The organism is Acinetobacter sp. ABJ-A23_2 (assembly GCF_044538765.1).
GTDB classification, from domain to species: Bacteria; Pseudomonadota; Gammaproteobacteria; order Pseudomonadales; family Moraxellaceae; genus Acinetobacter; species Acinetobacter nosocomialis_A.
Genome location: NZ_JBIUCP010000039.1, coordinates 1 through 40,414 on the forward strand (window position 1 = coordinate 1; position 40,414 = coordinate 40,414).

Below are 40,414 nucleotides of genomic sequence, written 5' to 3' on the forward strand. Positions count from 1 at the left end.
GAATAAGGCAAAAAAAATACGTTTTTAAATCAAAAAAACGATTAAAAAATTAATTCTGATCAATTTAATCAACTTTACAAAATTAGAGATAAGTCACACAATTCAATTGCAAAGTTCACTATCTAACATTTTTATAGTTAGCAGTGCTTTCCCAGATACGATGTGTTATCACATCAGACTTTACGAGCTCAGCTTTCCCCAAGGTTGAGCTTTTTTTTATCTATAAGAAAACATTAACATTTGTTAAAAAAATTACATGAAATTTCTTCTTTTTAGTTTGTATAAAAAGAACCCAGCTTAGCGCTGGGTTTCGGATGCTGGGAGTGGCATCCAAGAGGAAAAAGAATCTTTTTATAGGATTGCGAAATTTACTTCAGCTGTAAAATGGAGTTTTGCTATAGCCATCATTTGCTCTTTCGATCAGATTTTTATGAAATACCAACAATGAATGCGTATATTGCGTTATTCAAACTTTGTTGCTGAACTTCTGCTCATTAAAGTGCTAGGATGCGAGTTAATTACTTCATTCTATAGTAGTGATGATGGTAGGACATTTACGGAGTACCAGCTAGAAATGTCAGGATTACGTTCAGAACATATCAGTAATCGACTATTTTTCTTCATGTTGGTCATTATTCTGTCCTTACTGTTTATGGCTGTGCCTCTTATTGTCAGCAGTTATCAAGAGTATTTAAAAACTAAACAAGCTTTGGTCGAAATCAAAAGCTTAAAATCGATTGCTGAAGTTGCAAATAAGGTATCTAAAGAACGTGCACCGGCAAATAAATTAATGTCGAGTAACGCTGCCGACTTTTTAAAAAATCAGAAGAAGCTAAAAGAATATCGACTTACTGTCGATCAGCAAATTAATGAAACTATTCGTATTTTAAAGGAAGAAGGCTACTCTGATTTAGCAAATACTTTAGATACTAAATTTAGAGATGATTTGAAGCAGGCGCGGGCTGTCGTCGACTATTATGCTGCAACACCTGAACAAGCACGAACCTCTATGCAATTCGATCATGCAATTTTGGGGATGTTCGGTGCTTGGGATAGTTGCCGAGAAATTTTGCAAAAGCTTATGTTGCAGTTAAAAAGTAAAGATAGCCAAATTAATAACTATTTTACTTTGATTGTTGTATTAACCGATATGCGTGATCAGGCCGGTCGCACCGCATCTAATGTTATTGCACCAGTGACGTTTAAAGAAACCATACCCAATGATAATCGGGCGCGCTCTTTGCAGACTCAACAGCAAGCTCGGTACTTATGGGCACTTGTAGATACGCTACAGTCTGAGCAGGCCAAGACTCCAGAATATCATCGCCTTTACGCGAGAGTTAAAACGGAATTTTTAGATAAAGGCGTGCCTATTGTTGGTCAACTTTTAGAAGAAAGCCAAAAACATGAGGTTTATCATTTAAATGGAACTGAACTAACAGACCAAATCGTTGATAAATTTACAACAGTCATCGATTTACAAAACTTTCTACTTAATAAAAGTGTCTTTATCGCTTCTCAAGAAAATTATTTGGCAAAAAAGAAATTCTTTCTGACTTTGCTCATTTCTAGCATATCGTTAGCGGCTGCTTTACTTACCTTAATTTATGCAAAGAGAAGGGTATTTGAACCTCTTATTCAGGCCCGTACCTTAATTCTTGATTTGTCTCATAGCAAAGATTATCCAGTAGATGAGTTGAATCCTAAAAAGGGTGAGTTTATTTCACTATTTGAAGCGATTGACCGTTTACAAAGAATGCTTAAGCAGCGAGATGCTTTTGAATTCCAACTTAAAAATATTGCAAATACAGACCCTTTAACAGGTGTATCCAATCGTTTGGCCTTATCTGAATATTTAAAAATTGTAGAGAGCTACCCTCAAAAATTTTCACAAACTTGTTTAATGATTATTGATATAGATCGCTTTAAAGATGTGAATGATCAATATGGTCATATTGTCGGTGATCAAGTGATTAAACGTATTGCAGATCAATTAAAAGTGAATGTGCGCGCTTCGGATTTAATCGTTCGTTATGGTGGCGATGAGTTCTTAATCTTATTAGAACAGATACCATTTTTAGATGCACGTCTCTTGGCTGAAAAAATTCGTATTGCGATTTCTTTAGAAGAAGTTGATTTATCTAATACGCATGAAAAATTGCATGTATCGGTCAGTATTGGTTTTGCGATTGGAGCAACAAGCTGGATGGAACTGTTAGAAAAAGCAGACCGTTCACTTTTAAAAGCTAAAGCTCGGGGACGAAATGTTGTAGAGGGATAAGGTCTTATTACTATTTCATAAAAGAATTTATATAACTTAATTTGTGTATGCAGATTTTCTTACCTTACCATTAGAATTCAAAATTCTGTTTTTTAATAATATTTTCAATTAATTATTTGGTTTTCTTTTAATTTTATCTTATGAAATATTCTATCCATTTTTATAGTTGAATTTTTGACTTTGTTTTCAGCGGATTGACATAGTTTTAAATAGAGTATAACTTTTTGTATAATTTATACGTATAACTTTTAACAATGAAATTATCAGCTTTAAAAAAAGTTCGTCTAGCAAACATGATGACTCAAACTGCAGTTGCAGAAGCTATGGGAGTCAGCCAACCTAATTATCAACGTTGGGAATCTGGAGCTGCCTCTATTCCTAAGAGTAAGCAAGCAAAATTAGCGAAAATTCTAAATTCAACTGTAGATGAAATACTTGGTAATCCTCGACCTTTTGATAATTTAGGAATTCATGATGAGATTAGTGATGAAAATACATATTTTGGAGAAATAGCATTTCATTTCAGATCTGGAAAAGGGCTTTTATTTCCAATTACTGAGGCTGAAAGATCTAGACTACACTATCGATTGAATAGTAAAGGCGACTTTATAGTTGTTGAATCTTTAGATAATAGAATCGCCTTTATTCGTCGAGCTTCAATACAAGATGTTTATCTCTCAAGTGAAGCATTTGATACTTTTGGTCCTGAAAAATATAAAGATTGGTTAGGATTGGATAGAATTGAAGATGAGGAATGGCTGGTTATAGAGAATATTGAGTGTTTAGAGTATGTAAAAGATCTAATAAGTGAAGAAAAAGTAAAAAACTATGTAAAGAAAATACTTTTAACCGAAGAAGAGTTAGATGCATTAATTGAACAAGATCATATAAAGAAGGAAGATAGGGAAAAGGTTAAAAGAGATGCATCTAAACAATTAAAAAAATTGTATGCCAGAGCAACAGAAATTCAATGGCAATTTACTAATGGAAAAATGAGAAGAGAGCCGATGTTTGAGGATCGCAAGTTGTATGAGGCTTTTTCCTGTCTTGAAATAGATCCAGAAGATGCAGACGAAATTATCTATTTACCTACAGAGGGATATCATAGGACAATTTTTATAAATACTTCAGAATTAGATTATATTTTTATTCCCGCACATAAATTTAATTATGGTCGTTTAGAGAGTTTAGAAGAAGAATTAGGTGAATAATAATTAGGCTAGAGGTCATTTAACCTTCTAGCCTAATTTAATTAAACTTTATTTAAGCATCGGTTTTAAGAAACGTCCCGTATGGGAAATTTCAACCTCAGCCACTTGTTCAGGTGTACCTTCGGCAATGATCATACCACCGCCCGAACCACCTTCTGGACCTAAGTCAACAACCCAGTCGGCTGTTTTAATGACATCAAGGTTATGTTCAATCACCACAATGGTATTACCCTTGTTGCGTAGCTCATGCAAAATATCGAGTAACTTGGCAATATCGTGGAAATGTAGACCTGTTGTTGGTTCATCTAAGATATATAAAGTTTTACCCGTATCTCGTTTAGCTAACTCACGTGCGAGTTTTACACGCTGTGCTTCACCACCAGAAAGTGTAGTAGCAGCCTGACCTAAACGAATATAGCCTAAGCCTACCTGAGTTAAGGTTTCTAAGCGGCGGTGGATGACTGGAATTGCACTAAAGAACTCGGCAGCATCTTCAACCGTCATTTCTAAAACATCAGAAATGTTTTTGCCCTTATAACCCACTTCAAGCGTTTCACGGTTATAACGTTTGCCATGACATGCATCGCAAGGTACATACATGTCTGGTAAGAAGTGCATTGCGACTTTAATCATGCCGTCGCCTTCACAGGCTTCACAGCGTCCGCCTTTCACGTTAAACGAGAAACGACCAGCACTATAACCACGGGCTTTTGCCTCTGGGGTTTGTGCAAATAACTCACGGATTGGTGTAAATAGACCTGTGTACGTTGCAGGATTAGAGCGTGGTGTACGTCCAATTGGGCTTTGGTCAATATCAACAACTTTATCTAGATGTTGAAGTCCATCAATTGAGTCAAACTTTTCAGCTGTTAAGGTCGTTGCGCCATTGAGTTGTGTAGCTGCTAATGGAAGCAAAGTACGGTTGATTAGTGTTGATTTACCCGAACCTGAAACGCCAGTCACACAGGTCATAATGCCAAGTGGAATGGTTAAATCGACATTTTTTAAGTTGTGGCCTGCTGCACCTGAAAGTTTGATGACTTCATCTGGACGTGGCGACTCAGTGCGTTTTTTTGGCACTTCGATTTTGAGTTTGCCAGAAAGGTATTGTCCTGTGAGTGAGTCGGCATGTTTAGCCAATTCATCATAAGTTCCTTCAGCAATAATCACACCGCCATGTACACCCGCACCCGGCCCGATATCAATAATATGGTCGGCTGCACGAATAGCATCTTCATCGTGTTCAACGACTAATACTGTATTACCTAAATCACGTAAGCGAATCAGCGTTTGTAATAAACGATCATTATCGCGTTGATGCAAGCCAATAGAAGGTTCATCAAGGACATACATCACACCCATCAAGCCTGCACCAATTTGTGAAGCTAAACGGATACGCTGTGCTTCACCGCCCGATAATGTTTCGGCAGAACGAGCTAAACTTAAATAGTTAAGTCCAACACTCACCAAGAAATGCAAACGTTCACGAATCTCTTTAAAGATTTTATCGGCGATTTCACCTTTAGCGCCTTCAAGATTTAAATCTTGATAATAACTTTCAGCATCACCAATCGACATGCGAGTAATGTCGGCAATCGTTTTATCTTTAACGCGAACATGGCGTGAAATTTCATTTAGACGTGAGCCATCACATGCATCACACGCTGCATTAGAAAGGTATTGGGCTAAATCATCTCGTACATAGTTACTTTCTGTTTCACGGTAACGACGTTCAAGGTGCGGTAAAATCCCTTCAAACGGTTGTACGCGAGTATGTTTACGGCCACGTTCGTCGATATAACTTAAATCGACTTTTTCTTTGCCAGTGCCTTGTAAGAATTTCTTTTGAGTGTCTTTATCTAGCTTGTTCCAAGGCGTATCAAGTTGAAAACCAAAATGATCGGCAACTTTTTGTAGCATCGAATAGTAATATGGACGTTGACGATCCCATCCACGAATAGCCCCTTCACTAATTGCTAGCTCAGGGTTAGGAATGAGCTTTTCAGAACTAAAATGACTGCGTGTACCTAAGCCATCACAAACAGGGCAGGCACCGAACGGGTTGTTAAATGAAAATAAGCGAGGTTCAAGCTCTGCGACTGCACGATCACACTCAGGGCATGAATGCTTCGCAGAAAAAACGCGATCAGGATGTTCGCCATTCATCCATGACAAAACAGCAATATCGCCACCTAAACGCAGTGCAGTTTCAAATGATTCTGCAATACGGTTACCTAAGTCTTCACGCACTTTAAAGCGGTCAACGACAACTTCGATGGTATGCTTTTTCTTTTTGTCGAGTTCGGGTGGTGTATCAATATCAATGATTTCACCATCAACACGGGCACGAACAAAACCTTGACCTTGTAGTTGCTCGAACAGGTTGCTGTATTCACCTTTACGTTCACGAACAACAGGGGCAAGCAACATGAGTGCTGTGCCTTCTTCAAGTGTTTTTACAGCATCGACCATTTCAGAAATAGTTTGCGCAACCATCGGCAAGTCGTGTTCAGGGCAATATGGCGTACCGACACGTGCATAAAGCAAACGCAAATAGTCATAAATTTCGGTAATCGTACCTACCGTTGAACGTGGGTTATGACTCGTAGACTTTTGCTCAATGGCAATCGCTGGAGATAAACCTTCAATCGAGTCGACTTCTGGCTTTTCCATTTGCGATAAAAACTGGCGAGCATAGGCCGAAAGCGATTCGACGTAACGGCGTTGTCCTTCGGCGTACAGGGTATCGAAGGCAAGAGAAGATTTTCCTGAACCTGATAACCCCGTAATTACCACAAACTTATCGCGTGGAATATCGAGAGACACATTTTTTAAATTATGGGTACGTGCGCCTCGAATACGGATATGACTTTGGCTCATAAAACATCTCAATTATGTATTAATGAAAATTTAGGTGTTGTTTTGATTAGCACAGGGAGATGTGGCTATTTATAAACAACAGACCCTATATATGATAACGATTTAAAATTGTTCAAGTGGTACAAAATGATTTAAAGCGACAAATTGTGACGGTTAAACGACAATCGACAAAATTTGTTTAAATAAGCAGGTTGTATTTTTAACATTCCTTTCTTTTGATTTCTACTTCTTAGCAAATTTTATTGAGCAACATAATTTTACTAGACGACTGGTCTAATAGTGGAGTATGGTGTCTGCATGAAACGATTAAATAAAAGCGAAACCACGCGACAGCATATTTTGGATACGAGCTTTGAGCTGGTATTACACAAAGGATTTGTCGGTGTTGGTTTGCAAGAAATTTTAAAGGCTTGTGACGTACCCAAAGGTTCGTTCTATCACTACTTTGCTTCGAAAGAGGCTTTCGGTTGTGCATTGTTAGAGCAATACATGGCGGACTATAAAGTTCGTATGGAACAGCTTTGGCAGCACAGTGAGCAAAGTGCCCATGCCCGTTTAATGGCTTTATGGCAGGCGTGGATTGATGATCCGGTCCATGGTAGCTGGGCTGAAAACTGCTTGATTGTGAAATTGGCAGCCGAAGTTTCGGACTTATCAGAAGATATGCGTCAAATTCTAAATGACGGTGTGCACAAATTAACGCAGCGTCTAGCTTTACTACTCAAAGAAGGGCAACAAGAAGGATCAATTCCAAAACATATTGATCCTTTGAAAACTGCGCAAGTCATGTATCAGTTATGGTTGGGTGCCGCTTTACTCACAAAATTGTCTCAAGACAAAGCACATCTACATCTAGCTTTAGAAACGACCCAACAACTCTTAAAACCGATAGAGGAATAAAGAATGCGAAGTATTATCCATGGTAATTTTGGCGAACCTGTAGACGTTTTAGAGCAGGCGGATATGCCAAAGCCAGAACCAAAAGCAGGCGAAGTGCGTATTAAAACCATCATGTCTCCGATTCATAATCATGATGTATGGACAGTACGTGGAAGCTATGGCTACAAGCCAACTTTACCCGCGATTGGTGGTAGTGAAGCCGTTGGTATTGTTGATGCTTTGGGTGAAGGCGTTACTCATGTACAAGTAGGGCAGCGTATTGCAGTGGCGGCTGTGCATGGCAGTTGGGCTGAATACTTTATTGCACCAGCGCAAGGGCTTATTCCACTCAATAATGAAATTGATGATGAAACAGCAGCACAGCTGATTGGTATGCCAATTAGTGCTCTCATGCTACTCGACTTTGTAAATGTTCAACCGGGTCAATGGCTCATTCAAAACACGGCGAATGGTGCAGTAGGTAAAACAGTTGCCATGATTGCTCAGGCACGTGGTTTACCAGTGATTAATCTGGTTCGTCGTACCGACGCAATTGCAGAGATGCAAGCATTAGGTATTCAACATGTTGTTGCGACTGATCAACCTAACTGGAAAGAGCAGGTTAAACAACTTCACGGTGAACAACCGCTGATTGCTGGTGTGGACTCGATTGGTGGCAGCGCAAGTGGTGAAATGCTGAATTTACTCAGTGAAAATAGCTTGCTCGTTTCGTTTGGCAGTATGACTGGTGAAACCATGCAAATTTCATCGGGTGATTTGATTTTTAAACAAGCAACAGTAAAAGGCTTCTGGGCGAGTGTGGTCAACAAAGAAATGCCAGCAGCTCGTAAAAAGGAACTAATTGTTGAGTTATTAACTTTAGCAACTCAGAAAAAATTAATCCTACCTGTAGAAGGTGTATTTAGTTTTGATGAGATTAAAACAGCTGCCCAAAGAGCAACACAAGGTGCTCGCCAAGGCAAGGTGTTGTTAAAACCGTAACACACTAAAAGATCAGTCGAGAGACTGATCTTTTTTCATATCTTTAAAATAAAAAGGAAAACTATATGATCGGACAAATATTCATTGCGCTTATCGCGATATTACATGTCTATATTTTAGTGTTAGAGATGTTTTTGTGGGATAAACCTTATGGCATGAAAGCCTTTGGAAATAATGCTGAAAAAGCAAAGCTCACCAAAGTGATGGCACAAAACCAAGGGCTTTATAATGGCTTTTTAGCGGCGGGTTTATTTTGGTCTTTATTGGCTGATGCACCGTTTGCGACATCAATTGCCAACTTCTTTTTAGGCTGTGTACTGATTGCAGGTATTTATGGCGGGCTGACTGCCAGTAAAAAGATTATTTATATTCAGGCAGTTCCAGCTTTGATTGCTTTAGTCGCTGTTAATTTTCTTTAAAAAGCGCACAATACAGCGTTTTAATATGGAAATGGCCAGATAGGACCAGTGTATGTGGGCGTTATTTTTAAAATGTATGTTGGGGGCTGGGGTTGTCCTCATTATTTCGATTTTATCGAAAAGTAAGGCATTTTATATTGCAGGTTTGGTTCCGCTTTTTCCTACCTTTGCTTTGATTGCTCATGTGATTGTCTATCAGCAAAAAGGGGCCGAGGCATTACAAAAAACGGCTCTGTTTGGTCTATGGTCACTTATTCCTTATGCCATTTATTTAGTGGCTGTTTATATGCTCGCAACACGCATGTCGATGTGGTCGTGTCTAGGGTTGGCAACCCTTTGTTGGGTGGTCGCTGCGGCAGGTTTAATTTATGGCTGGCAGCTATTTCAGCATTAAAAGATTAAGAGAAATCCCTTAATCTTTTAAATTGAAGCATTTTTTATGATTGCTCAACAATACGCGTTCTGAGCATGCCTTCGACTAAATTGATCATTTTTTTGCGGGAAAGAATGCGGGGCAATTGAGACGTTAAATAATTACTACAACCCACCACTACTGTTGCTTTATTTTTATCTAACGCTCTAACTGTTGCAGAGACAACGTCATCTACCGTAGAGCTTTTCATACCGCTGGTATCGGCATTTGCGACTTGAGTAAAATTGGTTTCGGTATTGCCTGGACAAACAGCGATAAACTTAACACCCGAAGAGCCATATTCCCCTGCAAGAGCTTCAGTAAACTGCAATACATAAGATTTAGTTGCGCCATAGACAGCAATATAAGGGAGAGGTTGGAAGGCACCTGTCGATGAAATATTAATCATGATGCCTTTTTTGTTCGAAAGCATATGTGGCAAAAACAGATAACATAAAGACGTTACGCTGCTGATGTTAAGTGTAATCATTTCTTGATAGGTAGAAAGCGATTGATCTAGGAACTTGGTCCATTTACCAAATCCTGCGTTGTTAATTAAAATTTCTACCGATAATTTTCTCGCCTGTACTTCATTAAATAAGGTCTGAGCTGAATCGGGTTGAGCTAAATCTAAAACAATCACCTCAACATTTACGCTATATTTTTTTCTAAGTTCATCGGCTAAATCATTTAGTTTTTGTTCGGAGCGCGCTGTTAAAATCAGGTGGATTCCTAAAGATGCAATTTTTTGAGCATACGCTTTACCTATTCCTGAAGATGCGCCTGTAATTAATGCTGTTGAATTTTTAAATGTAGAAAGATGAGCGCTCATTTTATTTATCCGTAATACATGAAGTCCTTACGATAAACCTTGTCCCTAAGGGCAGAGTCAAGCGCTAAATTCAAAAGCTATTTTTAGATTTTTATGCATCATTTTAAGCAGAAATTTTACTGGTAATATAAGTTTCAATAATCTCATCTTCCAGTTGTTTTAAATCTTCTTGTAAACGATTTAATGCTTCTTTTTGTTCAATAATTTGTTGATTCTTTTTTTGAATAAGCTGTTGAGCAATTTCTACTGGAAAGCGATTATTTTTATATTTTAAAGCTGACAACTCATAAAGCTCAGAAAGGCTAAATCCTACAGCTTGTGCAAGACGAATCATCTTAACTGATTTAACATCAATCTCTTCATAAACACGATAATTTCCTTTTCTTTTTGCAACTGGTAGCAAGCCTAATTTTTCATAATGTCGAATGGCTTTAGGAGTAGCTCCAGTTAAAGATGCTAATTCGCCGATATACATATTTATCTCGCATTTTATTAAGAATCGAACAGGTATGAACAAACTGATCGATTCTTTTAAAGTTTTAAATATGGTCTAAACCTAACCATTGTCTTTGGTGGTAGGCGCTATCCCAAAATAACCACTCAAGTTTTGCACCCATCGTGTAAGCGGCATGCATTTTCTCTAATGTGTCTGCATCACAGCGTGCGGCCACTTTATCTACTGTGGCAATCACATTACGAACAGCAGTATGGAACTCTTCGCCTGCATAGGTATCAATCCATGCTTGGTAAGGGTTATTAGGAATTGATTTACTTACAATATCTTTACCGACTTCGGCATAAATCCAGAAGCAAGGTAAAAGGGCAGCGAGTACAACAGGGTAACTCTCAGACCAAGCCGTTGCTGTTAAAAATGAAGTGTAATGATGGCCTGCTAAAGTTAATGGTGTATTTTTAAATTCTTCTTTGGTTACCCCAAAGTTTTTCATAAAGTCATCATGCAAGCTGCGTTCAACCACAATTGCAATTTTAGCGGCATCTGAAAATTGCATAATATCGTCAGCTTCAAACGCCTTTGCTGCCGCAACAGCCAGTACGCGGCCATAAGCCACAAGGTATTGAGCATCTTGAATGACATAATGACAAAAAGCTTCTTTATCTAAAGTACCGTTAGCAAGTTCCTGATTAAAAGGAAGGTCGAGAATTTTTTGATATAAATTTAAATTACGTTGCCAGAGTTCTTGAGAAAAAAGCATAAAATCATTCCATTTAAAATAAGACAGCTGAAGCGGATTTTAAATCAATTTTAAAATACAAAAATAATAATGGTAGATATATCGCAAGAAAATATTTAATACGATTAATAAGTTAATTAAATATTATAAATTTCTTTATTAAACATAGGGATAAAGTAAAGGTAATAACGGCATAAAACAACATCGTTTTGTGGTTAATTATCGATATAATAGCCGCGGTTTTTAAGAAAGATTAAATTTAGTTCTTGGTATAGGTCTGATCCATGAAGCATTTCCGATTTTCGATATTTTTTACGGTGGTGTGTTTAGCACTCGCCGCTTACTGGGGTTTTACCCATGGACCTGAAGCAGGCGTGTCTACCATGCTTAAAGCTTTAACCATTACTGCAATTTTAGCTGTAATGGAGGTTTCATTATCTTTTGACAATGCTGTCGTAAATGCATCGGTACTTCGTGGGTGGGATCATTTCTGGAAAATGATCTTTTTGACAGTCGGTATTTTAATCGCCGTTTTTGGTATGCGTTTGATTTTCCCTGTCTTGATCGTTTCTATGACTGCCGATATGGGCTTTATTGAAGTTGCTAAAATGGCACTCAATGATCCAAAAACTTATTCTGAACGTTTAATGGCTCATCACGCTGAAATCTCAGCTTTCGGTGGAACATTCTTATTGTTGGTTTTCTTAAACTTCTTCTTTGACGAAGAGAAAGAAACGCATTGGTTTAGATGGCTTGAAGTCAAATTATCTGACTTGGCTAACGTACCGGCAATGTCTGTTTTTATTGCACTCATCGCTTTAATTGTAATGGCTGGCTATGTTGAAGATCATGAACGTTTAGCTGTAACCATGGCTGGCGTTTGGGGCATTGTGGTTTACATTGGTGTGCAAGTTCTTAGCCATTTATTGGGCGGCGAACCTGAAATTGATGAAGATGGTAATGCAGTCATGCAAGATGGTTCAGGCGCTGCTTCTGGTGTGATTAAAGCCGGTTTGGGCGGTTTCTTATACCTTGAAGTGTTAGATGCATCATTTAGTTTTGATGGTGTAATTGGTGCATTTGCAATTACCAGCGACGTTGTCGTGATTATGTTGGGTCTTGCAATTGGTGCAATGTTTGTGCGTTCAATGACGGTTTATCTTGTTGAAAAAGGTACGCTAGATGCTTACGTGTTCTTAGAGCATGGTGCCCATTATGCGATTGGTGCTTTGGCTTTCATTATGATTGCAAGTGGTACAGGTTTACATATACCGGAAGTCGTGACAGGCCTCATTGGTGTTGCATTTATTGCATGGGCAGTGATTGCATCTATCCAATATGCGAAACGCGAACAAGAGTCGTCTTAAGCTAATTTTCAGTAAAGTTCGATAGAATAAAGAGGCTAAATGCCTCTTTATTTTTTTCAGCCGAAATCGTTATTTTAAATCATCTCTCCCGTATTTTTAGAAACGAATCGGCTTATAATTTGCCTAGTTTGATAACGTGTATTGATATGATGAATGCTTTGGAACGCCGCTCAACTTTTGCTTTAAGTAGTATTTTTGCGCTACGCATGTTGGGTTTGTTCATGATTATTCCGGTTTTTTCTGTAGTCGGGCAGTCATATCAATATGCGACTCCGGCACTCATTGGTTTAGCTGTGGGTGTTTATGGCTTAAGTCAGGCTATTTTACAAATTCCATTTAGCTTACTGGCTGACCGTTTTAGCCGTAAACCACTTGTAGTATTTGGCCTACTGCTCTTTGCTATTGGTGGAGCAATTGCGGGTTTATCAGACACGATTTATGGCGTAATTATTGGCCGTGCCATCGCTGGTGCAGGTGCAGTTTCAGCAGTTGTCATGGCGCTTTTAGCCGATGTCACACGTGAAGAGCAGCGTACTAAAGCCATGGCTGCCATGGGTATGAGTATTGGTCTGTCTTTTGTAGTGGCGTTTAGCCTTGGACCTTGGCTCACCAGCATTGTTGGTATTTCTGGATTATTCTTTGTCACGACCATTATGGGCTTGATTGCGATTGCGATGTTATTGCTTGTACCTAAAGTAACTCGCCATCATCGTAACTATCAGCAAGGCTACATGGCACAGCTTAAGCAAGTCATTCAAATGGGTGATTTAAACCGTTTACATGTTTCGGTTTTTGCATTGCATTTATTGCTGACTGCCATGTTTATTTATGTGCCTTCACAGCTTATCGAGTTCGCACATATTCCTTTAGCAAGCCACGGTTTAGTGTATTTGCCACTTTTGGTGATTAGTTTATTTTTTGCATTTCCTAGCATTATCCTCGCTGAAAAATATCGCAAAATGCGAGGAATCTTCTTAACAGCCATTACAGGCATTATTGCGGGTTTGCTACTCCTTATATTTGGTTATCAGTCTAAATATGTTCTGCTTGCAGGCCTCGGTATTTTCTTTATTGCTTTTAATGTGATGGAAGCTTTATTGCCTTCTTGGTTGTCAAAGTCGGCTCCAATTCAGTCGAAGGCCACCGCTATGGGTGTAAATGCCAGTAGCCAGTTCTTAGGTGCTTTTTTTGGTGGTACCTTGGGTGGTCAATTATTGATGTTACATAATACTGCGATTGGATGGAGTGTCTTAGCAGGGATTGCTATAATATGGTTGCTAATTAGTTTTGGTTTAGCTCAGCCGCGGTATTTGTCATCGATTGTGTTGCCATTGCCGCAAGTGCAACAGGTGAATGAGTGGACCACACAGCTATTGGCAATTCGTGGTATTGAAGAAGTTGTGGTGATGCCTGACCAGCAAGTTGCTTATATTAAAGTCGATAAACAGTCTCTTGATGATGCTGCACGACGTGATTTAACGCAGTTGTTTGGTAAAGAGGTAGCCATTTAAGCATAACTCTTATAAAGTAAAACATAGAAATGAATAGGATGAAGACAGCTAATGCGTGGTGTAAATAAGGTTATTTTGGTTGGTACTTTGGGTCGTGATCCTGAAACAAAAACTTTTCCAAATGGGGGCTCGTTAACCCAGTTTTCAATCGCGACAAGTGAAGTTTGGACCGATAAAACGTCAGGTGAACGTAAAGAACAAACAGAATGGCACCGTATTGTTTTGCATAACCGTTTAGGAGAAATTGCTCAGCAATTTTTGCGTAAAGGTTCTAAGGTTTATATCGAAGGTTCATTACGTACACGTCAGTGGACAGACCAAAATGGTCAAGAACGTTACACGACAGAAATCCGTGGCGACCAGATGCAAATGTTAGATGCTCGTCAACAAGGTGAACAAGGTTTCGCTGGCGGTAATGATTTTAACCAACCACGTTTTAACGCACCTCAACAAGGTGGCGGTTATCAAAACAACAACCAAGGTGGTGGCTACGGTCAAAACAATGGCGGTGGTTATGGTGGACAAGGTGGTTTCGGTAATGGTGGCAACAGCCCACAAGGTGGTGGTTTCGCTCCTAAAGCGCCACAACAACCAGCATCTGCACCAGCTGATTTAGACGACGATTTACCGTTCTAATCAAAAGTTTAAAAAAAGGCGAGTTTATCTCGCCTTTTTTATTATTCAATTCCCAGCAAACGTAGAAGTGCCGTGCCAACGGCTGCCAAACAAATCACCAATAACAGTGGTACTTTTTTCCAAACCAAGAACAGCGCTAGTGCCACCCCAAATATACGTGCGAAACCTGCGAAATGTTGACCTTCAAAAAATGTAGTGGTCACCGCAATCGCACAGAGCAAAACGGTGGCGCCGTTTGATAGTAAAACTTGGTATTTTTCAGAAAAAGAGAACTTGGCACCCAAGTGAAAACCAGCAAAACGAATACTATAAGTACCTAGTGCAAGTAGGGCTATACCTACAATAATCAGTAATTGTTGACTCATTTCTTTCTACCCCATATCAAGCCAAAAAGCGAAATCAGAATCGGAAGCCCTGAGGCCAAAAAGGGCGTGGTGATCAGCGCTAAAGTTGACCCTGCAAATGCAGCTTTTCGAGTAGATTTATTCTTTAAAGCATTAAAAGTAAGTGCAATTAAAATAGCTGGGAAAATGGCATCTAAGCCAAATGTTTTTGGGTCTGGAATAGCACTTCCAATAAAATAACCCGCAGTGACACCGAGTGGCCAAGTCAGCATGATGCCTATACCACATAACCAATAAGCGGCTTTTTTTGTCTCAAAATCAGGCTGCGCCATACCAAACAAAACGCTTTCATCATTCATGATATGAGCTCCGAAATATCGAGAGAATTTACCTCGGATTAGTTCATTGACCGCAATACCAAAAGGCAAGTGTCTTAAATTGACGAGTAGTCCTGCAATCGCCGCTGCAATTGGGCTACCACCTACAGCCAAGAAACCAATAAAAATAAATTCGGCAGTTCCTGCGAGCACAAAGACAGATAGGCAAAGTGGGATCCAGAGTGCTAAGCCATAACTTGCAGCGAGTGAACCTAAAGACATACCAACGACACTGGTTGCTAGACACACAAAGAAAATCGAGCGGGTTGTGTCTTTACTAAGTTTTTTAATCAGAGAGTATGTAGACATAGCATGATATAACGAACGATTTTCCATTATAATGAATAAGCCTGATTGTTTTGTCAAAACGAACGATCGTTTTTTTTATAGAACGGATGTGGTGAATGTCTCAGCCAATTGAAATTATTGCCAAAGGTTTAACGCGTGAACGCCAAAGAACAGGGCTTTCGTTGGCAGAAGTTGCGCGCCGTGCGGGCGTTGCCAAATCGACTCTTTCTCAATTAGAGGCAGGGCAAGGTAACCCCAGTATTGAAACCTTATGGGCACTTTGTGTGGCACTGAATATTCCATTTGCACGTCTGATGGAAGAACCGAGCAATCAGGTACAAGTCATTCGCTGTGGCGATGGGCCAACGGTGAGCTCTGAAATTGCCAATTACAAAGCAATTTTACTGGCGACTTGTCCACCGCATGCGCGCCGCGATGTGTATTTATTGATTGTTGAGCCGGGCGAAGACCGACTGTCAGAGCCGCATCCAGTTGGTTCTGTGGAGCACATTATTGTGGTCGAAGGTAAAGCTTTAGTGGGCTTAATTGATGAGGCTGTTGAACTCGGTGTTGGAGACTATATTTGTTATCCTGCCGATCAAAAGCATATATTTAGAGCCTTGGAAACAGGTACAAAAGCGTTATTAATCTCTGAGCAAAACTAAAGAATTCCAATCTTATTAAAGTAAAACTTAATTATTTTCATAATAAAAACTTAAAACCATTTACCAGTATTTCAGACAAAAAGAGCCAATTTTGCGTATAAATTTTGCAATTGGCTCTCTCTTTTATTCGAAAAATGGCTCTCGTTTCTTGAGTGCCGAAACGACAAATTAAAGCCATTGGAAGTATGCATACGGAAGCGCCGGATAAGCTCAGTGAATTTTCTGTTTTAGGAGTTGAGCAGAACGGCTAAATTTTTAGGGGATATTTTTTGGCTTCGGAGGATTTCCGAGACTAGCCGATATCCTCCATATATTAAGGAAAATGATATGGCAGTTCATCAAAATGGTTCTGAAGCCAATCACTCCCAAAGTTTAAAACATGGACTTAAATCACGCCACTTAACCATGATCTCGATTGCAGGGGTTATTGGCGGCTCTCTCTTTGTTGGCTCAGGCAGTATTATCTACAACACCGGTCCGGTGGTTTTCCTAACCTATGCTTTAGGTGGTTTACTCGTTTGGTTCATCATGCGTATGTTAGGCGAGATGGCCGTTTTAAACCCCGATAGTGGCTCTTTTTCAACTTATGCGGACCGCGCAATTGGTCGTTGGGCAGGTTTCTCAATTGGGTGGTTGTACTGGTGTACTCTGGCAATGCTCATGGGCTGGGAAGCCTATGTGGCAGGAAAAATTTTAAATAACTGGTTTCCGTTTATACCCATCTGGGTCTATATGACTGTCGTGATTGGTGCACTGGTTGCAGTCAATTTGCAGAACGTAAAGAACTATGGCGAATTTGAGTTCTGGTTTGCACTCATCAAAGTGATTGCGATTGTGATCTTCTTGGTGATTGGTAGCTTAGCCATCATGCATTTGTGGCCTTGGGGCAATCCGGCTGCATCTGGTATCAGTAATTTAACCTCTCAAGGCTTTATGCCAAATGGTGGTTCATCCGTTATTACCGCCTTACTTGGGGTGATGTTCGCCTATATTGGCGCTGAAATTGTCACTGTAGCGGCAGCAGAATCGGCAAATCCATCTAAAGAAATTCGTAAAGCATCGAACTCGGTGGTTTGGCGAATTATTTTATTCTATGTCGGCTCAATGTTCGTTGCGGTATGTCTCATTCCTCACAACAATGAACTTTTGAAAGATTCGACTTGGGGAACCTATAGTGTGACTCTGTCTGCTCTTGGTATTCCGGGTGCACGCCATATCGTAAACTTTGTGGTTCTCACGTCGGTATGTAGTTGTTTTAACTCAGCACTTTATACGTGTTCACGTATGTTGTTCTCTTTAGCTAAACGTGGCGATGCACCGAAAAGTTTTGGGTCTGTAAACAGTAAAAGCAGTCCGTGGGTCGGTGTGATTGTGTCATGCTTCTTCTCTGTAATTGCGGTGGTTTTAACTGCAACTAAGAGTATGGATGTTTACGACTTTTTCATGCTAACGACGGGTGCAGCAACACTGTATGTGTACCTGACCATTGCTTATTCTCAGCTTCGTATGCGTAAAAAGTTAGAAGCTGAAGGCGTGAAAATTGACTTTAAAATGTGGATGTTCCCTTACTTAACCTATGTAGTGATCTTTGCAATTATTGGTGCAATTCTGACTATGTTGATTGAAGGCACCTATTTTAAAGAAGTGATTTACACCACTGCATTGTTCGGCATTATTGTGTTCTTCGGTTTGCTGTCTGAAAAACTGGGATGGGGGAAAGAGCGTAGAGCGACTCATTTAACTCATAGCCATGAAGAAAAGTTAGTTTAAATTTTTAAATAAAAAAGAGCCTCACTGTGAGGCTCTTTTTGTTTATTAATATGGAAAAATCTTTAATTCAGCGTAGGTACGCCTGCTTCACGTAAGCATTGAAGCAAGACGCCAAAAGCCATCACCATATCTTTTTCATTTACACAAGCAAAGCCCATCAGTAAACCACGCTCTGCATGTGCATGCGACTGCATGTAGTATTGTGAAAGTGGTCGAACTTTAACACCACGGTCAAGCGCAGTCGCCGCAATCGCGACATCATCGCAAGAGTTTGGCAGTTTTAAAACCAGATGTAACCCTGCCGCTTCATCATATTCATGAATAAATTCGGGGCCAAGATAACGTTGAATTAAGCTCACCAAGTAGTCGCGGCGTTTACCATAAAGTAGGCGCATACGGCGAATATGCGCTTCGTAATGGCCTTCACGAATAAATTCAGCTAAGGCTTTTTGCTCAAGCAAATGGCCCCCACGATAAAGCTCGGCTGCCACAATGCGTAATGGTGAAAATAACGGCTTAGGTACGACCAAATAACCAATTCTTAAAGATGGATAAATGGTTTTACTAAATGTGCCCATGTACAGCACAGGCGCATCATTTTCTAAGCCTTGTAATGATGGATACGGTTGACCTGAGAAACGAAACTCACTGTCATAGTCATCTTCGACAATCCAGCTATTATGCTGGCGTGCAATTTCAATCAGTTTGCGTCGTCGATCTAGGCTTAAATGTGAACCCAGTGGATATTGATGTGATGGTGTGACAAAAATGAGCTTAGGCGGCTTTGCCGGATTTTCTTCAGGAATAATACCTTCTGCATCGACAGGCATGGGTTGAATATCGAGGCCATTAATTCGTAAGGTATTACGCATTCCCCAGTACGCTGGATCTTCAAGCCAGATTCGATCACCAATATCACTGAGCGCACGCGAGACTAAGTCGATCGCTTGGTGAATGCCTTCGGTAATAATAATCTGGTCTGCATCGCACTGGACTGAACGCGCAACACGTAAGTAATCTGCCAACGCACTTCGAAGCTCAATACATCCACCTGCATTGCTATAAATCAGGCGGTTAATGTCGGGTTCGCGGCTTAAGCGTGCTTGAATACGACTAAAAATATGATGTGGGAACTCAGTTACATCGGGTGCTCCCGGTACAAAAGCTCCCCATTGGTGTGGCGACGCTGCGGCATAACCCAATAAGTTGGAACCACGCTGCGATAGCGCATAAGAGCTTTGAACTTTCGGGCTTGAAACCACTTTTTTCTTATTTTGAGTATTTAAAAAACTCTCTGGTAATTTTTCGGCAACCCATGTGCCGTGTCCTGTACGGGCTTCTAAGTAGCCTTCAGCTTGTAGCTGTTCGTAGGCTGTAAGCACTGTATTTCTAGAAACATGAATTTCACTAGCTAAGTCACGTGACGCAGGTAGACGAGTCTTGGGCTGGATGACTCCATCAATAATGGCACCACGCAGGCAACGGAAAAGGCGTTGATGTAGTTTCCCTTCAGTGTCCTGTTGGAGTCGTTGTAGCAAATGATCTCCAAGTAAACTACGCAATTGGCTCTCTCCTACAGTTAAAAAGTGGCTCTCGTCAGTTGGCGTCAGACGAGCGAAATTACATGCATAGGCAGTCGTTGTAAAGCACCCTGAAAATTAAGCACAGGATGCAAGAAACCAAAGCTGCAACTGATGATGAAAATATGAGGGAATCAAATGGATAATCAACATTCTGCACTTAACGCACGTAAACAGCAAGCAACTCCACGTGGTGTAGGCGTGATGTGTCAGTGGTATGCGGAAAAAGCTGAAAATGCCACGCTTTGGGACAAGGAAGGCAACCAATTTATCGACTTTGCTGGTGGTATCGCGGTTTTAAATACAGGCCATCGCCACCCTAAAGTGATTGCAGCAGTAACTGAACAACTTACTAAATTTACGCATACTGCCTATCAAGTAACACCTTATGAAAGCTATGTGGCTTTGGCTGAACGTATTAATGAGCGTGCGCCAATTGCTGGTCCTGCGAAGTCAGCGTTTTTCACAACAGGTGCAGAAGCAGTTGAAAATGCGGTGAAGATTGCTCGCTCTTATACAGGTCGTCACGGCATTATTACTTTTGGTAACGGTTTCCACGGTCGTTCATTTATGACGATGGCAATGACAGGTAAAACCGCACCTTACAAACGTGACTTTGGTGTAATGCCAGCGGGTGTATTCCACGCACGTTACCCTGTACCTGCTAAAGGTATTTCAGTAGATGCAGCGATCGAAAGTGTTGAAGATATTTTCAGTGAAGATATTGCACCACATGATGTTGCGGCAATCGTACTTGAGCCAGTACAAGGTGAAGGCGGTTTCAATGTGGTACCAGCTGAGTTCTTAAAACGTTTACGCGCAATTTGCGATAAGCACGGCATTTTACTTGTGGCTGACGAAGTGCAATCTGGTTTTGCCCGTACTGGTAAATTGTTCGCAATGAACTATTACGAGACTAAAGCAGACCTCATCACGATGGCGAAAAGCTTGGGCGGCGGTTTCCCTATTTCAGGTGTTGTTGGCCGTGCAGAAGTGATGGATGCACCAAACCCAGGTGGTCTAGGTGGGACTTACGCAGGTAGCCCGATTGCAGTTGCAGCTGCGCATGCCGTGATTGACGCGATTGAAGAAGAAAACTTATGCGACCGTGCAAATGAATTAGGCGCTGAATTAGTTGCTACGCTTAAAGATATTCAGCAAGCAACAGGTGACGTAGTAACCGATATTCGTGCATTAGGTTCAATGGTTGCAGTAGAACTTGAAACGGCTGAACAAGCAAAAGTTGTACAAAACTATGCAATGGAAAACGGGTTGTTACTTCTTACTTGTGGTAAATACGGTAATGTAATTCGTTTCTTATATCCATTAACCATTCCTGCTGAGCAATTCCGTCAAGGTCTTGATATCTTGAAACAAGGTTTTGCGACACTAAAAGCAGGTAGTGCAAAAGCAATGGAGCAATCTGCATGATTCAAAATAATTTGCAGTATTTATTAAAACATCCTGATATTTCATTAGACGCACCTGCATCAAATGACTATATCGAAGTTAATGATGCTGCTACAGGTGAAACTTTGGCATGGGTAAAAACCTATGACCGTGCAGGAGTTGAAGCCGCAATTAACCGTTCAGCAAAAGCGCAAGCTGCTTGGAAAAAGCAAACTGCTTTGGCGCGTGCTGATGTGTTATTGGCATGGTACAACCTCATGCTTGAGCACAAAGAAAATCTGGCTCAAATCTTAACAGCTGAGCAAGGTAAACCATTGGCAGAAGCACGTGGTGAAATTGGTTATGCAGCATCATTCATTCGCTGGTTTGCCGAGCAAGCTCGCCGTGTTGATGGTGAAGTTTTAACACCTACCTTGCCAAACCAACGTTTGCTCGTGATTAAACAAGCGATTGGAGTAACTGCTGCCATTACGCCGTGGAACTTCCCAGCTGCCATGATTACGCGTAAAGCAGGTCCAGCGATTGCTGCGGGTTGTTCAATGTTGGTTAAACCAGCAGAGCAAACACCGTTAACTGCCTATGCACTTGAAGTATTGGCGTTACAGGCAGGTTTACCAGCTGATGTTTTAATTAACATTAGTGGTGATGCGGTTGAAGTAGGCAAAACACTATGCGAAAGCGATATTGTTCGTAAGTTAAGCTTTACAGGTTCAACACAAGTTGGCCGTATCCTGATGCAACAATGTGCGCCAACCATCAAAAAGCTTTCACTTGAACTCGGTGGTAACGCGCCAGTTGTGGTATTTGACGACGCTAATCTTGAACAAGCAGTTCAGGGCATTATGGCAAGTAAATATCGTAACAGCGGTCAGACTTGTGTTTGCGCTAACCGTATTTATGTTCAAGATGGTATTTACGATGCGTTGGCAGACCGTTTAGTCGAAGCCGTGTCTAAATTGAAAGTTGGTGATGGCCGTCAAGAAGGTTCAACTCAAGGGCCTTTAATTGATGAAGATGCGATTGCAAAAGTTCAGTCTCATATTGCAGATGCAACAGAGAAAGGCGCAACAGTTCGTATTGGTGGTAAGCGTTCAGCACTTGGCGGTACTTTCTTTGAACCAACAGTTTTAACTGGCGTAACGCAAGACATGAAAGTGTCTAAAGAAGAAACTTTTGGTCCGCTTGCACCGCTATTCCGCTTTAAAACTGAAGATGAAGCAGTGGCGATGGCGAACGATACTGAGTTTGGTTTAGCTGCTTATTTGTTTACTCAAAGCACAGCGCGTCAATGGCGTGTGGGTGAAGCACTTGAGTACGGTATGGTCGGCATTAACACGGGCGCGATTTCAAACGAAGTTGCTCCGTTTGGTGGCGTAAAACAGTCAGGTCTAGGTCGTGAAGGTTCAAAATTCGGCATCGAAGAATATGTCGAAATGAAATACCTCTGCGTAGACTTATCTGAGTAAGGAACAAAGCAAGTTCGTTTTGTTCTGAACGAAAACATGCAGTTATGCTGTATGTGATGTTTCACAAAAAACCGGTCATGCCCATTCATGACCGGTTTTTTTATTTAAGTCGGCAAATACCCTTCATGGCTTTCGGGTAAACGTCTGAGTTCTTCAATCAGTGTTTCAATGAGTTTCTCGACCACCAGACGTTGGCCTTTTCGGGACACATAAACCAGTTGTAGCATGCCAATATTTGACTTCCAGTCAGGAAGAATATGAACAAGTGTGCCCTTACGAATTTCAGATTCAACAGTTAAAAAAGGAAGATCTGCAATACCTAGACCATCCATTACAGCATAGTAAACACCTGCCAAGTCATTACTTTTGATTCGTGGTTGATAAGGCACATCAACCGATTCTCCGTTACGAATATTGCATAAATGCCAAATATAATTTTGCTTTTGAGTGCCTAAGCTAATACTCGGAAAGTCTTGTAATTCGGAATAATGCTTAATGGTGCGACCTTGCAGTAATTCAGGCGAAGCCACTAGACAGTGGTCGGTTTTAATCACATCACGAACAATTAAATTCGAGTCTTCATTCGGTTCGAAATTGGTCCGAATTGCGAGGTCGATGTCATCATGTAAGATATCTACTCGACGGCTCGTCAGCTCAAGAGAAATTTCAACTTTAGGATAGGTTTTTAAAAACTGATTTAAAATTTTTCTAATTTGAAAATGCATCATTAAAGGTGGGCAGCTTACTTTTACTAGCCCTTGAGGCTCACTTTTTTGTTTTAACAAAACGTTTTCTGCACATTCAACCTGAGCAATGACTTTGCAGCATTCCTCGTAAAACTCTTGACCTAAATCGGTCACTTTAAAATGGCGGGTTGTTCTTTGAATGAGGCTGACATTAAATTTATTTTCAAGGTCAATAATGCGTCGGCTGAGCTTGGATTTACTAATATTTTCAGCTTCACTGGCCGCACTAAAGCCGCCGTGTTTTACGACTAAATAGAAATAATAAAAATCATCAAAAGAACTTATCAATGTCCGTTCAACCCCTTTAAATTCAAGATTAGAATGCTTAAGCACTCTAATCTTGGCAATAGAACTTATTTTTGGCTAGTGTTGTGATTGTAACTTGAAATCAGGTTACGGTAGTCAGGAATGTGATTTGAGAACAATGTACCCAAACCTTCAATATCATTACGCCAGTCACGGTGTAACTCACATGCCATACCGAACCAAGTCATCAGCTGCGCACCTGCTTTTGACATACGGTCCCAAGCAGCATCACGGGTTAATTCATTGAAGGTACCTGAAGCATCAGTAATCACGAATACTTCAAAACCTTCTGCGAGCGCAGATAAAGCAGGGAATGCCACACAAACCTCAGTGACCACACCTGCAATAATCAGTTGTTTTTTACCTGTTGCTTTGACTGCTTTTACGAAATCTTCATTGTCCCACGCATTGATTTGGCCTGGACGTGGAATAAAAGGCGCATCTGGGTGAATTTCTTTTAACTCAGGAACTAAAGGGCCGTTTGGACCAGTTTCAAAACTGGTTGTTAAAATTGTAGGTAAATTAAAATATTTTGCTGCATTCGCAACGGCAAGTACGTTGTTTTTAAATTTATCCGGATCGATATCTCGAACTAAAGAAAGTAAACCTGCTTGATGGTCAACTAAAAGAACCGCAGCATTATCCTTGTCTAAACGTACGTAATCTTGAGCCATTTTTATATCCTCATGTTATCAAAATAAATAATCAAAAATTATTAAGTAGGTCGTTAGTGCCTAAAATTATGCTAGTTGAGTTTGTTGTCGTGATTAAGTCTAAAAAATAGGATTAAGAATTTTAAAAATGAGACGATCTTTTAAAGAATACCTCAAATTTTATGATTGTCTCATATATGAAATAATGTGTTGCTAATCCTCATCTATAAACTGCAATTATTGAGGCGTAAAATCAATCTCAGTTCAAGAAAATCCTACATATATAGGAGAGATCAGATGAAGAAATTTCTTGGTGCATATCAAAATAACCACATGCATTGGGTTGGTGATGGTTTCCCTGTATATAACCTGTTCTCTTATGACCGTTTAGGCCAAACCCTAAGCCCATTTTTGTTACTGGATTATGCAGCGCCTTATAACTTCTCACCAACCACCGAACAACAAGGTGTAGGTTCGCATCCTCACCGTGGTTTTGAAACTGTGACTATTGCCTATCAAGGTGAAGTAACACATAAAGACTCAAGTGGTGGCGGCGGAACCATTAAAACCGGTGACGTACAATGGATGACTGCGGGTGCAGGCGTGTTACATGAAGAGTTCCATTCTCCTGAGTTTGCAGAGCATGGCGGTCTGTTTGAAATGGTGCAATTGTGGGTAAATTTACCTTCACATTCAAAAATGACCCCTGGAAAATATCAAGCGATTGAAGCCAAAAATATTCCAGACATTGCGTTAGACGAGCATGGCAGTCATTTACGTGTGATCGCAGGTGAATATGCAGATGCAAAAGGTGCAGCAACGACCTTTAGCCCATTAAACGTATGGGATGGTAAATTGGCTAAAGGCCAAAAACATACCCTGTATGTACCTGAAGGGCATACCACACTTGTGGTGGTGTTAGAGGGTGCGGTTGTGATTAATGATACAAACCGTCTTGAAGGTAAAACCGTTGCGATTTTATCTCGTGAGGGTGTTGAGTTTAGCCTAAATGCTGAAGAAGATACTAAATTCCTAGTGTTGACTGGCCAACCACTGAATGAGCCAATCGAAGGTTATGGTCCATTTGTCATGAATACCAAAGCCGAGATTATGGAAGCGATTGATGACTTTAATCGTGGAAAATTCGGTTCAATCATGCAAGAAGCATAAATTGCTAAGCTGCGCTTAATGAACCTTTAAAAACAAAGTAATAAAAAGCCCGCTATCAAGTGTGAATAGCGGGCTTTTTCGCTGTAAAGTTTCTAGTTTTATGATGGACATCGTTATTGTGTCGGCATTGTTTTGTGTGATTCAGTTCTCGTTATTGTGACCCCATGATATCGCAAAAAGTATTTCATGTAAAACGAATGATATAAATATAGTTAAATTATCTTATTTTATTTAAAAGAATTTTTTTAAATTTTTAAAAAATATAGATTTTTATACACTTATCCTCTTTTGTAAAATTTTATGAAAATCATTTGCACGCGTTCGGTAAATTTTTTCTATATAAATTGATGCAAAAAATAAAAATCTGGTAGTTTTTAATACGGTGTTTTTTTGGGGTATGAGTGATAATCAAAAAAATTCTCGAAAAATGGGACATCATTTTGGATATCGCAATTATTGGCAGTGGAATGGCAGGACTTGCAGCAGCAAGAATTCTGAAAGATGCAGGACATACAATCACGATATTTGAAGCACTTCCTGGCCGGGGAATGGATAGCCATAGCATTGAGTTCGATGGTGGGATTATTGATGCGCCATTGCGTGTTATGAACCCGCATCTATGGAAAAATACACTCAGCCTTGCTGCACACTTAGGTATTAAAACTTTCCCAGTTCGTACCTATATGTCTTGTAGCTGGTTATTTGAAGATCGTACTGAAACATGGTTAACCACATCTCGTAGCCGTATTGGTAATTTCCCGATTATCAATAACCGTAAAGGCATCCAGCAGTATGGCTGGCGTCTTGTGAAAGGGATGTTGCAATTAAAAACTGCGATTCACCAGTTTTTCAAATCTAAAAATCAAGATATTACTCTCGCTGAATTTATTAATCAGAACGACATAGAAGAAGTATTCTGGCATGGCGTAGTGATGCCAGTGCTCTATACCATTTGTACATGTAACCCAAAAACAATTGGTGACTGGCCTGCAAAAAACCTTCTTGAGTTTTTGCGTCATTTAACTGATGGCGACATGCTATTACGTATGAAAGGCGGTACACCTGCATTTGTAGACAGCTTAATTAAAGGCATTGATATCCATAGCGGTTCGGCAATTAAGAAAGTTGAGCAACAAGGCGAAAAAGTACTGGTTGAAAATGCGCAGGGCGATAAGGGCACATTTGACCGCGTTATTGTGGCGACGCCAACATCTAAGATTGAAGAGTTCTTAAACCCTGAACAGTTTGCAGATGATATGAATTTGCTTAAACAGTTCCGTTTTGAACAAGGTGACTTGGTTATTCATACTGACGCAACAGTCATGCCACCACGCCGTAAGGACTGGTCAGTACTGAGCTATATGATGGACCGTAAGTTTACTCGTCAGCAGTTTACAGTTTGGATGAATGCTGTTGAGCCATCACTTGTGGGCAAAAATCCTGTATTCCAAACTTGGCGTCCAGTGACTGATATTGACCCTAAAAAAATCATTTCAAAAGTGACCTTAACGCGTGCAGTTGTAGACTCGCAAACCATTGCTCTAAACAAAGAGTTACAGCAGCGTCATTTAGAACCAAACCGTAAAGTATTTTACTGTGGTTCGTGGTCATGTGATGGCTTGCCAATTTTAGAGTCAGCCGTGACTTCTGCAATGCACATTGCTGAAATTTTAGGTGCTCCTTTACCATTTGTAGGTTTAAAACCTCAGGTTGAAGTTGCCCCAGAACTCGGTTACTAAAATTGTGAAAACAAAAGTTCGAGCAGCTCTTTCTCGACTCATTCCTCATAAATATGCCATTGATGCATCAAGTTTGGGGGATGATGGAGAGCTAGCTTGGACAAATTTGGGTTTTTGGAAAAATACCCAAAACTACCCTGAAGCTTGTCGCCAATTGGCCGACCATTTGGCACAAGCTGTCAATTTAAATTCAAAAGATTATTTACTCGATTTAGGTTGTGGACAGGGCGCAAGTTTACTGCACTGGTTACAAGGCTATCAGCCCAAAAGTATGAGTGCCGTTGAGCTACAAGCTGAATGTGTGAATAAAATTCAAAAACTTATTCCTGAAATAAGTCAGATTTTTTGTGGTTCATTTTTAAATTTAAAACAATTTGAATTCAAACAACCATTCGATGTGGTGCTCTGTATCGATGCGGCTTACCACAGTCATTTAAATTCATTTCTAGATTCGGTCACCCCAGTTTTAAGTTCAAAAGGTCGATTAGGTTTTCATTACTTAATGCGTGCCGACACATGCCAAAACATGACCATGCTACAAGAACAAAAGCATCGTTATTTACTCAAAGCAGCCGACGTGACTTGGAATGCTGTACCAACTGAACAAACTCTAAGAACGAGTTTGGAACAGCAAGGTTTTACAGATATTCAAATCGAAGATTTATCTGAACAAGTATTATTCGGTTTTTCAGAGTATATTGAAAAACAGCAAGGACAATTTCAGAGCCGAGGATTGGCAAATTTTAAAATTCAAATGACTGCAAAGTTATGCCAGCAACTCTACCAAAGTGGATATGTCCGTTATATTCAAATAACAGCAATAAAAAAATAGGAGGAGCTATGTCAGCCAAATATCAGGGATCGTGTTTATGTGGAGCGGTGAGCTACCAAAGCGAAGTAGAGCCACGTTATAGCTTTAATTGCCATTGTCGAGATTGCCAAAAGGCAACAGGTTCGGCATATGCACCAATCGCTTTTTTTCACCAATCTGAATTAAAAATAACGGGCGAACTTAAATATTTTGAGACTCTAGGTTCTTCTGGCCGAGCAATTAAAAGAGCCTTTTGTCCAACGTGTGGATCCCAGCTTTTTGGTTTACCTGAAATTGCCCCTGAAATGATTTCAATACGTGCAGGTACGTTGGATGATCCAAGTCTTTACCAGCCTAAAGCAGAAGTCTTTGTAAGCCAAGCCTATGCTTGGGATATGCTAAACCCGAACCTTAAACACTTTGAAAAAATGATAGAGAAGAAAAAAGAAGGCTAGAGGTATTCTGACAAGCCCGTACGCTTTTTCGTACATACATTCGGGAAATTGGCGTCTTTTTAGAACTCTATTAATTACCTATGATGAACTCATCAGGAACAGGAAGTTCCGAAACGTAAAACAACAATAATAAGTTTAAGCATCAGGACGTGAGGTATTACAGGATGTATACCTAGTAACGAAATACGAAAAAAGCCCAACAGGATGTTGGGCTTTTTTCATTTCTTATTAACGAATTTCTTTTCCGCCTAAGGCAGCACAATCAAATGGTGTATTCCATTTTACCGCAATACCTGTAAGTACTGGACGAACAATACGCCATGGCCAGAAACCAAATCTTTGTCTCTGCTCATAATCAATCACTACATCTGCACCATATTTACGTGCTGCGTTTGCTAATTTAGGTTTTATTTCTTCATAGCCGCCATATATTCCTTTTGCGACTTTAATGCGTTTAAGAGACTTATAGTGGTCAGCAGAAGGTAGAGTCTCAAGTACGCAGACTGGTGATTTTACAATGTTTTCTGCTTGAGCCGCAGAACTCGTGTTTTGAGCTTGTACTGTAAAAGGCAACATTATAAATAAAGTAGGCAAAACAAAACGTAGTTTCATCTTTTCCCCGTTGAATGTAGTAATGAATGAATGTTTATAAAATAGGGCTTATTATCATGACCTTATTTGGGGGCGCATTATAATCGTATCTTGTTAATATTTCTTATTTTTAAATCTATTTTTTAAAAAATTAAGAAAGTAAGATTTGTGTTTTGGAGGAAATAAATTCGTTTAAGAAAATCATTTTGAAGCTCAGGTTTATAATAATATTTTGGAAAAATATATACCTTCAAAATATGATGGACATACTAGGTTTGAAAATATAGCAGCGACAAAAGAAGTGGTTAGCGAATTGGGGAAAATAATTATAAATGGCGTATTTCAAAATCTACAGACAACAAAAAACCCCATAAATCAAATATTCATGAGGTTTAATGATGGTGCCGGCACACGGATTCGAACTGTGGACCTACTGATTACAAGTCAGTTGCTCTACCAACTGAGCTATGCCGGCAATGTGGAGTGAATTTTACAGTTTCTTAAAAAAAATACAAGCCAAAAAATGAGCATTTAAATTTTTTCTCTCAAATTTTAAATATTCATCTGGTTAAGCTCTAGAAATAACTTAAGGTTTCAGCGTATAAATAAATGAATCAACACGTTCACCGCTATTTAGAGTGACTTGTACAGGCACTCTTTCGTACTCTTCACCTTCAAAGTCATCTAGTAATTTCCAGTTAGCATCTAAATGTTCTGAGCTAAAAACAAAGCCTTGCACTTGGTTAGCACTATCATCGAGTACAATTCCCGGATAGCCTAAATCCGCGCCCCAACCTTCATGACGTAAGCTTCCATTTACCCAACCTTCTGCCCACTGGCCGCCAATATTTTCAAGTATATGCGCATTAGGGCGACCAGGGCCTAAAGTGCCATAAACAAATAAACTCGACATGTGAATTTCCTTTCATGTATCAATTAATACGCTTTTGCGTGTTTTGTATAAATTACTAAAAATATTCCAAGTAATGACAGTACTACCGTTAAGCCTACAATGGCGTTCCAGCCGCCGTGTAACCAAAACCAACCACCTGCCGAACCGACAATACTTGATCCCATATAGTAAAACAGCAAGTAAAGCGAACTGGCATGAGCTTTGGCTTGTTTGCTTTCAGCGCCGACTGAACTACTGGTAAGTGAATGGGTAATAAAGAAACCCGTGGTAATAAATGCAATGCCAATAATAATGCCGAAAAGAGAGCTGAGCAGGGTCATGAGGCTACCCACAATCATGAGCGCAAAGCCACTCATCATCATGGTTTTTTTACCAAAGCGATCGGCTAATCCACCTGCCAACGATGAAGACACCATACCGAAGCTATACGACAAGAAAATAAGGCTAATTTGTGTTTGGCTCAGTGAATAAGGTGCGCCACTTAAGCGGAAAGTCGCGTAATTAAACAGAGTCACAAACACACTGGTGAGTAAGAACCCAATGGCAAACAGGCGTAATAATTTAGTATTGCTTAAATGAGCACGCCACATTTGCATATGAAAGCCTAAATTTAGCCCTTTTTTCTGGACAAAATTACGCGAAGCGGGAAGTAGGTTTAAAAAGGCAATTGAGCAAATAAAACAGATTGCCCCAAGTAAACCTAAAGCGGTGCGCCATGAAAAATATTCAACCAAAATACCCATGCCGACACGGCCCATCATGCCACCAAAGGCAGTACCTGCAATATACAACCCCATGGTTTTACCCAAGTGTTCAGGTGCGATTTCTTCAGCAATCCAAGCCATTGTTACTGCGGGTACACCACCAAGTAGTAAACCTTCTAATGCACGCGCCATCAGTAAGCTGTGCCAGTTTGGGGTAAACATCGAGACAATATTAAGAATTGCTGCACATAGCATGGACGTAAAGATTACACCGCGACGGCCAATGGCTTGTGAAAACGCGCTTGATAGCACAATCGAAATCGCTAAAAAAGCAGTCGTTAACGACAGTGCCAAAGAGCTACTCGCAGGACTAATCTGGAAACTTTGGCTAAATGCAGGCAACAGCGGCTGTACACAATAAATCAGTGAGAAACTGGCAAAACCTACAAGGAACAAAGCGAAACCTGCATGTTTATAGGCTTTAGTCCCTTTATGAATCCACTCGCGGGAAAGCACAGAAGTTGCTTCAGTGTTTAAAGTGCTGGGTGTAGATGAAGAGCTCATATCATGACCATGACAGAAAGAAAGAGCAGTGCTTTGGGGCATGCTGCATCGAGAAAATTCGATAAATTAAAATTAGCAATTTAAAAGGTATTTTTCTAATATATTTAATAATGGGACACGATATGTTTTATATATAACAATGGAACTCAGGCATATACGCTACTTTTTGGCAGTAGCAGAAGAAAAAAACTTTACCAAAGCTGCGCAGCGCTTAAACATGAGCCAGCCGCCTTTAAGCATGCAAATACGAGACTTAGAAGAAGAGCTAGGTGCAGATTTATTTATTCGTTCGCCTCATGGGGTGGAGCTGACCGAAGCAGGGCTTGCCTTTTTAAATGCAATTCAGCCAGTACAGCAGCGTGTAGAAGATGCAGCAAACCTTGTTAAGCAAGTGGCAAATGGCGAAGTGGGTCAACTACGATTAGGTTTTACAGGTACTTCAATGCTGAACCCTCTCATTCCTAAATGCGTTCGCTATTTTCAGCAGCAATATCCTAAAGTGGATTTAAAACTAGAAGAAGCCAATACCTTACTGCTCATAGACCTATTGCTTGAAGACCGTTTAGATGTCGCGATTATTCGTTCACCACGCAACATTCCAGATAGCCTTATTCTTCAAGAATTATTAGCAGAACCACTCATTGCTGCTTTACCTTCCGAATCTTTGAGTTTAGATGATTCAACGCAAGAAATTGATTTAACCACACTGCGAGAGCTTGATTTTATTGTCTCACCACCTTCAATTAGTGCAGGGCTTTTTGATGCAATTAAACAAGCCTGTCATGAGCGTGGTTTTGAACCCAAAATTGGACAAAACGCCCCGCAAATTGTGTCGATTTTATCGTTGGTATCTGCAAACTTAGGGGTATCTCTGGTGCCGGAGTCGACCAAACAATTGCAAATACAAGGTGTCGCGTATCGTTCTTTAAAAGCGCCTGTCCCTACGGTGGGTTTAGGGCTTGCCTATAAAAAACATGCCCCTTCACAAATGGCGATTAACTTTGCCAGTGTGGTACAAGTAGCTTGCCACCACGCCAACGAAATAGATGAAATTGGCTAAATTATGATTTCGGTGCTTTGTTCATTAAAAAGATGCCTGAAATAATGAAAATTGCGCCATATAAAAACGATAAAGTTGGCTGTTCATGAATGAAGACCCAAGCCATAAGCGCTGCAAAAATAGGCTCGGAAAGCTCGGTCACTTGTACCTTTGCGGCACTCATATAAGACAACGCTTTAGTGGTACAGAAAAAGCCAAGTATGGTTGGCAGAACAGCTAATCCAATCAAACCTAAAACAATGTCAGTATTAAAATGAATACTATGCAAGTTTATTAAAAACGGAACGGCAAGATAAACACTACCAAATAGCAATAAATACTTGGTAAGAAACAGCCCGCCGTTTAATTTGAACCTTTTAACTAAAACCGAAAATAGGCCATAACCCGTACCGGCAATTGAAGCGTTGATCAGCATTAATAAACTATTTCCACCTTTCCAAGAAATAATACTAATGCCAGCAACTGCCAATAATGTTCCTACAAGAGAATGCAGGTAGATGCTTTCTTTTAATATGAACCGACCAAAAAAAAGGGCAGAAATAGCAGCCGAGGCCATGAGTACCACGACCACATTGGCCGCAGCGCCGTGGTTATAGGCAATGGTTTCAAAAAAGAATAGCGAGAAAATTCCTAAAAAGGCACAGATGGCAATTTGAATAAAAACGCTGAGCTTGCTTGGCGTGCTACTAATGTAGGCAATCTTTTGGCTCACAGGCACTTTAAATAAAAACACGCTTAAAAAGAAAAACGCGATAATGGTTTTTAAAAAGGCAATATCTTGTGGGCTTAAACCACTGTGCATGAGTAATTTACTAATTACACCAATAGATGCATTTAAAGCTGCTGCACAAAGTGCAAATAGGGTTCCAATAACAAGATTATTCACTCTTATAATTCTTCCTAAGTTTTACGCATGAAGTCTACAATATTTTTTGGATGAATATTCAACAAAAATAACCAATTATCGCTTGGTATTTTCAACGATTTATATTGAATTGATTTAATAAATTTTTATTTAAGACTAAAAGCATTGTAAGGGACTTTTGTTTCAAATAATTGTGATTTATAAAACTTACTCATATTATATAATTAGTTAATTATTAAAGAATTTTAAAAATGATTAAATCTATTATTTCAGGTTGCGCGGTTCTTACACTTTCGGCTTTGGCGGTCACGCATGCAGAGTTTTCTTTTGAACAAGAATTACAACAAGGCTGTAATAAAGTGAAGCAATACGCGAGCTTAGGTAAGAAAAACTACGACCAAAAACAGTATAAAAAAGCGCTCGAAAACTTCCAAAGCCAAGCTTCTTGGACTGCTTTTTGTAAAGCCAATGAAGATGAAACCACAGTTAAATTTACCGACCGAGATATTGAAGTTGCCAACAATAATGTGGGCTTAGCCTACGCCAAATTGGGTCAGCCACTTTGGGCAAGAGCATGGTTTATGCTCGATGAAAAATCAAAATCGAGCCAGTTTAATCTTCAGCAGTTACCAGCCCCTAAAGCGTCAAATGATTTGTCGGGTGAGTATGTGCGTTACTCAGGTTTTGGTGAGTGGGATCACATTACGGTAAGTCGTAAGCAGGGCCAGTATGCAATTGGCTATTCAGGTGTTTATATGGGCCTCAGAAGCTTAATTTATGGCCCGAACATGGGGCAGTTCGACACCAAAATGCCGACCAATGCCAAGCAAACTATTTATAAAGATCAAGACTGCCGTATTCAGCTCGATTTTAAAACGAGTGCGAAATTAGGCAATTACATTCAAGTTAAACAAAACGAGGGCAACTCGGGCTGTGGCTTTGGACATAACGTTTATGCAGACGGCACTTATTTAAAAGTTGAGTCTGGAAAATAAACTTAAAAACTCTAGGAACTAAATAATGAAAAACATATTTGTACGTTTACTACTTCTTTCGACGGTTATTTTGTCTGCTCAGGTTTATGCAGATGTAGCAAATACAACTTGTAAAGAAGTGAAATTCCAGAAAGCCGATGAAGCGTGGAGTGGGCACTATTATTTACATGGCGTGAGGGAAGTCGGTTCGGAACTTTTACTTCAACCAGACGGCAAGTTTAAATGGATGCTTGCTGTGGGTGCTTTAGACCAATATGCCGAAGGCAAATGGTGGAAAAACGGTGACTGTATTGGTTTAAAACCAGAGGCTAAATTTAAAAAATATTTAAGTATTTTCCCTGAAAGCCTAAGTATTTCCGATCAATCATTAGATGCGAACTGGGAAGGTGGACGCCAGCAAGGTAGCTATAGCAAAGACTAAACTAAAAAAGTCCGACACTAAGTCGGACTTTTTTTTGGCCTATATATTAGTGGTTGACCGCAGCAAGTTGCTGAGCGTTATAGCGTGCGCCCATGTTTGGATATCTCGCAATAATCGCTTCAATTTCCGCCAAATCTGCTGCTGTTAAATGAAGGTCTACAGCGCCCGCATTTTCCACAAGTCGCTCGATTTTACGCGTACCCGGAATTGGAATAATGTCGTCACCTTGCGCCAAAATCCAAGCCAAAGCCAGTTGAGCTGCTGTCGCATTTTTGCTTTGAGCAAAGTCGCTAAATGCTTGCGCTAGGCTTTGGTTATTTTTCCAGTTATCGCCTTGATAACGTGGCAACTGACGACGGAAATCATTTTCGTCTAGGCTGCCCACATCAAGCGTATTGGTTATTAAACCACGTGACAGCGGTGAATATGGCACAAGGCTAATGCCTAACTCACGAATGGTTTGCAAATGGGTTTGCTCAAACTCACGAGTAAGTAGCGAGTATTCATGTTGAACCGCTGCAATCGGGTGAATCGCATGTGCTTTACGAATGGTTTCCGCCGACGCTTCACTAAGTCCTAGGTAACGCACTTTACCTTGTTTCACCAAGTCAGCCATTGCACCAATGGTGTCTTCAACTGGAATGTTTGGGTCAATGCGATGTGCATAATACAAATCAATTACGTCTGTATTTAAACGTTTTAAACTGTTTTCGACCGCAACTTTAATCCACTCTGGAGAACCGTCGATATAAGACTCTAAAGAGTTTTGTGGGTTAAGGTTGTCTTCTTTATAGCGAAAGCCAAATTTGGTCGCCAAGAACACTTTGTCGCGGTGTTTTTCTAAAACTTTTGAGAGCAAAACTTCGTTTGCGCCGTTGCCGTACATGTCGGCGGTGTCCCAAAAGTTAATGCCGAGGTCTAATGCCTTTTCTAGAGTGGCGATGCTTTGTGTGTCATCTGAGGCACCATAGGCAAAGCTCATTCCCATGCAACCTAAACCAAGTGCTGATACTTTTTCGCCTGTTTGTCCTAAAGTTCTATATTTCATTTTTCACACTCTTTTTGCAAAATCACTTGAGTAGAAAAACTATAAAATGCTTTGGCTCAAACTGACGTATAACATTCAAACCAATAATTATAAAAATCAAACAATCTGTTTTTAGGCCACACAGTCTTCGCGGAATTTTTTAGGCGAAAAGCCCGTATTTTTCTTAAAGAAATTGGTGAAATACGCTGAATATTCAAAGCCTAAGCTATAGGCAATTTCGGAAATATTCCAACTGGTGTGTTGTAGCAGCGCTTTGGCTTCTTGCGTAATGCGCGAGCTAATATGCTCAGACGTAGTTTTACCTGTGGCTTCTTTTACAGCACGGTTTAAATGGTTCACATGCACCGACAGACCATAGGCATAATCATTTGCAGTTTTGAGTTTAAGCTGAAAATGTGGCGAGTCGATGGGGAACTGGCGCTCTAATAATTCAAAGAATAAATGGCAAATCCGAACTGCAGCATTACTATGCTTTTCAAACTGTTGGGTCGGTTGCATTTTCATGGCTTCATGCACAATCAGGTGCAAATAGTTTCTTAAAACGTTGTATTTATGAATATAGTCTGAATTTATTTCATTCATCATCTTTTTGAAAATAAATGAAATTTCTTCAACTTGTTGGTCGTTTAAAAAATACAGCGGGTCGCCGTCGACTTTAAACAGCGGTGAGTCTTTTAAAAAACTTTGTCTAGATTCTTGGTTTACAAACTCTTCGGTAAATAGACAAAACCAGCCTGCCTGTTCGGGCGAATTAATTTCCCAAGCGTAGGGAACCATTGGGTTTGAAAATAGTAAAGCAGGGCGGTCTACTCGTATCCAGCGGTTGGCGTAGTGGAGTTCGCCTGTGCCTAAAACCAATGAAATTTTATAATAATCGCGGCGGCTATAAGGCGTGAGAAACGAGCAGGCATCGCGTTGGAATACGTTAAAATGTCCAAACGAAGTAGATGGAACCGAGTAATCGCTATCTCTGGTTAAAGAAAAGCGGCGATAAAAATCATGTATGGTTTCCATGTCTTTGCCTGCATGCGTTATCAATTTATTTAAAGTTATAAAATTCAAACTTTATTTACTGTAGCTTTTATTTATAGCGCGATCAATCTGTTCATTTAAACAGGTTTGAAAATGAACGGTAAATTAATAATGAAAGAATGAACCAGTAGAAATAAAAATATTTTATAAATTAATAATATATGAGCATTGACACTTAAAAACTTGATAACTATTCTTTGTTTGCAAACGATTTTGCGGTAGAACGAAAAGGGGACACTTTCGAGTGTGCTGGTGCTGTACCCAGTCTGCTAACCCCTTATCGTTTTGCCACCATTTTACGGTAGAACGGTAAGAGGACACCTTCGGGTGTGCTGGTTCTGTGTGTCCAGTCTGCTAACCTTTTATCGTTCTTTCACCACTCTACGGTAGAGTGTTAAGGGAACACCTTCAGGTGTGCTGGTTTCTTTGTTTCCAGTCTGCTAATCCCTTTTCGCTCTGTCACCATTTTTATTATTATCATGACATCGTTAAATTTAAATTGAAGGTCTTTTTAGCTTAAATATCTAATTGAATAAACAACAATAATTATTTAACCAATTTCTATTCAACCTTACATTGACACTTAAAAACACGCGGATTATCCTTTGCCTGCTGGCCACATTGCCAGTCGGTTTTAGCAGGCCGTATTTACCCAAAGCACACGAAAAAGTCTCTCTTTTTTGTGGGCATCCCTACGTGTCCCTCTCTGCGGCGGAACGGGAGGGGGACATCTTCGGATGTGCTGATTTTTGGGTAAATCAGTCTGCTAACCCCTTTTCGTTTCGCCACCATAATCATTTAGCAGTGATGTGGCGAAGCTTCTTAATTACCCAAGGAGTTCGCTCATGCGTACTATTTCATCTCTCTCATTGGCAACCTTTGCCAAAATCTTTACTTCTATACCCAACTGGTCTTTAAAACGGTTTAACCGACTCTAGGTTTTAAGCCATAGGTCATTACGACTAAAAAATCATAGCAACAATAAAACCCGAGATAGGCGAGCACACCATTTTTGTGCGGCTTTTGCATGCCTGTTTTTAGCGCTCAATTTAAGAGTGACGGCATTTCTATCTCATTTATTTACAACAAAAAACTATTTTAAGCGGTATACATGAAAAATTTAGACGCTTCACGTAGGGCATTACACGTGATTGATACGGCAACAGATTTATTTAAACAATATGGCTTTAATAAGGTCGGGGTAGACCAAATTATTGCTGAATCTCAAATAAATAAAGGCACCTTTTATAGCTACTTTCACTCTAAAGAAAGATTTATTGAACAGTGTCTGGTCGCGCAAAAAGAGCAGTTACAAGAAAAAGTGAGTGTGGTGAGTGAGCTTTACCAAAATGCAGATTTGTCTGATCAACTCAGGCAAATTTATCTTTTACATGCTGACTTAAAAAGTGCGTATTACTTGTTGTTTAAGGCGATTTTTGAAATTAAAAAGCTTTATCCAAATGCGTACCAAACTGCTCTCAGACATAGGCGGTGGCTGAAAAATGAAATTTTCTGCTTGCTCATGGAAACCAAAAAAACGGTTTCCTATTCAGAAGCGGAGATATTTGTATTTATGATGGATGGTGCAATTCTGGGGCTGTTAAGTTCAGATGAAGAAAGGGAAAGAGATGCTTTGCTTGAGTATTTTTTAAAAAGGGTTTGATGGGGAGAAGCCCGACGAGAGTTGGGCTTTTATATACCGATATTAAAAGCTTTATAGCTAATTTTAATGTTAGTAGTTATTTATGAATATTTAAGCTTATATGGAAATTGTTATTTAAATTAATGGTGAGTAATTATTATAGATTGTTAATTTTTATTTTTAAATATTGAATAAATAGAATAGTATATTGAAAAAAATAGTATTAGATGATGAGATCATGGATAAGCTAAGTTTTATAGAAATTGAGCCAGATAACTCAGCTACAAATAATATAAATACACATTTTAATGTTCAATTCGGCAAACTTTATCCACCCTCACAACAAATTAAACTTTTCTCACCTGAAGAATGGGAAGAGTTTACTCTTGAGTGGGCCTTTAGCCAAAAAGATCAATATATATCAGTTGTTCGGGAATCTGGTGGAAATGATATGGGTATTGATGTCGCCGGGTTTACTGATGAAAATGGTACGAATGGTCAATGGGATAACTTTCAGTGCAAACATTATAAGAATGCTTTAACTCCATCGGATATATTTGTTGAATTTGGAAAAATGATTTGGCATTCATTTCAAGGTAAATTTACTCCTCCTAGAAAATATTATTTTATAGCTCCTCAAGGTTGTGGAATAAAATTGTCAAAACTACTGAGAGATCCTCAAAAGCTAAAAGAGGAAGTTAGATTAAATTGGGAAAAATATTGTCAAAAAAAGATAACAGATACATTGGAAATAAAGTTAGAGGGAGAACTAGAAGCTTACTTCAATAGTTTTGACTTCTCAATTTTTGGAACTAAAGAAGCTCTTGAACTTATAGAGGACCATAAGAAAACAAAATTTCATGCGGTAAGATTTGGTGGAGGTCTAAATCAGAGACCACAGCCTGTATCTCCACCTAGTAATATTTCTGATGATGAAACTAATTATATAAAAAAATTATTATCTGTTTATCAAGAGCAAACAGGACAAGGAGTTTTAACAATTGAAAATCTAATAAGTTTTTCTAATTGGACAAAACATTTTAATAAACAAAGAGAATTTTTTTATTGTGCAGAATCATTAAAAAATTTTTCTCGCGACAATGTTCCAAATGGTACTTTTGAAGAATTACAGCAAGAAATTCTAGATGGTGTTTTTAATTTAACTTTTGGAAATTATCCAAGAAAATTAGATAAATTACATGCGATATTGAATCAAGCTACCTCATTAAATTTGACTTCCAATGCTCTTATATCAGTGGTACGTACGAGTGATAAAAGTGGAATTTGTCATCAACTAGCGAATATAGATGAATTGGATTGGTAATTATGACTAAAAATTCTAATTTAACATTTAATAGCTCATTAGAGGTTGGTTTAAGATCATTATCTTTATTGAGATCAGCTTATCCAAAATGTATGGACTTGAACCATTTAGTCTTATTGGACTTTATAGTAACGCATACAGATAGTTTTGGTGGTTTGCCAAGCTTACACTCAAAGAATAGGTATAAACCAACTGAGTTATTGGTAAGAAGACCCCTTATAGAAGAAGGCTTAAAGTTATTAGCAAAAAAAGGCCTTATAGAAGTTATAGTGACCGATGAAGGATTTTTTTATATTGCTGGAGATAGTTCTAATACTTTTTTTGGTGCATTGATGTCAGAATATTATATACAGCAAAATACTAGAAGTGATTGGGTAGTTGATAAGTACGGTAATTTAAATTTTATAGAGCTTAAGTCTGAAGTAAATAAAATTTTTGAAGAGTGGATAGAAGAGTTTCATTCTGATATTGATGAGAAATTATTATGAATCCTGTAATGAGTTTTAAGTTTCTAGTTTATTTGGGAGTGCACAAACCTACTGTGAAAGTAGAGTTTCAGAAAGGTTTAAATGTGATTTATGGGGCTTCTGATACAGGTAAAACTTTTATATTGCAGTCACTTAATTTTATGTTGGGAGCAAAAAAATTAAGAAGCATCCCTGAAAGTAAAGGTTATACCGACATATTGTTAGGGATTGAGTTTTCTTCAGGTGAAGCATTTACTTTGAATAGAAAAATTAGTGGCGGTCATTTTTTTGTCTATGAAGGATTACATACTAAAATTAACTCAGATATTAAGGGTGATAAATTAGATAAACAACATAAAGAAGGAAGTTTAAATACATTATCAAC

39 protein-coding genes and 1 tRNA gene are annotated in these 40,414 nt (G+C 39.5%); 24 read left to right on the top strand and 16 right to left on the bottom strand.

Annotation, left to right across the window (positions count from 1 at the left end):
- Positions 1-574: 574 nt before the first annotated feature.
- The gene (locus ACH63V_RS13380; RefSeq protein WP_396463793.1) at positions 575-2,281 is read left to right on the top strand and encodes a GGDEF domain-containing protein; all 1,707 of its coding nucleotides are present in this window, start codon (positions 575-577) and stop codon (positions 2,279-2,281) included.
- A gap of 254 nt (positions 2,282-2,535) precedes the next feature.
- On the top strand, positions 2,536-3,492 hold the full coding sequence (locus ACH63V_RS13385; RefSeq protein WP_025465223.1) for a helix-turn-helix domain-containing protein: 957 nt from the start codon (positions 2,536-2,538) through the stop codon (positions 3,490-3,492).
- Between the two features lie 48 nt (positions 3,493-3,540).
- On the opposite strand, the gene uvrA is transcribed toward ACH63V_RS13385, so the two are convergent.
- Positions 3,541-6,372 (bottom strand): excinuclease ABC subunit UvrA, encoded by a 2,832-nt coding sequence (gene uvrA, locus ACH63V_RS13390; RefSeq protein ID WP_396463772.1) that lies wholly within the window; start codon positions 6,370-6,372, stop codon positions 3,541-3,543.
- 297 nt (positions 6,373-6,669) lie between these two features.
- Here uvrA and ACH63V_RS13395 point away from each other — a divergent pair, with 297 nt between their 5' ends.
- The 4 genes from ACH63V_RS13395 to ACH63V_RS13410 all read left to right on the top strand — a co-directional run bounded on the left by ACH63V_RS13395 (position 6,670) and on the right by ACH63V_RS13410 (position 9,066).
- Positions 6,670-7,272 (top strand): TetR/AcrR family transcriptional regulator, encoded by a 603-nt coding sequence (locus tag ACH63V_RS13395; protein ID WP_396463773.1) that lies wholly within the window; start codon positions 6,670-6,672, stop codon positions 7,270-7,272.
- Between the two features lie 3 nt (positions 7,273-7,275).
- Complete coding sequence (locus ACH63V_RS13400) at positions 7,276-8,253, top strand: zinc-binding dehydrogenase (RefSeq protein ID WP_396463774.1); 978 nt, start codon at positions 7,276-7,278, stop codon at positions 8,251-8,253.
- Positions 8,254-8,318: 65 nt separating this feature from the next.
- On the top strand, positions 8,319-8,672 hold the full coding sequence (locus tag ACH63V_RS13405) for a DUF1304 domain-containing protein (RefSeq protein WP_002053763.1): 354 nt from the start codon (positions 8,319-8,321) through the stop codon (positions 8,670-8,672).
- A 52-nt stretch (positions 8,673-8,724) separates the two neighbouring features.
- The gene (locus ACH63V_RS13410) at positions 8,725-9,066 is read left to right on the top strand and encodes a GlpM family protein (protein WP_004704995.1); all 342 of its coding nucleotides are present in this window, start codon (positions 8,725-8,727) and stop codon (positions 9,064-9,066) included.
- A 43-nt stretch (positions 9,067-9,109) separates the two neighbouring features.
- On the opposite strand, the gene ACH63V_RS13415 is transcribed toward ACH63V_RS13410, so the two are convergent.
- From ACH63V_RS13415 to tenA, 3 genes are all read right to left on the bottom strand, one after another.
- On the bottom strand, positions 9,110-9,916 hold the full coding sequence (locus ACH63V_RS13415; RefSeq protein WP_396463775.1) for an SDR family NAD(P)-dependent oxidoreductase: 807 nt from the start codon (positions 9,914-9,916) through the stop codon (positions 9,110-9,112).
- A 103-nt stretch (positions 9,917-10,019) separates the two neighbouring features.
- Entirely contained in the window at positions 10,020-10,391 is a 372-nt protein-coding gene (locus tag ACH63V_RS13420) for a MerR family transcriptional regulator (protein ID WP_275285406.1), read from the bottom strand.
- Between the two features lie 64 nt (positions 10,392-10,455).
- Positions 10,456-11,130, bottom strand: coding sequence for a thiaminase II (gene tenA, locus ACH63V_RS13425; RefSeq protein ID WP_049837506.1), 675 nt, complete (start codon positions 11,128-11,130; stop codon positions 10,456-10,458).
- A gap of 263 nt (positions 11,131-11,393) precedes the next feature.
- Between tenA and ACH63V_RS13430 the strand changes: the two genes are divergently transcribed.
- The 3 genes from ACH63V_RS13430 (at position 11,394) to ssb (ending at position 14,623) form a co-directional block, all read left to right on the top strand.
- A complete protein-coding gene (locus ACH63V_RS13430) occupies positions 11,394-12,476 on the top strand; it encodes a DUF475 domain-containing protein (protein WP_304391371.1) in 1,083 nt (360 codons plus the stop codon).
- Positions 12,477-12,622: 146 nt separating this feature from the next.
- Positions 12,623-13,987, top strand: coding sequence for an MFS transporter (locus ACH63V_RS13435; protein WP_331422604.1), 1,365 nt, complete (start codon positions 12,623-12,625; stop codon positions 13,985-13,987).
- A gap of 51 nt (positions 13,988-14,038) precedes the next feature.
- Positions 14,039-14,623: a single-stranded DNA-binding protein gene (ssb, locus tag ACH63V_RS13440; protein ID WP_002053972.1), complete on the top strand. Its 585-nt coding sequence runs from the start codon at positions 14,039-14,041 to the stop codon at positions 14,621-14,623.
- A 41-nt stretch (positions 14,624-14,664) separates the two neighbouring features.
- On the opposite strand, the gene ACH63V_RS13445 is transcribed toward ssb, so the two are convergent.
- Both ACH63V_RS13445 and ACH63V_RS13450 read right to left on the bottom strand, forming a co-directional pair.
- Positions 14,665-14,988, bottom strand: a complete 324-nt coding sequence (locus tag ACH63V_RS13445) for an AzlD domain-containing protein (RefSeq protein WP_151762610.1) — start codon at positions 14,986-14,988, stop codon at positions 14,665-14,667.
- Positions 14,985-15,680, bottom strand: a complete 696-nt coding sequence (locus tag ACH63V_RS13450; protein ID WP_031982243.1) for an AzlC family ABC transporter permease — start codon at positions 15,678-15,680, stop codon at positions 14,985-14,987. The genes ACH63V_RS13445 and ACH63V_RS13450 overlap by 4 nt, the downstream gene beginning before the upstream one ends.
- A gap of 68 nt (positions 15,681-15,748) precedes the next feature.
- Between ACH63V_RS13450 and ACH63V_RS13455 the strand changes: the two genes are divergently transcribed.
- Together ACH63V_RS13455 and ACH63V_RS13460 are read left to right on the top strand one after the other, a co-directional pair.
- Complete coding sequence (locus ACH63V_RS13455; RefSeq protein WP_396463776.1) at positions 15,749-16,297, top strand: helix-turn-helix domain-containing protein; 549 nt, start codon at positions 15,749-15,751, stop codon at positions 16,295-16,297.
- Between the two features lie 327 nt (positions 16,298-16,624).
- Positions 16,625-18,067: an amino acid permease gene (locus ACH63V_RS13460; RefSeq protein WP_396463777.1), complete on the top strand. Its 1,443-nt coding sequence runs from the start codon at positions 16,625-16,627 to the stop codon at positions 18,065-18,067.
- 62 nt (positions 18,068-18,129) lie between these two features.
- Here the strand turns inward: ACH63V_RS13460 and ACH63V_RS13465 are convergent, their stop codons facing one another.
- The gene (locus tag ACH63V_RS13465) at positions 18,130-19,629 is read right to left on the bottom strand and encodes a PLP-dependent aminotransferase family protein (protein WP_396463778.1); all 1,500 of its coding nucleotides are present in this window, start codon (positions 19,627-19,629) and stop codon (positions 18,130-18,132) included.
- A gap of 156 nt (positions 19,630-19,785) precedes the next feature.
- Between ACH63V_RS13465 and gabT the strand changes: the two genes are divergently transcribed.
- Positions 19,786-21,078 (top strand): 4-aminobutyrate--2-oxoglutarate transaminase, encoded by a 1,293-nt coding sequence (gabT, locus tag ACH63V_RS13470; protein WP_004705036.1) that lies wholly within the window; start codon positions 19,786-19,788, stop codon positions 21,076-21,078.
- Complete coding sequence (locus ACH63V_RS13475; RefSeq protein WP_396463779.1) at positions 21,075-22,523, top strand: NAD-dependent succinate-semialdehyde dehydrogenase; 1,449 nt, start codon at positions 21,075-21,077, stop codon at positions 22,521-22,523. Before gabT ends, ACH63V_RS13475 begins: the two co-directional genes overlap by 4 nt.
- A gap of 104 nt (positions 22,524-22,627) precedes the next feature.
- Here ACH63V_RS13475 and ACH63V_RS13480 read toward each other — a convergent pair whose 3' ends face one another.
- Positions 22,628-23,602, bottom strand: a complete 975-nt coding sequence (locus ACH63V_RS13480; RefSeq protein WP_396463780.1) for a LysR substrate-binding domain-containing protein — start codon at positions 23,600-23,602, stop codon at positions 22,628-22,630.
- 20 nt (positions 23,603-23,622) lie between these two features.
- On the bottom strand, positions 23,623-24,249 hold the full coding sequence (gene ycaC / locus ACH63V_RS13485) for an isochorismate family cysteine hydrolase YcaC (protein ID WP_000046156.1): 627 nt from the start codon (positions 24,247-24,249) through the stop codon (positions 23,623-23,625).
- Positions 24,250-24,525: 276 nt separating this feature from the next.
- Between ycaC and ACH63V_RS13490 the strand changes: the two genes are divergently transcribed.
- From ACH63V_RS13490 to ACH63V_RS13505, 4 genes are all read left to right on the top strand, one after another.
- The gene (locus tag ACH63V_RS13490; RefSeq protein ID WP_396463781.1) at positions 24,526-25,398 is read left to right on the top strand and encodes a pirin family protein; all 873 of its coding nucleotides are present in this window, start codon (positions 24,526-24,528) and stop codon (positions 25,396-25,398) included.
- A gap of 440 nt (positions 25,399-25,838) precedes the next feature.
- Positions 25,839-27,137, top strand: coding sequence for an FAD-dependent oxidoreductase (locus tag ACH63V_RS13495; protein WP_060465166.1), 1,299 nt, complete (start codon positions 25,839-25,841; stop codon positions 27,135-27,137).
- A 4-nt stretch (positions 27,138-27,141) separates the two neighbouring features.
- Positions 27,142-27,969, top strand: coding sequence for an SAM-dependent methyltransferase (locus ACH63V_RS13500; RefSeq protein WP_396463782.1), 828 nt, complete (start codon positions 27,142-27,144; stop codon positions 27,967-27,969).
- Positions 27,970-27,977: 8 nt separating this feature from the next.
- The gene (locus tag ACH63V_RS13505) at positions 27,978-28,403 is read left to right on the top strand and encodes a GFA family protein (protein WP_343568901.1); all 426 of its coding nucleotides are present in this window, start codon (positions 27,978-27,980) and stop codon (positions 28,401-28,403) included.
- Between the two features lie 228 nt (positions 28,404-28,631).
- Here ACH63V_RS13505 and ACH63V_RS13510 read toward each other — a convergent pair whose 3' ends face one another.
- The 4 genes from ACH63V_RS13510 to ACH63V_RS13525 form a co-directional block, all read right to left on the bottom strand.
- A complete protein-coding gene (locus ACH63V_RS13510; protein WP_039252305.1) occupies positions 28,632-29,015 on the bottom strand; it encodes a hypothetical protein in 384 nt (127 codons plus the stop codon).
- Between the two features lie 378 nt (positions 29,016-29,393).
- Positions 29,394-29,469, bottom strand: a tRNA-Thr gene (locus ACH63V_RS13515).
- A gap of 111 nt (positions 29,470-29,580) precedes the next feature.
- Entirely contained in the window at positions 29,581-29,907 is a 327-nt protein-coding gene (locus tag ACH63V_RS13520) for a gamma-glutamylcyclotransferase family protein (protein ID WP_396463783.1), read from the bottom strand.
- A gap of 23 nt (positions 29,908-29,930) precedes the next feature.
- Positions 29,931-31,175: an MFS transporter gene (locus tag ACH63V_RS13525; RefSeq protein WP_396463784.1), complete on the bottom strand. Its 1,245-nt coding sequence runs from the start codon at positions 31,173-31,175 to the stop codon at positions 29,931-29,933.
- A 139-nt stretch (positions 31,176-31,314) separates the two neighbouring features.
- Here ACH63V_RS13525 and ACH63V_RS13530 point away from each other — a divergent pair, with 139 nt between their 5' ends.
- Positions 31,315-32,235 (top strand): LysR family transcriptional regulator, encoded by a 921-nt coding sequence (locus tag ACH63V_RS13530; RefSeq protein ID WP_207692942.1) that lies wholly within the window; start codon positions 31,315-31,317, stop codon positions 32,233-32,235.
- Position 32,236: 1 nt separating this feature from the next.
- Here ACH63V_RS13530 and ACH63V_RS13535 read toward each other — a convergent pair whose 3' ends face one another.
- On the bottom strand, positions 32,237-33,121 hold the full coding sequence (locus ACH63V_RS13535) for a DMT family transporter (RefSeq protein WP_396463785.1): 885 nt from the start codon (positions 33,119-33,121) through the stop codon (positions 32,237-32,239).
- Between the two features lie 230 nt (positions 33,122-33,351).
- Between ACH63V_RS13535 and ACH63V_RS13540 the strand changes: the two genes are divergently transcribed.
- Positions 33,352-34,095, top strand: a complete 744-nt coding sequence (locus ACH63V_RS13540) for a hypothetical protein (protein ID WP_396463786.1) — start codon at positions 33,352-33,354, stop codon at positions 34,093-34,095.
- Positions 34,096-34,120: 25 nt separating this feature from the next.
- Complete coding sequence (locus ACH63V_RS13545; RefSeq protein WP_396463787.1) at positions 34,121-34,516, top strand: hypothetical protein; 396 nt, start codon at positions 34,121-34,123, stop codon at positions 34,514-34,516.
- A gap of 46 nt (positions 34,517-34,562) precedes the next feature.
- On the opposite strand, the gene ACH63V_RS13550 is transcribed toward ACH63V_RS13545, so the two are convergent.
- Both ACH63V_RS13550 and ACH63V_RS13555 read right to left on the bottom strand, forming a co-directional pair.
- A complete protein-coding gene (locus ACH63V_RS13550) occupies positions 34,563-35,564 on the bottom strand; it encodes an aldo/keto reductase (protein ID WP_396463788.1) in 1,002 nt (333 codons plus the stop codon).
- Between the two features lie 111 nt (positions 35,565-35,675).
- The gene (locus ACH63V_RS13555; protein ID WP_000447715.1) at positions 35,676-36,578 is read right to left on the bottom strand and encodes an AraC family transcriptional regulator; all 903 of its coding nucleotides are present in this window, start codon (positions 36,576-36,578) and stop codon (positions 35,676-35,678) included.
- Positions 36,579-37,707: 1,129 nt separating this feature from the next.
- Here ACH63V_RS13555 and ACH63V_RS13560 point away from each other — a divergent pair.
- The 4 genes from ACH63V_RS13560 to ACH63V_RS13575 all read left to right on the top strand — a co-directional run.
- Positions 37,708-38,259 carry a TetR/AcrR family transcriptional regulator gene (locus ACH63V_RS13560; protein WP_396463789.1) on the top strand — a complete coding sequence of 184 codons (552 nt, stop codon included), beginning with the start codon at positions 37,708-37,710 and terminating at the stop codon, positions 38,257-38,259.
- Between the two features lie 217 nt (positions 38,260-38,476).
- On the top strand, positions 38,477-39,562 hold the full coding sequence (locus ACH63V_RS13565; protein ID WP_396463790.1) for an ABC-three component system protein: 1,086 nt from the start codon (positions 38,477-38,479) through the stop codon (positions 39,560-39,562).
- A gap of 2 nt (positions 39,563-39,564) precedes the next feature.
- Complete coding sequence (locus tag ACH63V_RS13570; protein ID WP_396463791.1) at positions 39,565-40,050, top strand: ABC-three component system middle component 2; 486 nt, start codon at positions 39,565-39,567, stop codon at positions 40,048-40,050.
- Positions 40,047-40,414 (top strand): AAA family ATPase (locus ACH63V_RS13575; RefSeq protein ID WP_396463792.1); only part of this gene is annotated, 368 nt, incomplete at its 3' end. The genes ACH63V_RS13570 and ACH63V_RS13575, both read left to right, overlap by 4 nt.

Bases quoted from the DNA above. Each gene is read 5' to 3' on its own strand.
- ACH63V_RS13565 (WP_396463790.1), top strand. From the start codon at position 38,477: ATGGATAAGCTAAGTTTTATAGAAATTGAGCCAGATAACTCAGCTACA.
- ACH63V_RS13420 (WP_275285406.1), bottom strand. From the start codon at position 10,391: ATGTATATCGGCGAATTAGCATCTTTAACTGGAGCTACTCCTAAAGCC.
- uvrA (WP_396463772.1), bottom strand. From the start codon at position 6,372: ATGAGCCAAAGTCATATCCGTATTCGAGGCGCACGTACCCATAATTTA.
- ycaC (WP_000046156.1), bottom strand. From the start codon at position 24,249: ATGGCTCAAGATTACGTACGTTTAGACAAGGATAATGCTGCGGTTCTT.
- ACH63V_RS13410 (WP_004704995.1), top strand. From the start codon at position 8,725: ATGTGGGCGTTATTTTTAAAATGTATGTTGGGGGCTGGGGTTGTCCTC.
- ACH63V_RS13510 (WP_039252305.1), bottom strand. From the start codon at position 29,015: ATGAAACTACGTTTTGTTTTGCCTACTTTATTTATAATGTTGCCTTTT.
- ACH63V_RS13455 (WP_396463776.1), top strand. From the start codon at position 15,749: ATGTCTCAGCCAATTGAAATTATTGCCAAAGGTTTAACGCGTGAACGC.
- ACH63V_RS13505 (WP_343568901.1), top strand. From the start codon at position 27,978: ATGTCAGCCAAATATCAGGGATCGTGTTTATGTGGAGCGGTGAGCTAC.
- ACH63V_RS13525 (WP_396463784.1), bottom strand. From the start codon at position 31,175: ATGAGCTCTTCATCTACACCCAGCACTTTAAACACTGAAGCAACTTCT.
- gabT (WP_004705036.1), top strand. From the start codon at position 19,786: ATGGATAATCAACATTCTGCACTTAACGCACGTAAACAGCAAGCAACT.
- ACH63V_RS13395 (WP_396463773.1), top strand. From the start codon at position 6,670: ATGAAACGATTAAATAAAAGCGAAACCACGCGACAGCATATTTTGGAT.
- ACH63V_RS13520 (WP_396463783.1), bottom strand. From the start codon at position 29,907: ATGTCGAGTTTATTTGTTTATGGCACTTTAGGCCCTGGTCGCCCTAAT.
- ACH63V_RS13545 (WP_396463787.1), top strand. From the start codon at position 34,121: ATGAAAAACATATTTGTACGTTTACTACTTCTTTCGACGGTTATTTTG.
- ACH63V_RS13460 (WP_396463777.1), top strand. From the start codon at position 16,625: ATGGCAGTTCATCAAAATGGTTCTGAAGCCAATCACTCCCAAAGTTTA.
- ACH63V_RS13555 (WP_000447715.1), bottom strand. From the start codon at position 36,578: ATGGAAACCATACATGATTTTTATCGCCGCTTTTCTTTAACCAGAGAT.
- ACH63V_RS13570 (WP_396463791.1), top strand. From the start codon at position 39,565: ATGACTAAAAATTCTAATTTAACATTTAATAGCTCATTAGAGGTTGGT.
- ACH63V_RS13450 (WP_031982243.1), bottom strand. From the start codon at position 15,680: ATGGAAAATCGTTCGTTATATCATGCTATGTCTACATACTCTCTGATT.
- ACH63V_RS13475 (WP_396463779.1), top strand. From the start codon at position 21,075: ATGATTCAAAATAATTTGCAGTATTTATTAAAACATCCTGATATTTCA.
- ACH63V_RS13530 (WP_207692942.1), top strand. From the start codon at position 31,315: ATGGAACTCAGGCATATACGCTACTTTTTGGCAGTAGCAGAAGAAAAA.
- ACH63V_RS13430 (WP_304391371.1), top strand. From the start codon at position 11,394: ATGAAGCATTTCCGATTTTCGATATTTTTTACGGTGGTGTGTTTAGCA.
- ACH63V_RS13415 (WP_396463775.1), bottom strand. From the start codon at position 9,916: ATGAGCGCTCATCTTTCTACATTTAAAAATTCAACAGCATTAATTACA.
- ACH63V_RS13400 (WP_396463774.1), top strand. From the start codon at position 7,276: ATGCGAAGTATTATCCATGGTAATTTTGGCGAACCTGTAGACGTTTTA.
- ACH63V_RS13380 (WP_396463793.1), top strand. From the start codon at position 575: ATGTCAGGATTACGTTCAGAACATATCAGTAATCGACTATTTTTCTTC.
- ACH63V_RS13435 (WP_331422604.1), top strand. From the start codon at position 12,623: ATGATGAATGCTTTGGAACGCCGCTCAACTTTTGCTTTAAGTAGTATT.
- ACH63V_RS13550 (WP_396463788.1), bottom strand. From the start codon at position 35,564: ATGAAATATAGAACTTTAGGACAAACAGGCGAAAAAGTATCAGCACTT.
- ACH63V_RS13560 (WP_396463789.1), top strand. From the start codon at position 37,708: ATGAAAAATTTAGACGCTTCACGTAGGGCATTACACGTGATTGATACG.
- ACH63V_RS13540 (WP_396463786.1), top strand. From the start codon at position 33,352: ATGATTAAATCTATTATTTCAGGTTGCGCGGTTCTTACACTTTCGGCT.
- ACH63V_RS13385 (WP_025465223.1), top strand. From the start codon at position 2,536: ATGAAATTATCAGCTTTAAAAAAAGTTCGTCTAGCAAACATGATGACT.
- tenA (WP_049837506.1), bottom strand. From the start codon at position 11,130: ATGCTTTTTTCTCAAGAACTCTGGCAACGTAATTTAAATTTATATCAA.
- ACH63V_RS13445 (WP_151762610.1), bottom strand. From the start codon at position 14,988: ATGAGTCAACAATTACTGATTATTGTAGGTATAGCCCTACTTGCACTA.
- ACH63V_RS13405 (WP_002053763.1), top strand. From the start codon at position 8,319: ATGATCGGACAAATATTCATTGCGCTTATCGCGATATTACATGTCTAT.
- ssb (WP_002053972.1), top strand. From the start codon at position 14,039: ATGCGTGGTGTAAATAAGGTTATTTTGGTTGGTACTTTGGGTCGTGAT.
- ACH63V_RS13490 (WP_396463781.1), top strand. From the start codon at position 24,526: ATGAAGAAATTTCTTGGTGCATATCAAAATAACCACATGCATTGGGTT.